Source organism: Brachyspira intermedia PWS/A, from assembly GCF_000223215.1.
GTDB lineage: Bacteria > Spirochaetota > Brachyspiria > Brachyspirales > Brachyspiraceae > Brachyspira > Brachyspira intermedia.
This window is the reverse complement of the sequence record NC_017243.1, coordinates 1,153,428-1,211,098: the sequence shown is the minus strand read 5'-3', so window position 1 is coordinate 1,211,098 and position 57,671 is coordinate 1,153,428. Positions and strand designations below refer to the sequence as shown.

The 57,671-nt window shown below is 27.7% G+C and carries 47 protein-coding genes and 2 pseudogenes (2 of these 49 cut by a window edge); 10 read left to right on the top strand and 39 right to left on the bottom strand.

The window, feature by feature from the left end; all coding sequences use genetic code 11:
• The 6 genes and pseudogenes from lptB to fliD all read right to left on the bottom strand — a co-directional run.
• A pseudogene (gene lptB / locus BINT_RS05335) lies at window positions 1-518 on the bottom strand (LPS export ABC transporter ATP-binding protein); it reaches 318 nt to the left of the window's first position.
• A 32-nt stretch (window positions 519-550) separates the two neighbouring features.
• Entirely contained in the window at window positions 551-1,093 is a 543-nt protein-coding gene (locus BINT_RS05330; RefSeq protein ID WP_014487527.1) for a ferritin, read from the bottom strand.
• 719 nt (window positions 1,094-1,812) lie between these two features.
• Window positions 1,813-2,691 (bottom strand): leucine-rich repeat domain-containing protein, encoded by an 879-nt coding sequence (locus tag BINT_RS05325; protein WP_014487526.1) that lies wholly within the window; start codon window positions 2,689-2,691, stop codon window positions 1,813-1,815.
• Between the two features lie 8 nt (window positions 2,692-2,699).
• Window positions 2,700-5,795 carry a DEAD/DEAH box helicase gene (locus tag BINT_RS05320; RefSeq protein WP_041177281.1) on the bottom strand — a complete coding sequence of 1,032 codons (3,096 nt, stop codon included), beginning with the start codon at window positions 5,793-5,795 and terminating at the stop codon, window positions 2,700-2,702.
• A 199-nt stretch (window positions 5,796-5,994) separates the two neighbouring features.
• Window positions 5,995-6,768 (bottom strand): patatin-like phospholipase family protein, encoded by a 774-nt coding sequence (locus tag BINT_RS05315; RefSeq protein ID WP_014487524.1) that lies wholly within the window; start codon window positions 6,766-6,768, stop codon window positions 5,995-5,997.
• A 75-nt stretch (window positions 6,769-6,843) separates the two neighbouring features.
• Window positions 6,844-9,048 carry a flagellar filament capping protein FliD gene (gene fliD, locus BINT_RS05310; RefSeq protein WP_014487523.1) on the bottom strand — a complete coding sequence of 735 codons (2,205 nt, stop codon included), beginning with the start codon at window positions 9,046-9,048 and terminating at the stop codon, window positions 6,844-6,846.
• A 197-nt stretch (window positions 9,049-9,245) separates the two neighbouring features.
• On the opposite strand from fliD, the gene BINT_RS05305 reads away from it, so the two are divergent.
• Window positions 9,246-9,449: a TM2 domain-containing protein gene (locus BINT_RS05305; RefSeq protein ID WP_014487522.1), complete on the top strand. Its 204-nt coding sequence runs from the start codon at window positions 9,246-9,248 to the stop codon at window positions 9,447-9,449.
• A gap of 91 nt (window positions 9,450-9,540) precedes the next feature.
• On the opposite strand, the gene BINT_RS05300 is transcribed toward BINT_RS05305, so the two are convergent.
• From BINT_RS05300 to BINT_RS05290, 3 genes are all read right to left on the bottom strand, one after another.
• Window positions 9,541-10,815: a tetratricopeptide repeat protein gene (locus tag BINT_RS05300; protein ID WP_014487521.1), complete on the bottom strand. Its 1,275-nt coding sequence runs from the start codon at window positions 10,813-10,815 to the stop codon at window positions 9,541-9,543.
• Between the two features lie 401 nt (window positions 10,816-11,216).
• A complete protein-coding gene (locus BINT_RS05295) occupies window positions 11,217-12,080 on the bottom strand; it encodes a tetratricopeptide repeat protein (protein WP_014487520.1) in 864 nt (287 codons plus the stop codon).
• A gap of 14 nt (window positions 12,081-12,094) precedes the next feature.
• A complete protein-coding gene (locus tag BINT_RS05290; protein WP_014487519.1) occupies window positions 12,095-13,513 on the bottom strand; it encodes a fibronectin type III domain-containing protein in 1,419 nt (472 codons plus the stop codon).
• Between the two features lie 192 nt (window positions 13,514-13,705).
• On the opposite strand from BINT_RS05290, the gene BINT_RS05285 reads away from it, so the two are divergent.
• On the top strand, window positions 13,706-14,347 hold the full coding sequence (locus BINT_RS05285; protein ID WP_014487518.1) for an ankyrin repeat domain-containing protein: 642 nt from the start codon (window positions 13,706-13,708) through the stop codon (window positions 14,345-14,347).
• Between the two features lie 82 nt (window positions 14,348-14,429).
• On the opposite strand, the gene BINT_RS05280 is transcribed toward BINT_RS05285, so the two are convergent.
• Window positions 14,430-15,902, bottom strand: coding sequence for a 4Fe-4S dicluster domain-containing protein (locus BINT_RS05280; RefSeq protein ID WP_014487517.1), 1,473 nt, complete (start codon window positions 15,900-15,902; stop codon window positions 14,430-14,432).
• 440 nt (window positions 15,903-16,342) lie between these two features.
• Window positions 16,343-17,089, bottom strand: a complete 747-nt coding sequence (locus BINT_RS05275; protein ID WP_041177279.1) for a lysophospholipid acyltransferase family protein — start codon at window positions 17,087-17,089, stop codon at window positions 16,343-16,345.
• Window positions 17,090-17,205: 116 nt separating this feature from the next.
• On the opposite strand from BINT_RS05275, the gene BINT_RS05270 reads away from it, so the two are divergent.
• Both BINT_RS05270 and recN read left to right on the top strand, forming a co-directional pair.
• Window positions 17,206-18,075 (top strand): NAD(+)/NADH kinase, encoded by an 870-nt coding sequence (locus BINT_RS05270; protein WP_041177278.1) that lies wholly within the window; start codon window positions 17,206-17,208, stop codon window positions 18,073-18,075.
• On the top strand, window positions 18,075-19,784 hold the full coding sequence (gene recN / locus BINT_RS05265) for a DNA repair protein RecN (protein WP_014487514.1): 1,710 nt from the start codon (window positions 18,075-18,077) through the stop codon (window positions 19,782-19,784). The genes BINT_RS05270 and recN overlap by 1 nt, the downstream gene beginning before the upstream one ends.
• A 323-nt stretch (window positions 19,785-20,107) precedes the next feature.
• On the opposite strand, the gene BINT_RS05260 is transcribed toward recN, so the two are convergent.
• From BINT_RS05260 to BINT_RS05240, 5 genes are all read right to left on the bottom strand, one after another.
• Window positions 20,108-21,187: a sugar ABC transporter permease gene (locus BINT_RS05260; protein ID WP_014487513.1), complete on the bottom strand. Its 1,080-nt coding sequence runs from the start codon at window positions 21,185-21,187 to the stop codon at window positions 20,108-20,110.
• 43 nt (window positions 21,188-21,230) lie between these two features.
• Complete coding sequence (locus BINT_RS05255) at window positions 21,231-22,745, bottom strand: ATP-binding cassette domain-containing protein (RefSeq protein ID WP_041177276.1); 1,515 nt, start codon at window positions 22,743-22,745, stop codon at window positions 21,231-21,233.
• Between the two features lie 108 nt (window positions 22,746-22,853).
• Window positions 22,854-23,879, bottom strand: coding sequence for a D-xylose ABC transporter substrate-binding protein (xylF, locus tag BINT_RS05250; RefSeq protein WP_014487511.1), 1,026 nt, complete (start codon window positions 23,877-23,879; stop codon window positions 22,854-22,856).
• Window positions 23,880-23,900: 21 nt separating this feature from the next.
• Window positions 23,901-25,214, bottom strand: a complete 1,314-nt coding sequence (gene xylA / locus BINT_RS05245; protein WP_041177275.1) for a xylose isomerase — start codon at window positions 25,212-25,214, stop codon at window positions 23,901-23,903.
• Between the two features lie 134 nt (window positions 25,215-25,348).
• Entirely contained in the window at window positions 25,349-26,494 is a 1,146-nt protein-coding gene (locus BINT_RS05240) for an ROK family protein (RefSeq protein WP_014487509.1), read from the bottom strand.
• 196 nt (window positions 26,495-26,690) lie between these two features.
• Here BINT_RS05240 and BINT_RS05235 point away from each other — a divergent pair, with 196 nt between their 5' ends.
• On the top strand, window positions 26,691-28,238 hold the full coding sequence (locus BINT_RS05235) for a xylulokinase (protein WP_014487508.1): 1,548 nt from the start codon (window positions 26,691-26,693) through the stop codon (window positions 28,236-28,238).
• Window positions 28,239-28,300: 62 nt separating this feature from the next.
• Here BINT_RS05235 and BINT_RS05230 read toward each other — a convergent pair whose 3' ends face one another.
• Entirely contained in the window at window positions 28,301-29,248 is a 948-nt protein-coding gene (locus tag BINT_RS05230) for a DUF7916 family protein (protein WP_041177274.1), read from the bottom strand.
• 158 nt (window positions 29,249-29,406) lie between these two features.
• Here BINT_RS05230 and BINT_RS05225 point away from each other — a divergent pair, with 158 nt between their 5' ends.
• From BINT_RS05225 to BINT_RS05205, 5 genes are all read left to right on the top strand, one after another.
• Window positions 29,407-29,646, top strand: coding sequence for an FmdB family zinc ribbon protein (locus BINT_RS05225; RefSeq protein WP_014487506.1), 240 nt, complete (start codon window positions 29,407-29,409; stop codon window positions 29,644-29,646).
• A gap of 151 nt (window positions 29,647-29,797) precedes the next feature.
• Window positions 29,798-30,826, top strand: a complete 1,029-nt coding sequence (gene rlmN, locus BINT_RS05220) for a 23S rRNA (adenine(2503)-C(2))-methyltransferase RlmN (protein ID WP_014487505.1) — start codon at window positions 29,798-29,800, stop codon at window positions 30,824-30,826.
• Between the two features lie 85 nt (window positions 30,827-30,911).
• A complete protein-coding gene (locus BINT_RS05215) occupies window positions 30,912-33,617 on the top strand; it encodes a DUF4132 domain-containing protein (RefSeq protein WP_014487504.1) in 2,706 nt (901 codons plus the stop codon).
• Complete coding sequence (locus BINT_RS05210) at window positions 33,614-34,345, top strand: polyprenol monophosphomannose synthase (protein WP_014487503.1); 732 nt, start codon at window positions 33,614-33,616, stop codon at window positions 34,343-34,345. The genes BINT_RS05215 and BINT_RS05210 overlap by 4 nt, the downstream gene beginning before the upstream one ends.
• 150 nt (window positions 34,346-34,495) lie before the next feature.
• Window positions 34,496-35,383: an ABC transporter substrate-binding protein gene (locus tag BINT_RS05205; protein ID WP_014487502.1), complete on the top strand. Its 888-nt coding sequence runs from the start codon at window positions 34,496-34,498 to the stop codon at window positions 35,381-35,383.
• A 1-nt stretch (window position 35,384) separates the two neighbouring features.
• Here the strand turns inward: BINT_RS05205 and aroA are convergent, their stop codons facing one another.
• From aroA to BINT_RS05095, 22 genes and pseudogenes are all read right to left on the bottom strand, one after another.
• On the bottom strand, window positions 35,385-36,647 hold the full coding sequence (gene aroA, locus BINT_RS05200) for a 3-phosphoshikimate 1-carboxyvinyltransferase (RefSeq protein ID WP_014487501.1): 1,263 nt from the start codon (window positions 36,645-36,647) through the stop codon (window positions 35,385-35,387).
• Between the two features lie 23 nt (window positions 36,648-36,670).
• Window positions 36,671-37,629 (bottom strand): annotated as a pseudogene (gene ftsY / locus BINT_RS05195) (signal recognition particle-docking protein FtsY).
• A 157-nt stretch (window positions 37,630-37,786) separates the two neighbouring features.
• On the bottom strand, window positions 37,787-38,395 hold the full coding sequence (locus BINT_RS05190) for a rubrerythrin family protein (protein ID WP_014487499.1): 609 nt from the start codon (window positions 38,393-38,395) through the stop codon (window positions 37,787-37,789).
• Window positions 38,396-38,642: 247 nt separating this feature from the next.
• Complete coding sequence (locus BINT_RS05185; RefSeq protein WP_041177273.1) at window positions 38,643-39,830, bottom strand: aminotransferase-like domain-containing protein; 1,188 nt, start codon at window positions 39,828-39,830, stop codon at window positions 38,643-38,645.
• A gap of 158 nt (window positions 39,831-39,988) precedes the next feature.
• Window positions 39,989-42,196 carry a transcript cleavage factor gene (locus BINT_RS05180; RefSeq protein ID WP_014487497.1) on the bottom strand — a complete coding sequence of 736 codons (2,208 nt, stop codon included), beginning with the start codon at window positions 42,194-42,196 and terminating at the stop codon, window positions 39,989-39,991.
• Between the two features lie 4 nt (window positions 42,197-42,200).
• Entirely contained in the window at window positions 42,201-43,181 is a 981-nt protein-coding gene (locus BINT_RS05175) for a hypothetical protein (RefSeq protein ID WP_014487496.1), read from the bottom strand.
• A gap of 137 nt (window positions 43,182-43,318) precedes the next feature.
• On the bottom strand, window positions 43,319-44,551 hold the full coding sequence (gene hutI / locus BINT_RS05170; RefSeq protein WP_014487495.1) for an imidazolonepropionase: 1,233 nt from the start codon (window positions 44,549-44,551) through the stop codon (window positions 43,319-43,321).
• Window positions 44,552-44,577: 26 nt separating this feature from the next.
• Window positions 44,578-45,363, bottom strand: coding sequence for a sulfite exporter TauE/SafE family protein (locus BINT_RS05165; protein ID WP_234944364.1), 786 nt, complete (start codon window positions 45,361-45,363; stop codon window positions 44,578-44,580).
• Between the two features lie 16 nt (window positions 45,364-45,379).
• A complete protein-coding gene (locus BINT_RS05160) occupies window positions 45,380-46,081 on the bottom strand; it encodes a phosphatase (protein ID WP_014487493.1) in 702 nt (233 codons plus the stop codon).
• Window positions 46,082-46,094: 13 nt separating this feature from the next.
• Window positions 46,095-46,712: a cytidylate kinase-like family protein gene (locus BINT_RS05155; RefSeq protein ID WP_041177584.1), complete on the bottom strand. Its 618-nt coding sequence runs from the start codon at window positions 46,710-46,712 to the stop codon at window positions 46,095-46,097.
• A 145-nt stretch (window positions 46,713-46,857) separates the two neighbouring features.
• Window positions 46,858-47,445 carry an alpha-1,2-fucosyltransferase gene (locus BINT_RS15085; protein ID WP_014487491.1) on the bottom strand — a complete coding sequence of 196 codons (588 nt, stop codon included), beginning with the start codon at window positions 47,443-47,445 and terminating at the stop codon, window positions 46,858-46,860.
• Window positions 47,446-47,594: 149 nt separating this feature from the next.
• Window positions 47,595-47,852: a hypothetical protein gene (locus tag BINT_RS15080; protein ID WP_014487490.1), complete on the bottom strand. Its 258-nt coding sequence runs from the start codon at window positions 47,850-47,852 to the stop codon at window positions 47,595-47,597.
• Between the two features lie 273 nt (window positions 47,853-48,125).
• On the bottom strand, window positions 48,126-48,926 hold the full coding sequence (locus tag BINT_RS05140) for an AAA family ATPase (protein ID WP_014487489.1): 801 nt from the start codon (window positions 48,924-48,926) through the stop codon (window positions 48,126-48,128).
• Window positions 48,927-48,928: 2 nt separating this feature from the next.
• Entirely contained in the window at window positions 48,929-49,123 is a 195-nt protein-coding gene (locus BINT_RS05135) for a hypothetical protein (protein WP_014487488.1), read from the bottom strand.
• Window positions 49,124-49,247: 124 nt separating this feature from the next.
• Complete coding sequence (locus tag BINT_RS05130) at window positions 49,248-50,216, bottom strand: radical SAM protein (protein ID WP_041177271.1); 969 nt, start codon at window positions 50,214-50,216, stop codon at window positions 49,248-49,250.
• 393 nt (window positions 50,217-50,609) lie between these two features.
• The gene (locus BINT_RS05125; RefSeq protein WP_014487486.1) at window positions 50,610-51,758 is read right to left on the bottom strand and encodes a M20 metallopeptidase family protein; all 1,149 of its coding nucleotides are present in this window, start codon (window positions 51,756-51,758) and stop codon (window positions 50,610-50,612) included.
• Between the two features lie 189 nt (window positions 51,759-51,947).
• On the bottom strand, window positions 51,948-53,114 hold the full coding sequence (gene nifS / locus BINT_RS05120) for a cysteine desulfurase NifS (protein WP_014487485.1): 1,167 nt from the start codon (window positions 53,112-53,114) through the stop codon (window positions 51,948-51,950).
• Window positions 53,115-53,131: 17 nt separating this feature from the next.
• Window positions 53,132-53,965, bottom strand: a complete 834-nt coding sequence (nifU, locus tag BINT_RS05115) for a Fe-S cluster assembly protein NifU (protein ID WP_014487484.1) — start codon at window positions 53,963-53,965, stop codon at window positions 53,132-53,134.
• A gap of 89 nt (window positions 53,966-54,054) precedes the next feature.
• Window positions 54,055-54,231: a (2Fe-2S)-binding protein gene (locus BINT_RS05110; protein WP_014487483.1), complete on the bottom strand. Its 177-nt coding sequence runs from the start codon at window positions 54,229-54,231 to the stop codon at window positions 54,055-54,057.
• A gap of 229 nt (window positions 54,232-54,460) precedes the next feature.
• Window positions 54,461-54,913: a hypothetical protein gene (locus BINT_RS05105; RefSeq protein ID WP_014487482.1), complete on the bottom strand. Its 453-nt coding sequence runs from the start codon at window positions 54,911-54,913 to the stop codon at window positions 54,461-54,463.
• A gap of 81 nt (window positions 54,914-54,994) precedes the next feature.
• A complete protein-coding gene (locus BINT_RS05100) occupies window positions 54,995-56,128 on the bottom strand; it encodes an MGDG synthase family glycosyltransferase (RefSeq protein ID WP_014487481.1) in 1,134 nt (377 codons plus the stop codon).
• 178 nt (window positions 56,129-56,306) lie between these two features.
• Window positions 56,307-57,671 carry the 3' portion of a S1 RNA-binding domain-containing protein gene (locus tag BINT_RS05095; protein ID WP_041177270.1) on the bottom strand. The gene runs 315 nt beyond the window's last position, so the window shows 1,365 of its 1,680 coding nt (coding positions 316-1,680); its start codon lies beyond the right edge, outside the window; it ends in the stop codon at window positions 56,307-56,309.

Genomic DNA, 57,671 nt, shown 5'->3' with positions numbered 1-57,671 from the left:
ATAACCTTTCTGTTTTCTTACATGCGTGATATTAAATTCTTCAAGAAGCATATCTGTTATATCCATTCTCTGCTTTGAAGATAATGATTTATTAAATTCCAATATGCTAAGAAGATTATCTTCAACGGACATCTTACGGAATATAGAAGCTTCTTGAGGTAAATACCCTATTCCTAAAGTAGCTCTTTGATGCATATGAAGTTTTGTAATATCAAGATCATTAAGATATACATTTCCAGCAGTTGCTGTAACGAATCCTACAGTAATATAGAAACTTGTTGTCTTTCCTGCTCCATTAGGTCCTAAAAGCCCAACAACCTCACCCTGTTTTACATTATAAGAAATATCACCTATTATTTTTCTCTTTCCGTAATATTTTGTAAGATTAACGGCTCTTATCTCATAAGGATTTGATTTATCATAATTAAAAAAATTCTCAGCCGTTATTGGTTCATTATTAGAGGGCATAAAATTTGTATCATCTTTTTTTTGAAAATATTAAGAAATTTACTAAACATATACCCTCTCTTTATTTATTATTATTTATTTTTTATTGTACATTTATATCTAGTCCGCCTGAATGCTTTTCAGTATTCAAAGTATTCATAGCCTTATCAAATGTATAAAGGTTTCTGCCCTCTAAATTACCGCCGCCGAGCATTTTAATTTTTTCAATAATATCATTGAATAATTCTTCTTCTTCAAGCTGCTCTTGTATAAACCAATCTAAGAACCTAGATGTAATATAATCTTTGTTTTCCATAGCTTTTCCAACTAATTCATTTATGCATGAAGTTACATACTCTTCATGTTTTAATATAGTTTCAAATAAATGCTCTACTGAATTAAAATCGCTTTGAGGAGCATGCATTTCACTTATAACAGCCTGTCCGCCTACTTTATTGATGAAATCTCTAAATTTCTCAAAATGCTCTAATTCTTCTTTATAGTGTCCGTATAAAAAGCTGCTGCATCCTTTCAAGCTTTTTTTATCGCACCAGCCTGCCATATTAAAATAAAGGCTAGCAGAATATAATTCTTTATTCAATTGAATATTTAATAATTTAATAGTATCCTCTTTTATTATAGACATGATAAACTCCTTTTTAATATTTTATAACCTTTAACTATTCTATAATATGTTTTAAAATTATCAATAAAAAAATATTATATTTTTATAAAACTACTTGCCGTAGTGGCGAACCGCACGGTATTGCTCAACTTTTAAGATAGTACAATGTACGTGCGGCATCATACTTTTCATTACACAATTATATTCTAAACTTTAAATCCTTACTTCCCAAATTAAAATCCCTACGCAGGTACACTTCGCGAGTACTCGCCGTACTGGCATTCCGCACCGTATTTCTTAATATTTCGGATAGTCCACTATAGGTGCGGCTGATTACTTCTCATTATACAATAAAGTATAAAAATAAAAACTTATCAAAAATTAAAATTCAATATTAGAAATAAAAAGTAATCCCACAAGATTGTAAATGTTTTTTGTTTTACTTTTTTACAAAAAAGTAAATAGCCTTTTTTGGTTCTTTTTTGGCTAATCAAAAAAGAACGAAGAAAAAAGATTTTATATACTAAAAAGCATTACTTAAACTAATAAGCATACAAATAATATAAAGCAAAAAAATAAATCAAACTTTCAAAATCAATCCCATAAATAAAAGGCAAACAAATACCGCTTATTAAAAATAATTATTCTTAACATATTCATTTTCAAGTTTCTATTTATAAAATATAAAATTGATATGATTAAATAACTTTATTAGAGATTTTATAATAAAAATTATTAAATTATTTATCAGAATTATTATTGAAACAGCTATAATTAATAACATCATTAAAAATCTTTTTATTTTTTATTTTAGTATCTATAAGAATTAATTCTTTTAATTTTTTTAAGTTTTTTAATTCAGGAAGTTTTTTTATAGAACTTGAAAGAATATGTAATTCTTCTAAATTTTTTAATTTGCAAATAGAATCAGATATTTCTTTTAAATTATTAGAACCTATTAAAAATATTTGCAAATTTGTTAAATCAAATAATTCTTCAGGAAAAGTTTTATATTTATTATAGCTTATATTTAAATATTTAAGTTTTTTTAAATAAGAAATTTCTTTAGGTATAATTTCTATATTGTTGCTAGATAAATCAAGAGCTTCTATATTTTTTAAATTTGAAATTTTTAAATCAATATTAGTAATTTTATTTGCACTTAAATCTAAATTTTTCATATTATCTAAATAAAAAATTTCTTCCTGAATATCATTTAAATTATTTTTGCTTATATTAAAAACTTCTAATTTTTTCAGATTTATAATTTCCCTTGATATACTGCTTATTTTATTCTCATAAATATTAAAGATTTTCAAGTTTTTAAAATTTGATATTCTATCGTCAATAAAACTAATATTATTTCCTGATAAATTTATTTCTTCAAGATTTTCCAAACTATAAATAAAATTCGGTATTTCATCAAAACCATTATACATAAACCAAATTCTTTTTAATGATTTTAATTTAGAAATTTCATCTAAAAATAAATTACAAGGTAAATCATACAAATCAAGCTCTTGAATATTTTCTAATTCTTCTTTACTTCTTGGAAAATTTTGTATTTCTAAATCCGAAGCCCAAGAAATAATTTTATTAAAATCTTTATCTGACAGCATAAAATAAATTAATTAATAAGATTCTTCACTTCGTCCCAGCTCAATTTATTAATATCTCCCATAGAATCGCCGACTACAGTATCAATCAATAAACGTTTTTTGTTTTGAAGTTCCAGTATCTTTTCTTCTATAGTTCCTCTTGTGATTAGCTTATAATTAGTTACAACGCGTTTCTGCCCTATTCTATAAGCTCTGTCAGTTGCCTGATCTTCAACGGCAGGATTCCACCATAAATCATAATGCATTACAGTGTCAGCCTGAGTAAGAGTAAGTCCTGTACCTGCTGCTTTAAGGCTAAGTAAGAATATAGGTGCTTCTCCAGCATTGAATCTATGAACTAAATCCATTCTGTCCTTTGTGGCCCCGTCCAAATAAAAATAATCTATTCCTAATTTCTTGAAAGCACTGCGCATAAGATTAAGCATTCTAGTAAATGAACTGAATACTAGTACGCTATGTCCGCCTGAAATGGCTTCTTTAATCATCTCTATAAACATATTAAACTTACCGCTTGTATGACTTTCACCGCGTAAATCTTCATGCATCAATCTTGGGTGGCAGCATACCTGTCTTAATCTTGTTAATGCTGAAAATATTTCTATATGAGATTGAGCAAAACCTTTACGTTTAACAGTTTCAAATATTTCTATTCTAGCCGCTTCAAGTATTGACATATAAAGTTCTTTTTGATCTTTAGTTAAATCGCAGTAGCTTACAACAGTATGTTTTGGAGGCAAATCTGTAAGTACATCTGTTTTTAATCTTCTTAATATGAAAGGTGCTATTCTAGTTTTTAAATTATCCAATGCCTCGCTTGAACTATCCAAACCTGCAAGTATAGGAGCTTCATAATCTTCAACAAAGTCCTTATGCTTGCCCAAAAATCCCGGCATAAGAAAATCAAACATTGACCACATCTCGCTTATGCTGTTTTCTATAGGAGTACCGCTTAAAGCAAGTCTTTTTAATGATTTTAAACTTTTTACCATTTTGGCATTCTGAGTATTGGCGTTCTTTATATGCTGTGCCTCATCAAGTATAAGATAGTTAAACTCATTTTCACTTAATGCTTTTACATCGCGTCTTAATGTAGAATAGGATATAACTGCAACATCATAATTGCTTACAGCCTTAATCTTTTTCATTCTAGTTTTTAAATTACCTGATAAAACTATAACTTCAAGAGAAGGAGCAAATTTCTTAATCTCGCATTCCCAGTTAGCAACACAAGAAGTAGGAGCAACAACCAAAGAAGTGAGTTTATTTCCATTTTCTTTTTCTTTTAATATTGTAGCTATAGTCTGAAAACTTTTACCAAGTCCCATATCATCAGCAAGTATACCATTTAATGACATATCAGCCAATTTTCTAAGCCATTTATAACCTATTAATTGATAGCTTCTGAACTCGCCTACTATATCTTTAGGAGGAGTTTCATCATACTCAACACGTTTTATATTTGCTATAGTATCAACAGCATTATCATCTAAATCCAATTCTATTCCGCTATGTTTCTCAAGCATATCAGCAAAATAAGGCGCACTGAACATAGGAAGCAAATATCTATTATCTTCTTTCTGTTCTATAGGATTTTCTTTGAACATCTTAGCTATATAATCGATTACTTCTAAATCTATAGGTACAAATGAACCATTCTGAAGTCTTATATATTCTTTATTTTCAACCTTTACGGCTCTTACTATTTCAGATAGATCATGAAGTTCTTTAACTCCTTCAAAAGAAAAATTAATCTCAAAGAAGTTAATATCCTTAGTTAAAGAAACTCTCATTTTAAGAGGCTTAACATTCAATTTTAATGATTTAAAAGATTCACTATAATAACAAGTCCAACCCCTATCCTGAAGTGCAGGAAGTATTTTATAACATAAATAGAATATCTTCTCATCATCTGAAGTAGCAAATGTATAATCTCCTACCTTCTCCAAATATTTTGATAAAGTTCTGCAGAAATATTCTTCTTTTTCAGTATCTCTGTAAATCTCTGTAACCTCATTATCAAACATATTGCTGCTTGTAAACTTTCCAGAATAAGGATCAACTGTGAAAGAACCATATTTAAACTTTATAGTAGAAAATACATTAGTTCCGTCATAATCCAAAAATACCAATGCCTGAGCAGGAAAAGCTAATATATCATTCTCTTTTATATCTTCAGGAAGTTCTATATTATCAAAATCTTTTTTAAGGTTAGGAAGAACCCTTGAACAGAAATCTTTTATATAATCTTTTTTTACTACTATGCTGTCTTTAAAAATATTCTTTTTTATTCTAGGGTATGAAGGATTAGTCTCATAAAAAATATCTTTATATAGTACAAAATCGCAGTTTTCTCCGAATGTATAAACTCTATTTAAATCAACATCTTTAATACTAAGATTAAGCACTAAATCCTTATTTTCATTATAATAACTTTCTAGCTGTAGATTTAACACTTCATCGCTGAATGTAATTACTCTGCTTTCTAATCTTATATTAGGAACATCTTTTAAAAGAGATAAACATTGATATGCATTATAATCTTTAAACCATAATTTACCATTTTCCTGTATATGCTTAGCTTCTGCATATAAATTATTCAAAAATCTTATTAATTTAGCTTCTGCCTTGCTGAAATCTTCAAGCTCTATTACTCTTTCATCATCTTCTATATTCTGTTTCTCTCCGATAACGCATGAAAATAAGAAGCTTTCAAGCTCTCCTACTCTATACTCTTTCTTATTTTCTAAATCTATTAATTTTAAAGAAAGCCCCAAAGTTCTTTCATTGTTGTTGTCGCCTCTTAAAGATAATAATACAGATAAACTATAATACTCTCTATAAAGATTATCCCTGTAATTATCCATTAAAGGAGATCTAGTATAATATAGCCATTCTTTTCTAGAAGGGTCTATTATTTCTGATGACTCTTCTTTCTTGCTTCTGTCTATTCTTTTATTATCGCTTTCTGTGATGATAACGCTGTTTGCTATAGTCTTAATAGATGCCTTTGCTAATTCATCATTTTCTTTAGCATTGGCATTTAAATTTAAAAAAGGATTATCATTTTCCTTAATTTTCTTTTTAGACTTACCCCTAGTATTCATTCCCATAACCTTACTATATTTATACACATTATTTTTGACGGCTTTTATAATAATAGAATTATTAAAAAAGTCAATATCATATATTGTATAAAAAAACATGATTTTTGATAATATGTAAAAAGAAATAGTTTTTTATATATTATGATAACTAGATTATGTTAACATTATATATATTTATAGTTGTTTTTTGTATCTTTTATTAGAATATACTCAAATATTTGAAATAATTTTTAGCATCATTATAGCCCTGTTCTATTCTCTTTTCAGCACCTTTTGGAGAGAAATCAAGTACACCCTTAAAAAAATTGCCTAAATCTTTGGAAGGATACATTTCATAAATATTAACATTATCTTTCTTTTTAACAGGCTTTTTATAATCCAAATGAATGACTATTATATCAGTGCAATCTTCATAGAGATAAAGAGGCTCTATAGGACAATCATCTGTATAGCATCCGTCAAGATAGAATTTATTATCAATCTTTTCTGTGGGAAATACGGTTACAAGAGCAGAAGTAGCCAAGAGTATTTTCTTTATTCTTTCATTAGAATTGCCGTTTAATTTGAAATATTTTGACTTTATAAAAAAAGGAGCATTATATTCTGTACAGGAAGCATATAAATTAAAATGATAATTTGATAAAAGATTAAGATCAATATATTTATCTATAACTTCTATTAATCCTTCTCTTGAAAATATACCGAATATAGAAGATTTATCAATTTTAAAATAGTCTTTAATCTTTTTGGGTGTTAGAATCTTTGTTTCTATTTCTTTTATCCACACTTTTTCGGCTGCTTCATAATCATTCATAACCATAAGGCAGGAATTCAAAGCCCCAACAGAATTTCCAGAAATTGCAGTAACTTTATCATATATGCCAGCCTCTTTTAAATACTTCCATACACCTATATGATAAGCACCTCTGCCTCCTCCTCCGCCTAGTACAAGTCCTATTTTTTCATAACTCAAATATACTTATTTAATAAAAAAATGCTATTGCATATCAAATACACAATAGCATAATATCTAAGCAATAATTAATAATTAATTACCGCCATTATTCTGATTAAGTGAAGACTCAAGTCTCTTTCTTTCTCTTTCAGCCTGCTGCAATTCTGCCTGCATTTGATAATATGAAGCAAGTCTTTGCTGTCTGTATTCTTCTATACGGTCTTTTTCATCGTCCATTCTTCTCTTATTATCATCTAAACGGCTCTTTGTCATAGAAATACTATTTTCAACAATACCTCTTGTTTGAGAATAAGGAGTTACAAAATCGCTCATAACATAAGCAACTCCTGTATCCGGTATATCATCTCCTGTGGTATCATTAGAGAACAATTCTTCTATACCATCCATTTGAGTTTCTATTTTATTCATAAATTTTTCTTCATCTACCTGTAAGAAACCTTTTTTTACTTTAGCCCAATCCTCTCCAGCATCTCCTCTATTTATTCCTATTTGGTCAAGAAGTGCCAATTCCTCGCCGTATTCTGTTTCATAAGCATCAGCAACAATCATTCTTACCCTTTGAGATAAAGTGCTTACAAGTGTATTTCCGCTGAATACTCCAACATAATAAAGTTTCTTTCTAAGAGCATCATCTGACATATCCACATTAAATTCTACTCCTAAAGTGGTAGCCAAATCATTCAAGTCGGTTCTATTCATAGTTTCAAGTCCGTCTCTTATATCTCTTGCTAAAGGTCTTAACATAGTATCATTAAGAAGGTCTATAACTTCATTATAAGCCCTTATAAAATTGGCTATAGCATTAACTACTCCCTCTTTATCAACTTCAATAGTAGTAGCAAATGCTTCAGGAGTAACTTTTTTGGCTGTGATATTAAGTCCATTAACTACATCATTAAATTCATTACTCTCACTTAATACATCAACTCCGTCTATAGAAGCTCTTGCATCTGTTGCCTCTGAAATCAAATAATTAGGAGCATCTTCCTCCTTACCCATATCCTCTACCAATAAATCCTTATAAAACACATTATAACCAGCATTTTTATTTATAAGAATAACCTCTGTTATAACATCGCCAGGTTCAAACTGTCCGCCTATAGGAATATTGAGTCTTTGCCATGAGGCACTTATAGTAGGTAAAGCAAAGAATTTTTCTACTTCATCTCCTGCTTTATTGATATATTTTACACCTATAATCTCAGAATTAAATCCTGTATCATCTACTGGTTCAGGAGCTTCTGCTTCAACTCCTTCTTTTGCCTTCCTTTCAGCTTCTAAAGCATCTTTATATTTCTTTATATCTTCAAAAGTTCTAGAACTGTCTGCAGGTGATAAACCTTCTCCATATAATTCAACATCTTTATATATTACGCTGTCTATTTTATTAAAAGTTAATCCTGTATCAGGAATAGACAAATCAACTGTAGGAGGCATAATAGGAGCTTCTATTGCATCATCTAATGAATCTGAAGCTCTCGCTGTTATAGATAAAGTAATATTTTCATTAACCTCAGCCTCTCTATGCAATGGAAGGGATAATTTATTCTCGCCTTTAAGTACTATAAAGTCATTTTTTACCATATAGTTAGTAGTTAAATTATCAGATTCATCTTCCCATTTACTCAAAAGCTGTTCATTAAATATATGTCCCAAATGTCTGTAAGGACGTCTTGTGAACATATTAAGTTCTTTTAATATACCTGATTCATCGCTTACAACCTCAACTATATTTTTAGAACCTGTTTTTACTAAGTCCATAGTAAGTACTTGTAAATTTCTTGATTTTTGTGTTATTGTAGTTTTTATTTTTTTACCGAAAGCCTTATCTATAGCTTTTTGCAAATTTACCAAACTTCCGCCGGCAAAATCAATAGTAGTTTCTTCTTCTCCTATCTTAAGAACTATCTTTCCTGCAGGCAGGGTATCAGCCATATTAAATGCCTTAGATGAAAATTTCTGGCTCGCTGCTATATCTTTAATTGCTATATCATAAGTGGTAGTATTAGCTAATCTATTGGCTGTAACAGTGAAGTAATCTGGTATACCTTCTCCTGTACCTATATAATTTCTGAAAGGAGAACGGAATCCGTAAAGTTCTTTTGATGCTGTAGCAAGTGTATCCAATCTGGCTTTTAAATCTTCATATGCAGATATTTGTCTTTGATAGTCTCTAGCATTATCTGCCAAATTAGAAAGCGTAGTGCTTCTTTTATTTACCTCTGCTTCTACTGCATTTTTATATACTTCATCAAGAAAAGCTTCACTTGTTGCCATATAAACACCTCTCCTTACAATAATATATATTAATAAAAACTAAAATTGTAATATCTTTGTAAAATAAATCTATTTTTAAATTATCGGAACAATGAAAAAAATAATGAGAATAATATTTTTTATAAAGCATTATTCTACACTTGTATTTTTTATAATATAGTATACAATGGTATGGTAAAAAAACAAAGGAGCGATTTATGGAAATTTCAGACAAGAGCTGGGTTGTTACATTAATTTTAGCAATATTTTTACCAGTACACAGATTCTATGTAGGAAAAATAGGAACAGGCATATTGTATCTTATTACATTCGGCGGATTTGGTATATGGTACATTATTGACATTGTAATGATCATACTGGACAAATTTACTGATAAGGAAGGAAGAAAACTAAAAAAATAAGTAAATTTGAGTAGATCAATGAAGGTTAGTATTATTATGATACTAACCTTTTTTATTATAAATAATCAAAAAATATTATTATTCATTTATATTAATTTGATAATTTTTTTAAAGCTTCTTCTTTATTCTGTTTGGCTTTTTCATAGTTTGGATCTATCTCTATAGCTTTATCATAATCTCTAACAGCTTCTTCATATAATCCCATACTATATTTTGCAAATCCTCTATTATTATATGCATCAGCCAATTTAGAATTTAACTCTATAACTCTGTCATAATTTTTAATAGCCTCTTCATAATCTGCTAAATTATAATATGAAAGTCCTCTATTATAATAGGCATTTATATGATTATTATCCAATTCTATTACCATATCATAATCTTTTACTGCCTCATTATGAAGCCCCATATTATTTTTGGCAATTGCTCTATTATAATATGCATCAATATATTGAGGCTCTATACTTATTGCTTTATTAAAATCTTCTATAGCATCTTCATATAATCCTAATGCACTTTTTGCATTCCCCCTATTATTATAGGCATAAAAATATTGAGGAGATAACTCTATAGCCTTATCAAAATCTTTAATAGCTTCTTTATAAAGTTCTAAATTATATTCAGCCGTTCCTCTATTATTATAAGCATCGGTATATTCATCATATATTTCTAATGCCTTATTTATATCTATTATAGCCTCATTATACAAACCCAATCCTATTTTGCATGCTCCTCTATTATTATAAGCATAAGAACTATTTCCATTAGAAAGCTCTATAACTTTATTATAGTAAGTAATAGCTTCTTCATATAGCCCAATACTTCTTTTAGCATCACCTATACCATTATAGGCATAGACTTCTGTGTCATCTAATTCCAATACTTTTTTATAATCTTCTATAGCCTCAATATATTTTTTTGACATTAATTTTATGAATGCCCTATCTATATAAGCATCTATATTATTACTATCCAAAACAATAGCTTTATCAATATCCTTTATAGCCTCTTCATAATACCCCAAATTACCTTTAGCATATCCTCTGTCATCATAAGCTTTTGAATGAGTAGGTACTAACTCTATAACTTTATCATAATCTTTTACAGCTGCTTCATAAAGTCCTAAATTAGATTCACAATTTGCTCTATTATAATAAAGTTCTGCATAATTTTCATCTACTTCTATACCTTTATTATAATAATTAATAGCTTCTTCAAATAACCCTAATGCTTGTTTAGCGATACCTAAATAATTATATATTTCAGAATTATTTGCATCTTCTTTTAATGCCTTAAGAAATAATTCTGATGCTTTTTCAAACTGAGTTTCTCTAAATAATTGCAAACCTTCTTCAAAATATGACATATGCCTTCCTTCTATTATAATAAAAATTGTGAGCGTCTGACAAGTAAACTTGTCAGACGCTCACAATTTTTTATTTTGAAAGTAGCTGACAACTAAAGTTATCAGTTGCTTGTTTATAGCTTTAAAATTACTTATTATTGCCAGCTATAAACTTTTCATTACTAATAAAAATTCTTATTAAATCGAAATATAAAATAAAACAATATTTTGTCAAGTAATTTTATTTCATATATTTATAATTTTAGAAAATTGAATTATTATAAGCTCAAATAAAGAGTATTTGATAAAATAGATTAAATATTTTTATATTATTTAAATCTAAAATTAGTTTATTATTTCAGAAAAAATAAATTATATCTAAGAAAAGCGATATCAAAACTATAACACTATTTTAACTTATTTTATAAAATAACTACCTGCTCTTCATAAACTTCTTTAGCTTTGGAATATAATTCAGCAGCTTTTTCATAATTTCCATCTATGAATTCAATATTACCTAAATGGAAATAGTCACTAGATTCAGGATTTTCTTTTATTTTATTTGTATATTTTTCTTTGCTTTCTTTCAAATTAGGATAATTATCTTTTAAAGTTTTGCTTCTAAGATTTTTGAGAGCTAAAACTTCAGGAGTATCAGCCGGATACATAGCTAAAGCCTGCAAATACATATTTTCTGCTTTTTTATAATCTTTAATTTCATGCAGACAAACACCATAATAATGATAATCATTATGATCAGCCAATTTATTATCTACTAATATTTTATAAAAATTCATAGCTTCTTTATAAAGTTTATTTCTAAAGAAATAATTAGCCATATAAACTAAAGCAACCCTATCCTTAGAATTAATTTTAAGTACATTCTTAGCAGTTTCTAATCCTTTATCTTCTTCCTTAAGAAGAGTACATAAAGATAAAAATTCATAATAAGGATTAAGATTTGATGAAGTATATAAAGTAATACCTTTTCTGTAAAGTTCAAATGCCTCTTCAAGTCTGTATTCTTTTTTAGCAATAGCACCTAAAATAAAATATGCTTCTGCTGCCATCCAATATTCTAAAAAAGTATTTAAAAATATTTTAGCATGTTCATAATCGCCGTTTTCAAATAAAGAAACTGCAACTTGTAAATATGCTTTCATATCTTCAGAAGTGCTTAATCGCATACTTCTTTTCAAGGCTTCTATAGCCTCTTCATTTACTCCTTTCTTTAATAATTCCTCGGCAAGATTACTTAATTTCATTGCTTTAGTATTAGTAGACACGTTCATACTCCTTTTTATTGAATTGGTCTTACATAAACTTCTTCAGAAAAACCACTTTCTATATTGCCACCCTCTCCACCTATAGCTGTAACAGTAAAGTAATAAACTCTTCCTTCTTGAAGTCCTTCTATTGTATATTCCTGTACATTTTCTATTACTATAGGTGTATATTGTGCTTCATTATATACTCCTGATTTAGTTCCATAATAAATTTTATATCCTGATATATTTTCATGGGAACCATTCCATTTTAATGTAACAGAAGTTCCATTTATTGCTGTAACTGTTAAATTAGATGGCACCAAAGGTTTTTCAGGATTATGATAATTTATAGAAACATTATTCAATATAGGTGTAACATTTCTATCAACATTACTCTTTAATACAGCCCTAACCTGAATATATCTAGTCATTGTATTTGTCATCGTATTTGTATGATTTTTCAAAGGCTCCCAAGCTATATTAACATCTCCAGGAGCAAAATAATAATCTGAAGTTCTATAATATAAATCTATATAACTTCCATTTGTACCATTTCCAACATAATCTATAGAATCAATAAATGTATTCTGATCCTCAAAATCTATAACTTTACTTATTATTTCACCATCTGCTGTATAAGGATACAAATTAAAAGTCTGCTTATAACGAGGTGTAAAATAAAAAGCGTCTAATCCGCCTATAAAACCATTTCCTAAATATAAAGGATCTAATTTTATATTATCAAATTCTATAGTATAAGGAGAACCTGTTTCATCTCCCGTACTAGTTAAATATACTACCTGCTCTTCAAGTCCGTCTATATATTTTACTAATTTTCCTGTAGCAGCATTGAAACTTACACTATGATGTCTCCATTCATTCTCTTTTAAATATTCACCCTGAGTAAGCATAACATTTGTATATACACCATTATAAGAGAATAAATTATTAAACTGCCAAACTAATCTTCCATTAACAATATTAGCTTTTATACCTGAAGATTTTGTAACACCATTTTCATTGTATATAGCTGTTTTTGATAATACTTGAGAATTCATTCTTATTCTATAAGGATTCAAATAAAATTCTAAAGTAAAACTTGTCATAGTATCATCAAAGTTATGTGTACCATCTCCTGTATAATAATCAAGTTTTATATAAGATTTAATATTATGAAAAAATACAGCATCTCCTCCATTGGCTCCTTCTATACTTTTAATATCTTTACTGTATATAAGTCCTTGTAAAATGCTAGAATCAAGTGCTGTATCACCTGTTAAATAGTTAAGTGCTGAATCACTATCATATAATATATAACTATTAGTAAAATTGTTTAATGTACTATAATAAATATTATTTGTATCCGAGAAAACATCATAAACAACAGCATTTAAATTAGCTGTAAAATATAAAATAAAAGCTATTAAAAAACCTATATAATGCACTTTCAAGTCCCAATTACTATTATATTTCTTTAATAATTATTCGGATATTTTTTAAATATCATTATTAAAAATATAATAAAAACTCTTTTTATAATGTACCTTTATATAGTTGCAAAAACTATAATTAAACTATATTAATAAAACTAATCAAAAAAAGATTTGTTATATAATAAATAATAAAATATATTAGGAGTTATTATGAAATTATCATTTATATTTATCTTTATTTTGTATATAAGCGCTATTTTATTTGCTGATACTAGAAGCGATTTTTTTTCTGCTGTACATAGCGGAGATATTAAATCTGTAAAAGAATATATAGAAATGGGTATAAACGTAAATTTACAAGATGAAAGAAAGAGAACTCCTTTAATGATAGCTACATATAAAAATGACATAAAAATGGTAAAACTTTTAGTTGATAATGATGCCAACGTTAATATACAAGATGCAAAATTAAATTCACCTTTTCTATATGCAGGTGCAAATGGAATGCTTGATATAGTAAAACTCATATATAAAAAAGCTGATACTAGAAATGTATTAAATATTTTTGGAGGAAATGCATTAATACCGGCATGTGAAAAAGGACATCTAGGCACAGTAAAATTCCTTCTTGAAAATACTGATATCGATGTAAATCATATTAATCACTTATCTTTCACAGCTTTACTTGAAGTGACTATACTCGGAAATGATAATCTAAATTATGTAGAAATAGTTAAGCTTTTACTCGAGCATGGTGCTGACAAAACAATTAAAGATAAAAACGGACATGATGCTTTATACTATGCCAAAGCAAGAAATTTAAAAAACATAGAAAAATTATTAACAGAATAATTATAAGATAATTACATAAAAAAGGTAAAAGCCTCAATATAAGACTTTTACCTTTATTATAATAAATTTTATATAAAACTTATTAGTCTTTCTTTACTTCAGTACCTGTGGAAGCATATCTTTGTAATTGAACAGCAGCTGCTTTAGGATTTTTAACCACGCAAGGACCTCCTACACATCCGCCGTTACAAGCCATAACCTCAACAAGATTAGGAGTATCATCTGTAACAGGAGTTTCTCCTGACTGAACTTTTCCATAACCTTTTAACTGCTTCATACCATCTTTATCAAGTCCGTTAATAACGGCTGCTTTCAATTTTTCAGGGTGTTTTAATCTTACTTTAACAGCCTCCGCAACACCTCCGCTTACAGCATATTTTCTTCCGGAAGCAGTAGGAACAGATTCTATATCTAAATCAGGCTCTTTTGATACATCAGTACCTGTAGCTATAAATAAAGCATCAAGCTCTTCCATAGATAAGCCATAATCTACTAAATCATCATCTAATCCTTCTCTTCTTTTTGCAAGACAAGGACCTATAAATACATTAATAGCATCAGGATCATCTTCATGCATCATTTCAGCTGTATAATGCATAGGTGTTCTTGTCTCAGATACACAAGGAATTAATTCAGGTACATGCTTTCTAACAGCTTTAACATAAGCAGGACAGCATGAAGTAGTCATCAATTTATCACCTCTCTCCATTCTCTCTTCAAATTCAGCAGCTTCTCTGTCAGATGTAACATCAGCACCCAAAGCAACTTCCCAAACCTTATTGAATCCTATTTTTAGTAAAGCACTCTTTAATTGTCCAGGCTTAGCATTAAATTGAGAAGCTATAGCAGGGGCATACATTACATTAACTTTTTCATCTGCCTTTAAATGCTTAAGTACATCCAAAAGCTGTCCTTTATCCATCATGGCTCCAAAAGGACATTCTCTCATACAATTACCGCAGAATATACATTTATGATAATCTATTACCTCTTTTCCTTGATCATTCTTATTAATAGCGCCTACAGGACAGGATTCTTCACAAGGCACAGGTATATAAATAATAGCATGATAAGGACAATTTTTTAAACATAATCCGCAGTTTATACATTTACTGCTGTCTATATGAGCCCTTTTTTCATCTAATATTGTTATGGCATCTTTAGGACAGTTCATCATACAAGGTCTAGCCAAACAAGCCTGACAAGCATTTGTTACCATAAAATTAGCCCTTACACATGCATTACAAGCCTCATCTAATACCGTAAGCATAGGCCAAGTTGGTTTATCTCTCTCTAATGCTAATTTGGCATATTCAGACAATGGTATTCCGCTATCCTCTTTACCTTCAACACTTATTCCAAGTCTTGCCATAATTCTATTTTTTATTATTTCTCTATCGTTGTGTATACAGCATCTTATAGATTTACTATCTCTAGGTATTATCTCTATAGGTAATCTGTCAATATCTTCTATCAGTCTGTCTTCGATAAACATTAATGCTATCTTTACCAAAATCTCTTTTTTTAACTGAGAAGCGTTATTATTAATATTCACTTTTATACTCCTAAATTTTTAAGTGATTTTTTTGTTTAATATAAACACATAATATGTATATATTATTATATATTATAATACGAAGATTATTTTTTTCAAGTACAGTATAAAAATTAATGTACATTTTTTTATTATATATGTAATATATAAATTACTCTCTAATAACAAATATAGTAATTAATATACAATAATGAAAATAACTTAATTTATTAGTGAAGATATTTAAAATTAATTAAATGATATTTCTATATAGTATAACCGTATATCATCTAAAAAATAAGAAAATAAAAAATAATAAAGAAATATATTAATATATATTGACATAAATGATAATTTGATATATATTACTTAATATAATAATACTATATAAAATATTGTTGTTTTTTATTATAAATACATAAAACTCCTAAGCCGCTGTTATATAATTTTTATAACACGGCTCATTTTTTAATTAATTTATCTTTTAACTCATTATAATTTTTAGTCATAATATCGTACCAATAATCTAATTTAGCATTATCATCACCATTTATATCTTTAAAATAGAAAGGTTCTAAAAATCTAACTGTTATCTTTTTAAATGGAGAAATTTTAATAGTTCTAGCTTTCATAATATCTTTAGTACCATATATAACAACAGGCAAAACTGGTATATCTGAACATCTTTCTGCTATTTTTAATATTCCTCTTTTTGGCTTCTTTATTTCTCCTGTAGCACTTCTTGTTCCTTCAGGATAAATAACAACACTTATATTATTTCTTAATCTATTTTCCATATCATCTATAGATTTTACAGCACCTACAGTACCTCTTTTTACAAATATATAATTAGACAATGACATACCAAATCCAATTAAAGGTACTTTTCCATAAGTATCCTTTGAAACAAATGCAAATGATTTTTTAAACACGCTGAAACATGCAAATATATCGAATGCACTTTGATGATTAGGGGTTAGCAAATAGGTTTTATTAGGATCATAATTTTCTTTTCCTTCTATATTAAAGGAAATAAACGCCATTTTCATAAGTCCTCTACCCCAAAATTTGGCCATAGTATGAACATATTGTGAAGCTTTCCTTTTAGAAAATAATCTTATAAAAGGATAAACCGAAAAGGCAACAATTACACATAATATTGTAAATATAAAACTTAATAAAAAATAAATTAAACTAAATAATATCATAATATATAGTTTATTATAAAAATAAAAAATTATCAATATACAACTTGATATATTAATAACTGTTTGATATAATTAATAAACATTTTTTTAATTTTTTATTAATGAATATTATTATTATGAATAGTAGGAAAAAGCAACAAATAGGAATCATAGTTAATGTTCTTAGAACTGATACTGACGGAATTTTAAAAAAAATAGATAATATAATAAAAAAATATAATATAGAAGCTATAATTATAGATTATGACATATCATCTCACAATAATATAAAAAAAGCAACAAAAGAATTAAAAAATGTATCAATGTTAATATCAATAGGCGGAGATGGAACATTACTTTCCGCTTTGAAAATAGCTATAAAATATGATATATCAGTTCTTCCTATATATAATGGTACATTAGGTTTTATTTCTGAAATACCTCCTGAAGAAGCATATCTCATATTAGAAGAATATTTTGAAGATAAAAAAACATTATATGAAATAGAGCCTAGAACATTATTGTCTGTAAATGTCTATTCAAAAGAAAAGAATACATATAAAGAATATCTAGCTGTAAATGAATTAGTTTTAAGCAAATGCGACGGCAGAGCTATATATATAGATATTACAATATCAGGTAAATTAATATCTTCAATAGTAGGAGATGGTGTTGTAATAGCAACTCCAACAGGTTCAACAGCTTATGCTTTAAGTGCAGGAGGTCCTATACTTGCCCCTACAATTGATGCCATATCTTTTGTACCTATAGCACCTCATTCATTGACTTTCAGACCGCTTGTTATTCCTAAATGCGATAATATAGAATTGGAATTGACAGAAAAATCATTAAAGGCTATGATAACAATAGACGGATATGATATATGCCAATTTAAAAACGATGATAAGATAATAGCAAAAATAAGCAATAAAAATTGTTATATATTTCAAAGTGCAAAAAGACTATTTTATGATATACTTAGGAATAAACTTAATTGGGGTAGATAATGCTTAAATATCTCGAAATTAGAAATTTTGTATTAATAGATAAATTAAAAATAAATTTCAGCAGCGGTTTCAATGTGCTTACAGGTGAAACAGGTGCAGGTAAAAGTATTATAATCAGTGCATTAGAACTCATAACAGGTGAAAAAGGCTCTACTAGAATGGTTGGAGCTAATGGAGACAGATTAATTGTTTCAGGAAATTTTTCTCTTCAGTCATCTGCTGACATTGTAAAAAAGAAATTAAAAGAATGGAATATAGAAATAAATAATGATGAGCTTAATATAAAAAGAGAAATCACAAAAGATGGAAAAAGCAAATCATTCATAAATAATGTAGGCGTTAAAGTGGCAGAATTAAAAGAACTTGGGGATTTAATAGTAGATATACATGGACAGCATGAACATCAATCTCTTTTCAATCCAGCAAATCATTTAAACTTTTATGACAGCTATTTAAATATTGATGACAAATTAGAAAATTATAAAAATCATTATAATAAACTTACAAAATTAATAAGACAATATAATGAAATATCTCAAAACAAAAACAATATATTAAAAGAAAAATCTTTTTTAGAATATGCAATAGATGAAATAGAAAAAGCTAAATTAAAACCTAATGAAGATGAAGAGATAAAAAATGATATTACTATGATGTCAAATGCAGAAAGCATAGCCTCATCACTTTCTTCTATTAATAAAGATATATTTGGAAGCGAGTCCGGAGCCTATACAAAATTAAATAGAAGCATTTCAGCATTACAAAGCATATCTAAATATGACAGCAGACTTTCAGATATTGCATCACAAATAGAAGGCATAACATTAAATCTTGAAGATATAAAAAGTGTTTTAACTGAAATAAGATCAAAAACAAAATTCGATCCTGAAGAACTTCAATCTCTAAATGAAAGACTTTTCTTCATTAATAATTTAAAAAAGAAATACGGCTCTAATATAAAAGAAATAATATCCTATGCTAAAGAAGCCAAAGAAAAATTAGACTCCCTTAATTTCTCTGAAGAAGATATTGAAAACTTAAAAAAAGAAATAGAAGAATTGAGAGAAAAAACTTCTATACTTGCAAAAGAAATATCTGATATAAGACATAACAGAAAAGATGATTTTATTAAAGCTATAGAAAACGAAATGAATGATTTAGGTATGTCATCTACAAAATTTGATGTTGAAATAACTTTAGATGAAGATGATGACGGCATACTTAATATAGACGGAGCTAATTTAAAAGCTAATTCTACTGGAATTGATAATATAGAATTCATAATAGCACCAAATAAACAAAGTATGTTCCAGCCTCTTAGAAAGATTGCATCAGGCGGTGAAATATCTAGAATAATGCTTTCATTAAAGAATGTTCTTTCTTTAGGAGATTACTGTGAAACATGCGTATTCGATGAAATAGATGTGGGAGTTGGAGGAAGAATCGCTGAAGTTATAGGTGAGAAAATAGCAGCATTATCAAAAAGAAAACAGGTTCTTAGCGTTACTCACTTGGCTCAAATTGCAATATATGCCAACAATCATTTTAAAGTTACAAAGAATGAAGGCGACGATATTGTTACATCAACTATTGAAGAACTTGATGATTCTATGCGTGTACATGAAATTGCAAGAATGATAACAGGAAAAGAAATCACAGAAGCAAGCATAAAACATGCCGAAGAAATGCTTGAACATGCTAAAAAATAATAGGATTAATTTCAGAAGTAAATTAACATATATTAATATTGTTCACATTTTAAATGTTTTTATTTTATAATTTTGATTAAAAAATATGAATCGCACTAGAACAAAATAGTCTTATGCTTAGTCAAAAGAAATATTGCTGCTTTATAAATTACATAATATTTAAAACATTATCCTATAATATAGAATTATGTTAAAAATTCCACAAATAATTTTATCAAGTACTTTTAGACAATTTTAATACATTATAAAAATAATAAAAAATTAGAACAGAAATAAATTATATATTCCTGTTCTAACTAGAAAATATTAATTAAAAATATTAATTAATTAGATTTATTTTTAGTGGCAATGTCCATCCAAACAGCCAATAGTAAAACTATACCTTTAATAATATTCTGCCAAGATGAATCTAGTCCTATAATACTCATACCATTATTCAAACTAGCTATTATCAAAGAACCAAGTAAAGCACCCAATACAGCTCCTGTACCTCCGCTTAAACTTATTCCGCCTATAACACATGCCGCAATAGCATCTAATTCACTATTAACACCTGTTGAAGGTACTGCTGAAGCTAATCTAGCAGTATTTATTATACCGGCAATAGCTGCTATAACACCATTAACAGTAAATACCATAAATATATATTTTTTTATATCAATACCTGAATATTTACAAGCCTCTGAATTACCACCTATAGAATATACTATCCTTCCATAAACTGTATTATTTGATATATAAGAAGCTATAACTGTTATAATCATCATAATAATAACAGGCAAAGGAATGCCTCTATAACCATTCATCCAATAAACAAATATAAAAGAAATTATTATTATAAAAGCTAAATTCATTATCAAAGATTTCTTCTCGCTTTCATTTCTGCTATGAAGCAATTTCTTCATATTAGCTAATATCAATATAATTATAGAAATAATTAATATTATCCAAGCTGCTACAGGAGAAATATTTCCATTTCCTATATAGTTAAAATGACTATCTTGAATAGCTAATGTTTGACCTTTTGTGATATATAATACAACTCCCCTATATGCTAATAATCCGGCTAACGTAACAATGAAAGCAGGTACTTTTCTGTAAGCACACCAAAAACCATTGATAGCACCTATTATTAAACCAAATATCAATGTAATAGCTATGGCCAAAGGAGCATTTACATCGCTTCTAAGTAATATACCGGATATGGCACCTAATAATCCTAACATAGAACCTACTGATAAATCTATATTTGAAGTGATAATTACGAATGACATCCCTATAGAAAGTATACCTGTAATACTCATTTGTCTGAATAAATTTGATATATTCCTAGAAGATAAAAAACTTCCTGAGGTTATTGCACCAAAAAAACCCCAAAGAATAATAACTATTATAAATAACATAAATAAATTATATTTTTTTAAAAAGTTTTTAATCTGAACATTATTATTCTCCTATCGCTGCTGTCATTATTGTTTCTTGAGTTAATCCATTATTATCTAATGAGGCTTTTATTTTACCTTCATGCATAACTATAACCCTATCGCTTAAACCAAGTATTTCAGGTAATTCTGAAGATATAAGTATCACAGAACATCCTTCTTCTACTATAGAAAATATGTATTGATATATTTCATATTTTGCACCTACATCTATACCCCTTGTAGGCTCATCTAATATTAATATTTTAGGATTAATTAATAGACTTTTTGCTAAAACACATTTTTGCTGATTACCTCCGCTTAAATTCTTTATAGGCGAATCTAAACTAGGTATCTTTATAGAAAGTTTTTCTTTATAATTTAAAGCTGCTTCTTTCTGTAAATTTTTATCTAAAATACCTCTTACAGCATAATTTTTAATAGTAGAAAGAACTATATTATTCTGAACACTATCATTTAAAATTACGCCCTGAGTTTTTCTTTCTTCCGGAACAAAACCTATTTTTAAATCTACTGCATCCTCTGTCTTTTTTATATTCAATTTCTTTCCATATAAATAACTTTCTCCCACATAATCACCGGTATAAGCTCCATATATAGCAGAAAGTAATTCAGTTCTTCCAGATCCTACTAAACCTGAAAATCCTAATATCTCTCTTTCTCTTAAGAAAAATGAGGCATTATCAACTTTTTTTATATTTGAATTTACTTTATCATATAAAGTATAATTTTTAGCTTCAAAAATTATATCACCTATTTCTCTGCTTCTTCTAGGTATTAAATTTTCTATACTTCTTCCAACCATCATAGATATGATTTTATTACTATTCATATCAATAGTTTTTCCGCCGCCAACACTTTTACCATCTCTTATAACTTCCACACTATCAGTAACAGCTTCTATCTCATCTAATTTATGGCTTATGTATATAGCACTCAAACCTTTTTCTTTAAGTGAGAATATTATTTCTATAAGTTTTGAAATTTCTTTTTCTGTTAATGAAGATGTAGGTTCATCAAATATTAATATATTAGCATTTTTCAAAATTGCTTTAGCTATTTCTACCATCTGCTGTTCACCTGTACCTAAATCTTTTATTTTAGATTCAGGGTCTATATTAGGTGCTATAACCGATAATGCTTCTTTAGCTTTTACATACATTTCATCTTTATTTAGAATACCGAATTTGTTGATAAAATTTCCCAAAAATAAATTTTCTGTAACATTCATTTCAGGTATTAAATTAAGTTCCTGGTGTATAATGGCAATTCCGGCACTTTCTGCATCTTTTATACCATTAAATCTCATTTCTTTACCATTAATAAATATACTTCCCTCATAAGTACCAAAAGGATATATTCCAGATAATATTTTCATTAATGTGGATTTACCTGCGCCATTTTCCCCGCATAATCCTAATATCTCTTGTTTTTTCAAAGATAAAGATATCCCGGATAATGCTTTTACACCGGAAAAACTTTTATGTATATCTTTCATTTCAAGAATGCACTCTTGCATAGATATGTTCCCCATTATTTAATATTACTGCTAAAATAAATTGTATATAATTATTTTAGCAGTAACTTCACTCTTATTTATAATTTAGCTTCAAATTATTGAATTAAATTAATTTCCATAAACATCTTCTTTTGTAGCCCAGCCGTCAGCTATTACAGTAGAATCTAAATTATCTTTTGTAACTTTGATTGGCTCAATATAAAATGTAGGAACATCTTTATAGCCATTATTTAAAGAACTATTACTTTCTGCTTTTTCACCTTTAGCTAATGCTACAGCTGCTTTAGCACATTCTTTAGCTATTAAATGTATAGGTTTATAAACAGTAACTGCCTGCTCGCCTTTAGCTATTCTTTGTAAAGCTGCCAAATCAGCATCTTGTCCTGAAACAGGTACTTTTCCTGCCAATCCTTGTGCTTTTAATGCCTGAACAGCTGCCCCACCTATAGCATCATTAGCTGCTACTATAGCTGTAACATTATTATTCTGAGCTGTTAACATATCCTCTATTATTTGTAAAGCAACATCAGGAAGCCAATCTCTTGTAGACTGTTCTCCTATAAGCTCTATATCTCCGCTGTCTATATAAGGTTTAAGAGCATCCATGGCACCTTTTCTGAAATACTGAGCATTATTGTCAGTAGGAGATCCTCCCAAATAATAGAATCTTCCTTTATTAGTGATTTCTAATATACCTTCAGCCTGCATTCTTCCAACTTTTTCCAAGTCAAAAGTTACATAATGTGCTACATCGCAGTTATTTATCATTCTGTCATAAGCCAATGTTGGTATACCATCTTGAGATGCCTGCATTATAGCTGGAGAAAGACTATTTCCGTCATTTGCTATAACTACTAAAACATCAACATTTTGTGCTATTAAATTTTCAATGTCAGCAAGCTGTTTAGTAGCATTTCCATCGCTTGAAACATAAATAACTTCAGCACCCAAACTTTCAGCTTCTTTTACAAAATAGTCTCTATCTTTTTGCCAACGCTCAAGTCTCAAATCGTCCAAAGATAAACCTATTTTGATTTTGTCTCCGCCTTTATCAGCTGTTGTATCTGCTGCTTTGCTTGAACATGATAAAGCAAATAGAGATAAAGAAATTAAAACGGCTATAATTTTTTTCATAATGATATCTCCTTAAAATTATTATAAATTATATATAAATTGATTTAATTTAGCTTCAAGTAATTCCTGATTACCGCTAGGAAGTTCTTTTTCTTCTAATGCAAGTGCATAATCATATAACTCTTCTAATGAAGTTGATTTACTTTCTATTTTTGCACCTATTCCACTATTATAAGAACTATATCTCTCTTCAATAAATTTATCGAAACATCCGTCTTTAACTATTTTATCAGCTATTCTTAATCCCCAAGCTAAAGTATCCATTCCAGCAATATATGCATACATCAAATCGTCCATAGTATGAGATGGTCTTCTTACTTTAGCATCGAAGTTGAATCCGCCATTTTTTAATCCGCCATTTCTTATAATCTCTACCATCATTAATACTGCATCATATACATTAGTAAGGAACATATCTGTATCCCAACCCAAGAAAGTATCACCATAGTTAATATCAACAGAACCTAACTTTCCATGATTTCTAGCAACCTGCATCTCATGCTGCATAGTATGTCCTGCCAAAGTAGCATGGTTTACTTCCAAATTAAGCTCAAAATATTTGTCTAAATTATAATGATATAAGAACTCTAAAGTAGTAGCAGCATCAAAATCATATTGATGTTTTGTTGGTTCTTTTGGTTTTGGCTCAATAAAGAATTGTCCTTTAAATCCTATTTTTTCTTTATATTCAACTGCCATAGATAAGAAATAAGCCAAATGATCTAATTCTCTTTTCATATCAGTATTAAGTAAAGTTTCATATCCTTCTCTACCACCCCAGAATACATATCCTTTAGCATTTAATTTTTTAGCTATATCCATAGTTTTTTTAGTCTGAGCAGCAGCAACTGCAAAAACATCAGCATAAGGGCTAGTAGCAGCACCATGCATATATCTAGGATTTGTAAATAAAGATGAAGTAGCCCATAAAAGTTTCTTACCTGTTTTAGACATACTTTCTTGTATCAAATCTACTATCATATCTAATTTTTCATTAGTTTCTTTTAGAGTTTTATATTCAGGAGCTAAATCTCTGTCATGAAAACAGAAATAATTCATTCCTAGTTTCTGCATAAGTTCAAATCCAGCCTCCACTCTCATTTTAGAAGCTTCTAATGCCTCTTTACCATTCCAAGGTCTGCTTGCTGCAGGAGCTCCAAAAGGATCTGCACTTCCAGCAGCTAATGTATGCCACCAACTCATTGCAAAAGGCATCCATTCTTCCATAGTTTTACCTGCTATAACTTCTGAAGCATTATATTGTTTGAATGAAAAAGCATCTTTACTGTCTTTTCCTTTATAAAGCACTTTATCTGTACTTGTAAAATATTCCATTTCTTTACTCTCCAATTATTTATTTAGTAAAATGAATTTACTTAAATAATAAAAAATATATTTAAATAATAAAATCATTTTACTAATTAATAGTGTAGTAAAAAATGTCATAATTGTCAAGAAAAATATAATTTTTAATTAAAAAATTCGCTATCGTATATAAAATCAAAAAAATTAATGAGACCAACTCCTACTAGAGAAGCTTTATCACCTAATTTAGATTTTAAAAGAAGAACATTAAATTTTGAATAAAAATTATTATTTTCAAATATTTCTTTTTGCACATAAGGATAAATTCTATCCCAATAGTCTGTCATTTTACCGCTTAAAATAATTTTATTAGAATCGTATATAGAAAGCAGACTTCTTATTCCTCTGCCTAAAAATTTGCAGTATTCTTTTATTACTTTTTCACTCTTTTTATCATAACTTTCAAAAAGCTTATTAATATCATCAAAATCAAGTTTATGTTTTTTCATGATATTTTTTAATCCGTCATAAGAAGCATATCTTTCAAAGCAGCCTCTGTTTCCACAAGTGCAAGGTTCCCCATCCATAATAATAGTAAAATGCCCTATTTCTCCAGCCAATCTATGGGCACCTTTCAACAATTTACCATCAACTATTTGTCCGCCACCTACTCCAAAATTAGATATAGATATAAGCATATAATTATTTTTATCCGCCTCTTTTGAAAGAAAAAATTCTCCTAATACTGCACTATTTGCCTCATTCTCTAAAATAATATCCAAATTTAACTCATTTTCTAAATAGCTTATATTAATGTTTTCAAGCCCCAAGTTAGTAGCATATAATATATTTTTTCTATCAAAGCTAATATTTCCAGGTATTGATATTCCTAATCTTTTTATTTCTTTAGATTCTTTATGTTTTTCTCTATAATCATTCACTACAAAACTTATGACATTAAAGAAATTATTATTATTAATAGTTTTTTTATACTCTTGATAATTATAATAATTTCCAGCCATATCAACAATAGCTATTTTTACTAAATCAAAATCTATATCTATTGCCAAAGATTTTTTCTTATGAAGAGTAGTTTTCCAAATTTGTGCTTTTCTTCCAACCATACCTTCTGTAAAATTTTCTTTCGTTATAAAATCATTTTTAAATAATATATCCAAAGATTCATTTACAGTAGGTTTTGTAAGCTTCAAACTTTCAACTATATCAATACTCGTAAATCTATCTTTTTTGATACATTCTTTTAAAATATTTTTTAAAGTTTTTTCTTTTGCTAATACTTGATATTTCATAATTCCTAACTAAATGAAAAACTATTAATTTTTTAAGCCAATATTAAATACTAAAAATAGATAAAAATCAAATTATAAAAATTAATATTTTTATGATTTAGAATTAAAAATATTGATTTTTTATATATATTTTTATATACTTTAAATATAACAATTTAGTAAAATGATTTAACAAATATTTTTCAAGGATAAGCAAATGCATACATTAGGAATAGACTTAAGCACTCAAAGTATAACTTTAAGTATTATAAACTGCGAGAATTATAAAAATGAATTAAATATTTCTATAGCATTTAATTCATTAGAAGAAATAAAATATTCAAAAATGAATAAAAATACATTGCTGATAGATTCAAATATAAATGGAAAAGCTGAACAGGATATAAATATTTTTTTATCAGCATTAGATAAAGCACTATTACAACTTAAAGAAAAATTCAACACTAAAGATATAAAAGCAATACAAATATCAGCACAGCAGCATGGACATGTTTATCTTTCAGAAAAATATAAATCAAATATAGAAAAACTAAGAGACAAATCATCAATAAATAATAGTTTAGCTGAATTATTAAATGATTCATATTCTTATGATTATGCACCTATATGGAGAACTTCATGCACCCAAAAAGAAGCTGAAGAATTGAGAAATGCAGTTGGCGGAAAGGACAATATGATAAAAATAACCGCTTCAAATTCCCCTCTTAGATTTACAGGTGCTGTGATAAAATATAATTTTGATAATAATCAAGACTTATCAAAAAATACATACAAAATATTTTTATTAAATACATTTATAGCATCAATATTAACAGCAAAAGATAATATACCTGTAGATTTTGGAAATGCTTCCGGAATGAGTTTAATGGATTATACAAAAAGAGAATGGAATGACACCTTATTAAATACTGTATCAAATGATTTAAAAGAAAAATTAGGAAATATAAATGATCCTTCTAGTTTTGCAGGATATATATGCGAATATTTTGCGGAAAAATACGGATTCGACAGTGAATGCATAGTCGGTATAGGAAGCGGCGATAATCCTCAAACAAAAGTTTTATATAAAGGCGATATATTATCATTAGGAACTAGTTTTGTTTATATGCTTAATATTGATGAGAATAGCAGAGATTATTCAGGCGTATCAAATGCTATGTATGATGGAATAGGAAATCCTTTTATGATATTCTGCCGTACTAATGGTGCTATGGTATGGGATGAAATCATGAAATTATATACTAGAAACTATAAAGAAATAACAGAATCTTTAGAAAAAAATATTGATAATATGCCTTTGGTTCTATGGCAGAAAGAGAATGAATCAGTACCTATAAGCAGAGCATTCCCTATAAAAAGATATCATTCAGAACCTTCTTTTGATAATGATTATAAAGGTATAGTATTAAGTTCTTTGGGACTAGTAGCTTTATACTCTGAACAATTTACTTCTGAAAATAAAAAAGATCTAGCAGTTACAGGCGGCCCTACAAAAGATAAAGAAATATTAAAAATAATAGCAAATATTTGGAAATGCCCTATAAGAATACTTCCTTCAGGAGGTGCTTCTCTTGGTGCTGCTATATCTGCAGTTTTATTATTAGGAAAAAAGATTTCATTAGATGATATAAGAAATTCCTTGATTGATAATACGTTCATAGAACCTGATGATGCTCTTGCAAATAAATATCATGATTATATGATGCTTTTAAAAGAAAAATTTCATGAAATAAATAAAAAATAAATAATAATAATAAAATAAAGCTGTACTATAATAATACAGCTTTATTTTATTATTATTAAAGCTTATTTTCTATAAGCCATTCTTCTGTATGTATGTCTTATTCCTCTAATTGCAATAGACATAGCCATAATATTTTCAGGCAATGCCATTCCTCCGCAGGCAGCATCTCCTATATGAACTATATCAGCACCTGCCATTTTTGACCATAATGTCATTTCTCTAATGGTATTTACATCTGCACCCTCTTGAGAAGTACCTATTGCAGTTTTTGCCAAAGCACCTAAACTATGTATTCTTTTTATCTGTTCATGAACAAAATCAACAGTATATCCAGGAAGTGCTGAAGGAGCTCCAACCATAACAACATCGGCACCTGCTTTTACCATACTGTCAAGCTCTTCCATAGAATAAACATTATCTCCGCCTGCACCATGCATTTTACCTGCAACTATAAGAATTTTATCTCCGCATATATCTTTTAATTCTCTTGAAGCCTTTGATATACTTTCTATAGTAACACCTGTATTTGGATTACCTGTAAGAACAACATAATCAAAACCATATTTAATAAGTTTTTCATAATTTTCTTTTGAAGCTCTAAAACCTGAATTATAATTACTTCCATCTGGAACAGGCTCTAGATTAACACCTATTAATCTTCCTGTAACTTTTTTCAAATCTCTAATAATATTTTCATTAGTATTATTTACTTCATTGATTAAGCCTTTTAATTTTGATACAAGCCATATTTTTTCTGAAGCATCATGTTTTTCTTCATAAAGCCCCCAAATGAAAGGCTTATTCATATCAAATAAATTCAAAGTTATTAAATCAGCTCCAAAAGCAGAAGCAGTTTCAGCATTACTAACAGAATCTATGAAAGACTGATGACCGCAGCATACTTCAGCCATTACAGACCTACCCTCAGATTTTTTAATAACTTCTTTTAGTAAAGAAGCATTCATATTTAAAACATCTTCCGAATTTAATTCAAAAATTCTTTTATTCATAAAATAGTCCTTATATTTAGATTCATTAAGTATAAAGTTAGAAGTGCATTTGTCAACATAAAATACTGCCATAATAATGTAGAAATAAATTCACTTGACAGATTTTAAATTAAATAATATATTATTAAACTATAATTTAATTTTAAAAGGAAAAAATTATGCCTACTTATGAATATAAATGTGAAAAATGCGGACATGAATTTGAAGAATTTCAATCAATAACCGCTGAAGCTAAAGCAAACTGCCCAGAATGCGGAAGTGAAGCTAAAAGAATGATATCTTTAAATAGCGGCATCATCTTCAAAGGAAAAGGTTTCTATGTTAATGATTATAAAAATAGCAGCAGTTCTAGTTCATCAAGCAGTAATTCTGGAAGCTCCTCTACTAAAAGCTGCTGAGGGGTTAAATAATAGCTTATAGGTTATAAGCACAAAATATTTTATAATACAATGAAGTTGTACATAATAATTAGCTGATAGCTTATGAATAATATGTTATCAGCTATTATAATTTTTTATTTAAATCTTAAAAAGGTTGTTACATTATAATATGGCTAAAAAAATATCTATAATGAATGTTTCAGAAGAGGAATTATCTAAATTCTGTATAGAAAATGATTTCCCTAAATTCCATGCCTCACAAATACTTAATTGGATATATAAAAAATACGCTATAAGTTTTGAGGATATGAGCAATATACCTAAGAATTTGAGAAATTTATTAGATGAGTACTACTTTATTCACAATTCAAAAATAGAAACTATATCAGAAGATGAATATGGAACACAAAAATTACTAATTTCACTATATGATAAGAAGAAAATAGAATCTGTTATCTTAAATAAAAAAGACAGGGTAACTTTTTGTTTATCATCTCAGGTTGGCTGCGGATACGGATGTGCTTTTTGTGCTACAGGAAGTATGGGATTATCGAGGAATCTAACTGCTGATGAGATACTTGCTGAATTTCTACTTATGAGAGCTGTAACAAAAAAAGTTAATTCTATAGTGTTTATGGGTATGGGTGAGCCTTTAGCAAATACTAAAAACCTTTTTAAAGCGATAGATACTATAAATTCATTCAAGGGTTTTAATTTAGGCATAAGACATATTACAATATCAACATCAGGAGAAGTTGCAGGAATAAAACAATTAATAGAAAGAGATTTAGACTGCAGATTGGCTGTTTCTTTACATTCATTAAAAAATGATGTAAGAGATAAAATAATGCCTATTAATAAAAGATATCCTATAGAAAATCTTATGGCAATACTTAAAAGATACAGCAGAAATGGCAAAAGAATGATTACTTTTGAATGGGTTCTTATAAAAGATGTTAATGATTCTGTTAATGATGCTTACAGACTTGTAAATTTGAAAAAAGAATTCCCTTTTAAAGTTAATGTTATACCTATGAATCCAGTTGAGCATGCTCCTGAATTACAAAGACCAAATAAAGATATTATATTAAGATTTAAATCTATATTAAAGGATAATGGAATAGAAGTTGTTGAAAGATTTAAACAAGGACAGGAAATATTAGCTGGATGCGGACAATTGGCAGTAAAAAACATGTAAATCAATATAGTATTTATTATTTATTTAATTATAGTATAATATAGTATAATTAAGTAGATATATAAAATGTATAAAAGAGTAATTTATGGAAAAATTTAATAGTTCTCTATTCAGCAAAAGATATGAAGGATACAATTTAGAAAAAGAGATATGTGTCATTAATAGAGGAATAGTAGAAAATGATATATATGCATTAGATTTTTTGAGAGAAGCTAATTATACATATAACAAAGATAAAGAATATTTTTATTCATTATATAAAACATTAGAAACAAGTAATAACTGCGGAATATACCTAATATTAACAGCAATTCTATTAAAAAATGAAGATGAAAAAGCTAATTTAAAAATAGCTGAAAAAAAAATAGATTTATTAATGCAAAAAATATATGATTCCTATTATGTTAAATATAATGTTGTAGAACATTTAGGAACACCTAATAGTATTACAGTAATAAATGATGATATAATATATGAAGATGATAAGAGATACGATTTAATAAAAAAATTCCATGTAAAAAAATCTGCATTTGGTTATTTTAGTGCTTTGAAGCCATATACACCATATCATATAAAGAGAGCTCCTAGCAATAGTGACATAGAATTTATAAAAAAATCATTACTGAATAATTATAGAATATACTATATTTTATTATTATCCGATTACTCAAAAAAAGCTAAAAAACTTCTTAATATAATATTAAAAACTAATAGCTATAAAGCATTAACTTATATAATGTTAATAAGAAAAGAAGGATTTGCAACAACATATCAAGAAAGTTTAGATTATTTAACTAATCTTAATATAACTTTAGCTGATATTATTATTTCTTATATATTCTTTTATTCTTATAATGATAGAATATCATATTATGATTCATTTGCTGTTCAAATAAAAAACAGAGAATTTAATAGTTTCTTTTATTCTCTTATTAAAAAGAATTCAGAATATTTTGAAAGCCTATTTTCCAATAAAAATTTTGTAAAAAAAGTTACTAAAAACAGTAAAAATTTTATACCATTTTTAAATGAGCTTTATAGTAAAGATATAGATTTCGGATCAAGCAAAATATTATGCTCACTTTTGGAAAATCAATCATCAAATATAAGAAAAGCAGCAATAAAAATAATCAATCGTAAGAAAAAAGAATCTTATGAATATTTAAAAACTTTAGACAATGATTTGGCAAGAGATATACTTAAAAGATGGAAAAATAAAAAAATAATTAATTCAGGTTTTAAAGATATTGATAGCATAGTTAATTTCGTAAATAAGAATTATAATAAAAAATTTGAAAAGAATTTATTATGCTTAGATGAATCTTTATTATATGGAGTAAAAAGTAAAGACTCTAATCAAAATATACCTATTATTGTAATAAAATATATATATTTGGAATATTCAAGATTAAAAGCACCTACAAAAATAAGAGACTTAGATAAACTAATTTCGTATTTTGATTTTAATTCATTTATTAATGTAATAAAAACTATATATGAAAGATGGATATTTGAAGGTGCTGATACAACTTATAAATATGTAATGATTCCATATTTAGTATATGAATCAGACTATAAAATAGAAAAAGTTGGATATAATCTGAAAGAATGGTGCGAATCAGGAAGAATTTCTCTTGCTAATTATGCTATATCTACATTAGCATTCAATGGAAGTCTTTACTCTCTTATTCTAATTGATTATGTATCAAACAATATAAAATATTATCAAATCAAAAATACTTCAAAATTAGCATTTAAAGCCGCTGCAAAAAAATTAGATATTTCTGAGGATAAATTAGCTGATAATATAATACTTGATTTTGGTATAGACAAAGAAGGTAAGAAATTATTAAAAGATGATTCTTATTCTTTCACATTATATATAAATGAAAAATTAGATATTGAAAAAATATTTGATAACAAGAAAAAAGAATATGTATCCAAAATAGATAAATATCATAATATAAGTAAAAATTTATTAGAAGAGTTTTACAGCATAAAAAATAATATAAAAGCCTCATATAAATTTCAAGCATCAAGACTTAACAAAGCATTAATGACAGGAAAAAAATGGTTAGCAGATGATTGGAAAAAAATATTTGCAGAAAATTATGTTATGAGTACATTAGCAGATATTTTTATATGGACTATATATAATAAGAATGACAAAATATTAAAACAAGTTCAATACGATAGAAAATCAAATACTTTCTTTTCAATAGATAATAATGAAGAAGTTAAATTAAATAAACAGTATAAATTATCATTGGCAAGTCCTGTAGAAATGACAGATGAAGAAATAAAAAAGGCTAAACAATTATTAACAGATTTAAAAATAAAACAGCCTTTCAATCAAATGCAGAATATTAATTTCTCTTTTGAAGATGAAGATATAAAAGAAAACATCATTGTAAAATATAGAAATAAAGAAGTAAAAATAAAAACTTTTAAAAATTTGATAGATTATCTTGATATGGAATTAGATTATGAGAATTCATATATAGTCGGATATAAAATCATAGATACATCTATATCAGTTGGAATAAAAATCAATCTTATGGGTATGGATAATGCAATAGATGATAATGATATTATTTTATTTGGAGATATTGTATTCTATACTATAGATAATAATGAAATATTCTCATATAAAAACATAATAGATCCTAGAACTTCATATGTGAGGTATGTTAAGTATATTATGTTTAATATAGATAATTACATTAAAAAGAATATGCAAAAAACTTTAAAAGTAGCAAAAAGAAACAGGAGACAATCAGATACAAAATGAAAGCTATTATAGTATTACCTACATATAATGAAAAAGATAATATAGAAAAAATGCTCAATAAAGTATTATCATTACCTGAATATATAGAAATTTTGGTTGTTGATGATAATAGCCCAGATGGTACAGCAAGTATAGTAGAAAAATATTTATCAAATAATAGAGTACATTTATTAAAAAGAGAAAAAAAAGAAGGATTAGGACCTGCATATATTGCTGGATTTAAACATTCATTCCAATACAATCCTGATTATGTCATAGAGATGGATGCTGATTTCTCCCATGACCCTGATTTTGTAATTAAATTTATAGAAAGAATGGAAAATGAAAAATTAGATTTAGTAATAGGATCAAGATATTGTAACGGAATAAGTGTAGTAAATTGGCCTTTAAGAAGACTTTTCCTTTCATACTACGGAAACAGATATGCATCATTTATATTAGGTTCTAAAATTATGGATATTACAGGCGGATTTAAATGCTTTAGAGTATCTGTATTAAAAAATATGAATTTTGATAATATACTTTCAGCAGGATATTCTTTCCAAATAGAAATGAATTACTCTTTTGAAAGTAACGGATATAAAGTAGAGGAAGAACCTATAATATTTTATGAGAGAAGAAGCGGACAATCAAAAATGTCTAAAAATATTATAGCTGAAGCTTTATTTAGAGTAGTACGCTTAAGATTTAGAAATAAAAAGAAATATTTTAATAATCAATCCAAATAAATATTATTGCTGATATTACCATATTTCAATTTTATAATATAATAGGATATATATTATGAATAAAATTATTTATATTTTTTTATTATAATAACATTAATATCATGCAATAACAACAAAGAAGAAGAAAAGCCTGCAAATACTAAAATAAGAGTGGGATATCTATATGAATTCGCTGGAGCTTCTGCCGTTGCAATAGCTAAAGAAAAAGGTTTCTTTGAAGAAGAAAATTTAGATGCAGAACTATTTCAATTTTTTAACGGACATGCTGCAATTTTATCAATGATTTCTAAAGAAGTTGATTTTACGTATATTGGTCATGCTGCACATTCTTTGATTATAAATGGAGATGTGCAAATATTAATACCAAATGGAATAAGTAAAGGTGAAAAAATAATAACAGGAAAATGGACAGGTATTAACAGCATTTCTGATTTGAAAGGAAAGATTGTAGCAACTCATTTAGGCACTTCAGGCGAAGCTATGCTTAATGCAGTATTGAAAAATAATAATATAAAATTGCAAGATATAAATTTGACAAATATTAATATTACTAATCTAGCTAATGCTCTAATAAATAGAAAAGTTGATGCTGTATCAACATGGGATCCTTATGCAAGAGAAATTACTGAGAAAATTCCAAATGATTATAATCTATTAGCAGATATTACAAATTATAGTGATGAAATTACATTAACAAGTAGTTTTGTATCAACAGCAGAATATATAAATAATTATCCTGATATAGTAAAAAGATTTTCAAGAGCTATATTAAAAGCTATGGATTATAGAAAAAACAATTTATATGAGGCAGCCGAATTAACAGCAAAACTTACAGGAAATGATATAAAGTCCGTAAAAAATGAAATAGATACAGGAATATGGTTCTCTTCATCAGATATAAAAAATGCATGTACTTCAGGTGAAATATTAAAATGGTATGAAGTACAGCAAAATATATTTTTAGATTCTAAAATTATAAAAGAAACCACACCTGTAACAAATTATATACAGCTATCAATGCTTACAAATATATTATAATTTATAATTCTATTTTACCGCCTATACTTCTAAATTGCTCTACAAAATTAAAAGATGATTTATTTATAGACTCAGCATCATCTATAATTATATCATTATCAGAAACAGCAGAAGCAACAGCAAGGGACATAGCTATTCTATGATCATTATGAGAAGTAGTATCTCCTCCCTTAAGTCTTTCAACACCTTCTATTAATATTTCATCTTCAGTTACTTCTATCTTAGCACCTATCTTTAAAAAACTATCCATTAAATCATTCATTCTATCACTTTCTTTGTATCTCAGTCTTCCGGCATTATATAACCTTGTCCTACCTTTTGCAGTAGCAGCCAAAGTTGTAATTATAGGTCCCAAATCTGGAATATCTGACATATCTATATCAAGTGCATGTAATCTGTTAGTTTTCTTTATTGTAATAGAACTATCATCATTATAAGAAACAGAAGCACCCATAAATTTTAATATATTAAGTATTTCCTTATCACCTTGAATAGAATATTTATTAAGACCGTATAAAGTAGTTTCACCACCCAAAGCACCAGCAGCAGCAAAAAAAGCGGCATGCGACCAATCAGATTCTACTTCATAATCAATTCCTGAATACTCCTGATTACCGTATACTTCTATTATATTATTATCATGCCTTAAAGTTTCTATATTTGCTGCTTTAAGTGTTTTTAAAGTCATCATAACATAGGGTTCTGACTCTAATTCTCCGTCTATAATAATATTAGAATTACCATCAAGCAAAGGCAATGCAAATAAAAGTCCGCTCAAAAACTGACTGCTCAAATTTCCTAATACTTTAAAATTTGAAGATTTTAATTGCCCAGATATTTTAATGGAATTCTCAGAGTGAATAAATTCTAATCCCTGTTCTTTCCATATTTTTTTATAAACTTCCATAGGTCTTGAAAATAATTTTTTAGAACCTGTAAAAGTGCATGCTATTCCCAATGCAGACATTATAGGAATTAGAAATCTTAAACTGCTTCCTGACTCTTTAACATCTATAGTTAATTCTTTTTTATATTCTTTTTTAGGAAAAACTTTAATACCATCATCAATGACTTCTAAATCAGCAAAATTAGACACAGCATTTTTTGTAACTTCCACATCCACACTAACATTATCAATCCAATGCTTTATGATACTTGGAGTTTTTGCTAATGATGAAGCTATTAAAGCTCTATGAGCATCACTTTTACTCATTTGAATGTATATAGAACCGAAAATTTCTGAAGGTTTAACAGTGAAAGACATAATATAACTCCAATGATTATTAATTATTGTAATATAGAATCAACGAAACTTTCAGCATCAAATTCTTTGAAATCATCAACTTTCTCTCCAAATCCTCCATAATATATAGGAAGAGATAAATAATGAGCTATACTTATTGCTACCCCGCCCTTAGCTGTACTATCTAATTTTGAAACTATAGCACCTTGTATATCTAGAGCATTAGTAAATACTTTAGCCTGCTCTATTCCATTATGTCCAACATTGGCATCTAATACTAATATTGGTACAAATTTAAATTCAGTAAATCTTTCTGTAGCTATTTTCTTCATCTTTTCAAGCTGTCTTACTAAATTCTCCTGATTATGAAATCTTCCTGCAGTATCAACTATCACTATATCAGCATTTGTTGCTTTAGCTTTATCTAATGCTGAAAATAATACGCTTGCAGGATCTCCGGCTTGCTGACCTTTTACTATAGTAACAGAAAGTCTATTAGCCCATTCCTCTAATTGCTCTATTGCTGCGGCTCTGAATGTATCTGCTGCCGCTAATATAACCTTATGATCTTTCTTTAATATATTAGCTAATTTTGCTATTGAAGTTGTTTTTCCTACTCCATTAACACCAACTATAAAAAGTATAGTTTTATCTTTAAGTTCTATTTTCTTTGAAATGAATTTAGATATTAAAATTTCCCTTAAATGTTTTTTAGCTTCAGCAGGATCTTTTATATTTTCTTTTTCTATTACATCTCTAAGTTTTGAAATAATATCTTTTGTAGTTTCAACACCAGCATCAGCTGTTATTAATGTATTTTCCAAACTTGCAAAAAATTCATCATTAATAGATGAAGTATTAAATAATGATGATAATGAAAATTTACTTTTAGAACTTGTTAATGAAACTTTAGGTTTCTTGTTTTTTTCATTAACACTAAAACTAAAATCAAAAGTACTACAAGTACACAGCATGCTATTATTATAATATTCATATACGGCATAGTAGATTGCATTTATCAATTTCTCCAAATATAAAATTTATTTAGAATATTATATAAACTATTAAGATTTTTTCAAGATATAAAAAAGCATTGATAATAAAATATTATCAATGCTTTCGCCTCTATAAAAAAATTAACGAATCAATTATTTTTTTAATTAATTAAATGCTTGGAAAGAACTAGCTGTAGCATTACATAATGGACATTTAGCTGGAGCTGAACCTGCTTCAACATATCCACAAACAGGACATAAATAATATACTGTAGGAACTGATTTTTTAGCATTTAAATCCTGTATAGTTTTATTATATAATTCAGCATGTGTTTTTTCAACAGAAGCTATTCTGTTCATTAATTCAGCAACATTTTTATTATTTTCTTGTGAAGCAACTTTACTGAAAGCTGGGTACATTTTTGTGTACTCATAAGTTTCACCAGCTATACCGCTTTTTAAATTATCAACATCAGTACCAGTTTTAATAGCATTGATTTTAGCTGTTAATGCTTTAGTTGATAATTTAGAAGATAAAGCCATATCATTTAAAAGTTTAGCATGTAAAGCTTCTGCTGCAGAAGCTGCTTTAAATAAAGCTGCAACGCTTTTATTTTGAGCTTTTTTAGCATACTCAGCATAACTAGCAGATGCATTCATCTCACCATTATAAGACTGCATCATACCATCTAAAGTAGATTTAGCTGTTTGTCCATATACAAGACCAGCAAAAACGAATAAGAACAAAATAAATAAACTTGATTTTTTAATCATCTTTTTATCCTTTTTTTAATATAGAGTTTTTTTGTTTTTTGTTTTATATGCGAGGCAACATATAGCTAATATAACCTTTAATACATAAAAAAGTAAAACAAATAAATATTTTTTTACAAAAAAATATAATATAGTAAAATAATGTTAACATATACTAACTTTAATATAAAAAACAATCATATAAAATAATAAAAGGCAGCAAATTTTACATTTACTGCCTTTTATAAAAATATTATTCAAATTATTTTTACTTTCTCATTTTTTCAATAGCTTTTGCTAATATAGATATGCCCTTATCAATATCTTCAGGTTTAGAATTAGTATAATTCAATCTTAAAGTACCTAAACCTCTTTTAGCTTCATAGAAAGGTTCTCCTGCTACAACAACAACACCGTCCTCAGCAGCTTTTCTAGAAAGCTCAACGGCATCTATTCCTTTAGGAAGTGTAGCCCATATAAACATACCGCCTTCAGGATGAGTCCAATGCATATCTTTAGGTAAATATTTATCCATAGCTTCAAGCATATAATTACATTGTCTGCCATATAAGTCTATTATTTTTTTGATATGTTCATCATAATCATTATCTTCTAAATACTGACTTACAACTACTTGAGCAAATGTTCCTGTATGTAAATCTATAAGCTGTTTATAATCTTTCATTTTAGCATATAATTCTTTTTGTCTGCAAGCAATCCAGCCTAATCTCATACCTGGTGCTACAGTTTTTGAGAATGTACCAAGCAATATAGCCTGTTCTCCTAAATATGTGCCAAATGATTTTTGATGTTCACCTTTAAATCTTAATTCTCCGTAAGGATTGTCCTCTACAAAGAATGTATCTTTACCTTTCATTATTTCTGCTATTTTCTCTCTTACAGCATTTGTATATGTTATACCTGTAGGATTTTGGAAATTAGGTACAGAATAAAAGAATTTATTATCATATTTATTTATAGCTTCTTTAAACTCATCTATATCAGCACCATCTTCATTCAAATTAACTGTATGAATTTTAGGATTATATAGATGAAATGACTGCAAAGCTGCTAAATAAGATGGATCTTCAACTAAAACATTGTCATCAGGATCTATTAAGCATGAAGAAATAATATCTAAAGCCTGCTGGGAACCATTAGCTATAAGTATATCGCTAGCTTCAATTTCAATACCTTGTTTTTTATATCTATTTGCAATAAACTCTCTTAAAGGACCATATCCCTCAGTGCTGTTATATTGTAAAGAGTAAGCACCTTTAGTTTCTAAAACTTTATTTGCTGCCGCTTTAATCTCTTCTACAGGAAATGATTCAGGATTAGGCAAACCGCCCGCAAATGATATCAAATCACCTTTAGCTGCAACTTCAAGCATAATTTTTACAAAACTGCTCTGAAAATCTTCTTTTAATGCTCTTTTTGATAATCTTAATTTCATAATAATATCCATTTAAAAAATTTGTTATATATTATACACTACTATTCATAATAATGCTATATAATTTTTTATTTTTTATCAATATATTTTATTAAAACAACTATATAAAAAAGGGAGATTTTTTAAATCTCCCTAATCTTTATTAAACTTAATTTTTATTATATCTTCCAGTTAGGGAAACGTTTTATAACAGCAGAAATAATATCTGTTTTATAATGCTGTTCTAAATTTACCAGTTTTTGGAATTCGCTAAATATTATTTTAACATCCTCTTCTGATTCATTCTCTATAAATTTAAGCAGATAAGCCTTATCAAATACTAAATCATACACAATTTTCAAAAGTTTTCTAGCCTGTGCTGATGTTTCTTTCTTATCAACCATTTTTGATAAATGAGGCATTATACTAAGCAAACCTATCATAAGAGAATTTTTATTTATATTGATATCTTCTCCTGTCTCATCATAATACTCCCCGTCAAGTATCTTCTGAGCAAAATAAACAAATGATTCAGGACATTCTCTATAGTGAAGGAATATATCATCTATAGTTTTAGCAAGCATATCTGTTTTGCCATCTTCAAATAATTTATTTACTATAAGATAATTATTTTTAACCTGAGGAGAATAAAGCATTTTAAGTATTATATTATAATAATCATCTCTCCTGCCGTCCCAAATAGCTTTTATAAATTTCTCTCTATAATTTGAAGAAGGAAGAACCTCATAAACATGAGTATAATCATCAATATTTTTAACTATATCTGAAAGCAAAGGTATACTGCTGTCAGCATTAGACTGACTTCTCAAATATATTGTACTTATTATTCTCTGATCATTAGGAGCTTTTTTGTCTTTGGAAATATTAACAAAATAATCATTCATCTCTTTAGCTTCTTCAGAGTTTAAATTAGGAGTATAAGTTAAATATTCCATATATATTTGATATCTCTCAAAGAAATTATCAGTCTTATTAAATTTAGATAAACTTTCAGCATCATAAGTTTCAGCTTCCTCATTATAAAGGAAAGTATTTTTATCAAATTTAACTGTAGTAGAAGCCCTTACAGATTTTTTAGCACTTTCAAGCCATTTAGTATAGGCTGATTCTGCCACTACAATATCAGGCTTTGAAGTTAATTCCTGCTTTAAATCTTTTGTAGTGATTGTTTTTCTATATTTTAAAATAATAGTTAAAAGTTCTGTAGGGTTTTCTTCTGCTATCTTTTTAATTTCATTAAGTCTATAAGCTTTATAAACATTAATATCATCATTAGGCAATGTTGTAAGAGATTGTATTGCCATATCAAAAGTCATTTTTCTTACATCTTCCTGAGATACAAATTTTATATTAACATTATTTATATCTATTGACTTAATCTTACCAACACCGAAATTTCTATGTATAACATATTTATCAACATCATATTGTATATACTTTTCAAATATTTCTATACAATCTTTAGGTTTTTTATTAACATTAATAATAGATGATATTTCTTCTATTTTTTCAAAAAGCGTATGATTAGGATATAAAGCCTTATAAACATCTACAAGTCTATGCCTGAAAAATTTAGCTTTTTTATTATTTTGTGCAACTATATCCTGCTCATAATTAAGTAAATTTTTAATAGTTTTTAAAGCTTCATTATATTTATTATTCTCAAAATAATAGAAGAATATTATTTTCCATACATCTATCATTATATTAGAATCTACAAGAGCTTTTAAAGCATTCTCATATTTAAGCAAGTAATTATAATTATCCGGCTCATACTGCAATACTTTTTTAATGTCACTTTCTGCATTATCTCTTTCTCTCATTAAATTTCTTTCAAAAGCAATTTTATAATAATGCACAGCACTCTTTATATCGCCTGCCATTTCTTTTGTATGTGCTATTTTTTCAGGGAGTTCTGGATTAGAAACATCAAAACGTATAAGTCTTTCCCAAATTTCTAATGCCTCAGATTCCCTGTTAGTGCTTTGATAATAACTAGCCAAATATCTTAAAGCATAGTCGCTCTCATAATATTCATCTAAAATCTTCTGAGATACGAATTCAACTATATTCCACTTCTTAGCATTTTTAAAAATGCCTAAAAGTTTTTCCAAACTCATTTCTGAATAATTTTCAATTTTTAAATTTAAAAATCCATTAGCATATAAAGCTGATATATGATTTGGATTTTTATCTAACTGCATTTTAGCTGTTTCTATAGCAGAATTTATATCATTATTATCATTTATATCATTGAGAATACCTGATAAATCAACAAAATACTTAGTAGTATAATTAAGAAGCGGTCTTCTCGTAAATGTTTCTTCTGAAAACACGTTTTCTAATTTTTGTAGAGCTTCTGACATATTATCACTCCTTATCTAATATTTTTATGTAGTATTGCAGCAAATCTTTATCTATTACAGCCATCTTTCTGCCCCATACCTTAACCTCTTCTACATCAGAATCATTCTGTCTCATAATGAGATGCGTAGTTAAAAATGCATACGAAGATAAAAGTTTAGGTGCGGTAGTTTCTCTAAGCTTTATCTTTCTATAATCTGCTTCCAATCTGGATATGTTTCTTCTAAGATCAAATTCCTCCTGTTCATTTAATGGTCTTTTCACATCCAATATGTTCATAAGTTCACCATAAGCACTCATCCATAATATTATTTCTTCCTGACTATTGTTATGAACACCTCTTTTTATTATTATATCTCTGATTTCTCTTACTATTTCTATGCTTATATTTTCAAATTCTATACTTAAAGGATCATAAAATAAAGCTTCCCTCACATACATTTTACACTTTTTCTCATCGCCTAATTTATCATAAATCATGGCAATGTAACTTAATGTTCTAGAATTGTATGGTTCTATAGTATTTAAATATTCATAAGATTTTAATGCTCTAGAATAATCCTTTAACTCTATAAAAGCATTAGAAAGTAAACGCAGTTCCTCCGTGCCTTCAATATCATTAGTACTTCTTTGCATTATTAACTCTATAATCTTATTATATACATAATAATGAATAGCGTTAATCGATATTAAATTCTCATCATAAGACTTTCCATGTACGAATACATTGAATTTCTTATAAGTAGAATCTAACAGTTTGCAGTACTCTATGCAATTCCTCTCTACAGTTTTAAATTTATCAAGTCTATTAATCCAAAATTTAACACAGGATATATTTTCATACAGATTTGCACATTCAAAATCTTTTGACATAATCCTATCAAAATCTTCCATAGACTCCGTAAACAAACCCTGCTTTAATTTAGTTTCTATAATGTTGAAAATATCTTTAACAGACTCTTTTCTAGAAAATAATTCCTCTTCCATTATATTTAAAATAAACTACTCCCTTAAAGCTAAAAAACGTACAGAGATATATACGCATATTCTTATAATATAATCAAATAAACTCAAATTGTCAAGAGAAAACAATACTCTTCAAAGTAAAAAACGATAAAAATATGTTAATTATGATATACAAGCTCTCCGGATTTAAAAACCATAGAGCATAAATCATCATCCATACTATAAAGCAAGAAATTAAGGTTATCACAATTCCATACTATAATATCAGCTTTTTTACCTTCCTCAATACTTCCTATTTCTTTGCCCCTATTAATAGCACATGCTGCATTTATAGTAACAGCATTCAATATCTCTTCTGGCTTAAGTCTGTACATAATATATGAAAGTTTCATTATAAACTGCATATTTAAAGAAGGGCTAGATCCGGGATTATAATCCGAAGCTAATGCTATAGGAACACCTTTATCTATCATATATCTAGCTCTAGCATAAGGCATATTCAAATAAAAAGATGTATTAGGCAAAAGAACTGCTATTACATTTTGATTTTTTATAACATCTATAGACCTATCATCAGACATAATCAAATGTTCAGCACTTATAGCTTTAAATCTAGCAGCTAAATATGAGCCTCCGCTTGTTTCTAATTGATCTGAATGAACTTTAATACCTAAATGATGTGCCTGAGCAGCATTAAGAACTTTATGAGTTTCTTCCATATCAAGTCCGCAATTTTCACAGAATACATCACAAAATTCTGCTATACCCAATTTTGATATTTCAGGAATCATTTCATTACATATCAAATTTACATATGAAGCCCTGTCATTTTTATACTCTTCAGGTATTACATGTCCACCCATAAATGTACTTACTATATCTATTTTATGACTATCATTAAGTTTTTTCATAACTTTTAATATTTTTATCTCATCTTTAATAGTTAATCCGTAACCGCTTTTACCTTCTACTGTAGTAGTTCCATAATGAAGCATTTTATCTAATATAGGTATTGATTTTTTATAAAGAGCATTCTCTGTCTGATTTCTAGTATCTTTTACAGTTGATAATATTCCATAACCTGATTTTATTATGTCAGAATAACTCATATGACCGCTGATTATATTATACATCTCATCTTCCCTTGAACCTCCATATATAAAATGAGTATGACAATCTATCAGACCAGGAGTAACTAATGCTCCATTGGCATTGAATGTTTTCTTAGCTTTTCCTTTAACAGTATCCCCAATACACTCTATTATTCCATTTTTTATACCTATAGAAACATTATTATAGACTTTTATATTTCCCTGATTTTTACCAAATAATGGGGTATTACTCTCCGCTGTTACTAAAGATCCTATATTTTTTATGATTATATCTAACATAATGAACTCACATTTTTTTATGTATATTATATATTAACAGAAAAATTATATATATTGTAAGATGTTATTAATATAATAATTAATAATAAAATAATAAATAATTTATCAACTATTTTAGAATTAATTTTTTTATTTATGAATCTTCCTAATATACCACCGCATATTCCACCTATAATCATAACTATCAAATAAGAAAGATTAACTTTTAAAACATCTCCGTCAGCAACGCTTATGAACACATTTGAAATTTGCGAAAATAATATAATATACAGAGAGTTTTGAGCTGCAACTTTAGAATCCATACTAAAGAAAAAGTATAAAAAAGCTATATTAAAAGGTCCGCCTCCTATACCCAAAAATGATGATAAAAGACCAAGAACCAAACCTATTATTATACATAAAAATATATTTTGTATATGCATAGATTTTATCTTTTTATCACCTATGTTTTTTACTGTAAATATTAAAGTAAAAAATGTTAATAATATCAAAATAGATGATTGAAAAATACCAGCTATGTTTTCACTATTAAAAAGCCTTATAACATAGGAAAAAAGCATCTTTCCAAATATTCCCCCTATAATACCGCCTAGAGCTAAAGGAGTTGCAACTCTGGAATCTACAAGACTATCATGTTTTATTTTAGATACTATGAATGTATATAAACTCATAGACAAAACTGTACATGATGATAAAAAACTTATTTTACTTACTTCAAGAACATTTAAAGAGTCTAGTACAGGCTTTATTATAATACCGCCGCCTATTCCGCAAATAGCACCTATAACAGATGCTAACAAACTTACAATCAAAAAAACACTATCATTTTTATATACCAAGATATTTAATCAATTTATCATAATCGCTATTAAGTATAAGATGCTCTGGAAAATCTATAGATAATAATAATTCTACAGCATCTTTAAAATCTCCTACTTTATACATTGAATGAGCATCAGACGTTACTATAATATTAGTTTCATATCTTTTACAAGCCAAAGCAACTTCACGGCATATAGGACTGCTTCCTCTTCTAACGGTAAAAGAAGCTGAATTAATCTCTATTAATTTATTATACTCTTTGCATAATTTGACTATATATTCAATATCAAATTCGAATTTAGGATTGCCAACATGACCTAAACAGTCAATGTTAGGATTTTTTATAATTCCAACATATCCATTTGTATGATCTTTTTTAGTTAAAGGCTGTATAGAATCTTCATGATAAGAAGCTATAACAAAATCTAAATACTCTAATATACTTTCACTTAAATCTACTTTTCCGCTATAATCTAATATATTAGCCTCGCATCCTCTGAGAAGTCTAACCCCATTAATATAATTAGGTAAACTATGCATAGCTTTAAAATGCACTGATTTAGCTCCATCACTAGATTTAGGACCATGATCTGTAATGGCTAAAGCTAAAAATCCTTTCTCTTTAGCTGAATTCACCATTTCATCAACTGTGCTATAAGCATGCTCACTTACTAAAGTATGAGTATGCAAATCAGCTATTATACTCATAATAAATACCTTATTATAGCTTTGACTTAGCTATATTTTCTATCAATTCTATTGTATTATCTATACCTATAAAATCGCTATTCAAACAGGCATGATAATTTCTAGCATCTCCCCAGTTTTTTCCTGTATAATAATTATAATGTTTAGCTCTTAATTTATCTCTTTCTTTTAAGATTTTTTCTATATTTGCACTATCTAATTTATATTCTTCAACAGCTCTTTTAATTTTATTTTCCATATCAGAATAAATGAATATATTAATACAATTCTCCATTCCTTCTAATATATGATTAGCACATCTTCCAACTATAACGCACGAATGTTTAGATGCCACTTCTTTTATAACATTGCTTTGTGCAAAAAACATAGTGTCCTGTAATGATTCACCATTGCCAAATACCATATTTCCAGCATAAGAACCTGTTATAGCAAAATTAAAAAGAGAAGCTCCTGTTAATTTTTGTTCATTTTCTTTAATATATTCCGGAGAAAATCCTGTTTTATCTGATGCCATTTCTATTATAGCTTTATCATAAAAAGGTATATTTAAATCTTTAGCAACCATTTCTCCAATATATCTTCCGCCGCTTCCGAATTCTCTGCTGATAGTGATAACAATATTTTTACTCATAAGCATATACCTCATCTTTATTATATTAATAGTTTACCAATATTATTTGTATTTGTCAAATTTAAACAACTTCTTTTCTTATTTATATATAAATATTTTCACAAAAAATTATATATTATATTTTTATTAAAAATAGGTATATACTTTAACTATTTTTTAATGACTGGAAATCATTAGGTCTGATTATTATTTTATCTTTGTTTTTATTGAATAAACTTGCTAAATTTCCAAATCCACCTAACGATATGATTTGATGTTTAGCACTTGATATCAAATAAATATCTAAATGCGGAGGATTTTTTTCTATATTTATTCTATATAGAATATTTTTATCTAATTTAGATATAACATTATCATTTACCCAATTCATATCATCTGAAAAAAATACAAATTTAGGATTATAATCTTTAAATTTGTTATTAAGAAAATTTATTGATTTTATAAAATAACTGGCATATTCATTATAATCTGAATTAAATATACTCTTAAATTCTGGCATAATATGACTATCTCCAAGTCTTGCATGAACAGAAATAGAAAAATTATTTTTTAATTCATTATATAATGATAAATTTTCACCTGCAAGAACTTTAAAATGATATTTATCCAAATCTATATCTTTAACTAAATCATCAATATTTATATCAAGAATCTTAGGATAACAATCAATATAAATATCTTTTTTAGTTGCTAAAATATGATTAATATCATAATCAAAATATTCCTTAACCATATTGCCAAAGCATGCTTTATAAAAGAACACCTCTTCTTCTGTAGCAATATCATAACTAATGTCAGGACATAATTTTAATAACTCAAATGGTCTTTCATGTTTACCATCAATATCTTTGTGATGTGTTCTAAACCAAGTAAGATCATATTTTACTCGAACATCATAATTTTTTTTATTGATTCACCAAGAATATATTTTCCAAATTGATCAGCTAAACCACCAGTAGATTCTACAATAACCATACCTTTTTTATCATCTTTTACATTAAGTTTATCAGCAATATATTCCAATTTATACATAGAATTTACTATATCATATAAAATTTTTCTGAAATTATCTCTATGTTTTTTTGATGGAATAAACCATACTATTTTGTTAATAAAATGTTCATAGTCATTATAAAACATAATAAAAATCCAAATGAAAATAATTTTTAATAATCATGTAGAAAAATAGAAGAATATTATTTCTTAAAAAAAGAAATTTAATATTAAAACAAGAAAAAATACATGAATATACTATGGAACTAAATATCATAAGATAGCTCAATAACTTATAGAAATAATATTTTTTATGCGATGCGATCACTATAATATTTTTATTTTAAAATATAAACCCATATTAATAATATATTATAATATTAAATAAAAGTCAAATAATAATACATATAATTACATAAATTAGAAGAAATCAGAGAAAGTTTTTTCTCTTGCATTTTCATCTTTCATTACACCTATATCATACAAATATCTAGTAACTGCTAATGAAAAACCGCCTTTGATAGGAGTTTTAGGATATAATATTATTATAGGTGTTCTCTTTTGAACGGATATCATAACCTTTTCTTCATCAAACAAAACAGGTCCTAAAAGAACCAAATTAATATCAAGAGAAAATTTTGAAGTTACCTTTTTTACTTCTCTGTATAAATTGATAGCCCAATCTATATTTTTTACTTTGTTCACTATCAAATACATCTTATCTGTCATATTATTGACATATATCATCTTCATAAGTCTGTAAAGATCTGTAAGAGCTGTAATTTCAGGATTGGCAACAAGTATTATATCATCAGACATCTCATAGAAACGCATCATAGGCTGAGTAATTCCTGCAGCATAATCTATAATGACATAATCATATTCCTGTGATAATACTTTTAAATCTTTAGCTAAATTTGATAAATTAAAATCATTTTCAAACTGAACAAATCTCTGTATATTAACTCCAGCACTGATAACATCTATACCATATTCGCTTTTTATAACGCAGTCTTTCAATGTTAAAGTACCTTCAAAATATTCCTGAAGTTTAGACTGAGGTTTTACATGAAGTAAAATAAATACATTTGAACAGTTAATATCTATATCAAAAACTAAAACTTTATATCCTCTAGAAGCCAATTCTGCAGAGAAATTAACCGAACATAAAGTCTTACCTGCACCACCCTTTCCACTAGAAAAAGATATTATTCTTCCCATAATTATTGTCCTGTATACAATTTTAATACTTGAGCCACTTTAAGACGAACATTTTCATCCCAATCTAATATATGCGGCTTTAAAGCTTTAATTACAGTAATTTTATCGGAATTTTCTACATTTTTTGCCAACTCTTCAAGAGCCTCAAGTCTTTTTTCAACCTCTTCGCTTTCTAAAAGTGCAAAAATTTCATTCATAGTTTCTTCCTTAAAATCTAATAAATAATACTATACTTAGTATATATTATACATTATATGATATTTTTGTCAAAAATAAAACTTATTTAATTAAATTTAAAATATAATTGTATCAATATGTAAATCACTGCATTTCAAAAGGCTTTTCTTTAGTAAAATCAGGATTATAATTGTCAGAGCTTTCCATTTCCTGAACAAGTAAATTTTCAAATCCCAAATCCAAAGCATAATCAACTAAATCATCATACTCTTTTTTGTATAATTTTCTGTTTATACTTTCAAAATTGCAGGCTTTAAATTTAGGATTATACTGCGACATCAAAGATATTGTAGTATTTAAAAAACCTCTCTCTTTAAGTTCTATCAATACATCATAAGAATCTGATTCATTATTCGGAAGTATCAAATGCCTTATTATTATACCTTTTTCAGCAATGCCTTTTTCATTAACAATTAAATCGCCTACTTGTTCTTTCATTATCTCTATTGCATTTATTGCGGTATTAAAATAATTTTCAGCCCTAGAATATTTAAAAGCCTTGTCATCAAAAACATATTTTAAATCAGGCAAATATATATCAACAATACCGTATAGACAATCCAATAATTCTTTAGTATCATAACCATTAGTATTATAAACAATAGGAAGATTAAGTCCTTTTTCAAAAGCTATTTTTAAACTTTTTAATACAGGATAAATAACATGAGTGGCACTCACAAGATTAATATTTTCTGCACCTTGTTTTTCTAAATCCAAAAAATAATCTGCCAATGTTTCAATGTCAATTATCTCGCCTACTCCGTCAGAACTTATTTGATGATTCTGACAAAACACACAGCTTAAATTACAGCTTGAAAAAAATACTGTACCGCTTCCGCCTTCACCTACAAGCATAGGCTCTTCACCGAAATGCAAAGTATGAGATGCAGTTTTTATATGATTGGTATCTTCAAAAATTTTGCATCTTCCTATTTTGTTTTTATTGCGATTAACATTGCATATATGTCCGCAGCAAATACACTTATCATAAAGAAGTTCTGCCTTTACTAAAGCTTCATCTATATTTTTTAAATGTTTTTCATTATAATTCACAGTATATCCCAATAATTTTTTAATTATATATTAAAAATTTTAACTTCTATTAATTTTTTTATTGTTCTTTTTCCCGCCGCACGCCTGCCGAAGGCACGCACAGCGAGGCGGACTTCGTCAAAGAACCTTATATCCTCGACAGGCTCGGATACGCTTCGCGAAAGTGCAAGTATAAAATTAGCACTAAATAATATTAATTTTGTCTTACATGTAAGATAAAATATTAAATTTAAGCTAAAATATAGCCTTTTTGCTTCTTTGTGGCAACAAAAGAAGTGGGGGTGTGGGGGCTAGTCCCCACTAATAACAAAAATAAAAAAATAATTTTTGATAAAATATAGTTGTTTAGTATATACTAAAAATCATATTTTTTTTATTAATAAAATTTTATTATCATTTATTATTTTCTAAATATTTAATAGCCCATTCGCTCATCAAAACAGGAGGCTGATATAATTTTGATTCATCTATCTCAAATTTACTATTATGATGAGGTATATTCTTTTCTGTCATAGTAGAAAATAATATAAAAGCTCCGTCAATCTTCTCTAAATAATCAGCAAAATCTTCACCTGCCATTGATAAACTATAATGAGATGCTTTTTTAAATCCAAGTTCATTACAAACTTCATTTAACTGTTCATAAATTTTTGCATTATTAACAACAGGTGCACCTCTTCTCTTTATAACAACTTCAGCCTTAGCTCTATTAGCTGCTGCAATAGATTCTGCCACCTCTTTTATTCTCTCTGTTATAAATGCTCTATTCTCTTCGCTGAAAGTTCTGAAAGTACCTTCAATATTTACTTCGGTAGGTATTACATTATACTGAGTTCCGCCATGCAGCATACATATAGATATTATAACCGGATCTGTTGCAAGTATCTCTCTGCTTTTGATATTATAAATACCCTGTACTATTTGGCTTGCTGTAAGCATAGGGTCAATAGAAAGATGAGGATATGCCCCATGTGCACCTTTTCCTATAACTTTAATAAATACTCTGTCATTAGAAGCCATTAAAGGGCCTTCTTTTAATATAAACTCTCCGCTTGGAGTATCAGCAGACAAAGTACCTATATGAGTACCAACTATAGCTTTAACTCCTTCAAGAAGTCCAGAATTAAGCATATTATGTGCCCCTACAGCCAACTCTTCTGCAGCCTGAAATACTAATCTTACTTTGCCTTTCAATCTTGATTCATTTTCTTTCAAATAATGAGCAGCACCTAAAAGACATGCAGTATGTGCATCATGTCCGCATGCATGCATATTACCATTTTTAGAAGCGTATTCGCATCCTGTTTCTTCCTGTATAGGTAAAGCGTCCATATCGGCTCTTATAGCAACCACATTATCACCGCTTCCTATATCGCAAACTAATCCGCTGTCAAGCGAAGATTCTTTATAAGAAAGTCCTAATTCTTTTAATTTATTTATAACATAATTTTTTGTCTGAGGAAGTTCTGTACCAACTTCAGGAATTTGATGCAGATCTCTTCTCATAGAAACTATAATATCATTTAATTTTTTGTAATCCATTTTATCTGCCTTAACAATTATTTTTTAATAGTATATAGATATTAACCATTAAGTCAATATTAAATAAATTATTTCAAATTATATATTTATAAAAAATTAGTATTATTTAGGACTAAAATTTTAAATTATTCAATAAAAAAGCCCATCATATAAATGACAGGCCATTTAAAAATTTCAAAATATTAATTTTTAATTTCTATAAGGAGAGATATCTCTTAGTCTTTTAACAATCTTTTCTATAGCATCGGCAGCATACATTATCTCTTCCATAGTGTTGTCCAATGATAAAGAAAACCTTGTAGAACTATGTGCATATTCAAAAGGTACACCCATAGCTTGAAGCACGGGGGAAGGTTCTAATGTACCAGATGAACAGGCACTTCCGCTTGAAGTACAAATTCCATATCCGTCTAATAAAAGAAGTATGGCTTCTCCTTCTATATTTTTGAAACTAATATTAGCTGTATTGCTTACTCTATTAGCTCCTTTACCATTTATTTTAACATCAGTTATTCTCTTTAAAACTTCAGCCTCTAAAGTATCTCTAAGTTTAGCTGTATGCTCCATAAATCTAGGAAGTTCAGCCTTAACCATAGAAGCAGCTTTACCCAAACCAATAATATAAGGCACATTTTCAGTACCGGCACGGCGTCCTCTCTCCTGATGCCCTCCTGTCTGAACAGTTCTTAATTTAGTACCGTTCTTTATATACAAAGCTCCGATTCCTTTAGGGGCATGTATTTTATGACCTGCTATTGTAAGCATATCAATATAAGGCTCATCTTTCATATTAAGAGGCAATTTACCAGCAGCCTGAACAGCATCAACATGGAATACTGCTCCTGCATTTTTTACTATCTGACCTATTTCTCTTATAGGATAAATAACACCTGTTTCATTATTAGCATACATTATAGATACTATAGCTGTATTTTCATTGATGGCATTTTTTAATTCGTCAATATTTATATTTCCGTCATTATCAACAGAAAGATAAGTGACTCTATAACCATGTCGCTCTAGAGATTTGCATGTTTCTATAACTGCAGGATGTTCAACTTTTGTAGTTATAATATGATTCTTAGTAGGATATGCTTCTATAGTTCCCCTAATAGCCATATTATCGCCTTCACTTCCGCATGAAACAAAACATACTTCTATAGGCTCGCATCCAAGAAAATCAGCAACCTGTTCTCTTGCTTTTTCCATCTCTTTATGAACAGCTCCTGCAGGAGTGTACATACTAGAAGGATTAAAGTATTGATCCTTAAAATAAGGAAGCATAGCCTCCAATACTTCAGGGTACACTCTAGTTGTGGCATTATTATCCATATATATTATTTTTTTCTCTTCCATATATCAACTCCGTACAATCAAACACCTACAACTTCTAAATCTTTAGAAACAAGTTCCTGTAATTTAGGCTCAACAAAACCTTTCAAAGTATTTTTTGAAGAAGCACAAGCTGAACAAGCTCCTTTAAACTCTATCATAACTTTATTACCATCAACATCTACAAGTCTGCAGCTTCCGCCGTCCATTTTAAGCATAGGATTGATAACTTTTTCCAAAGCTTCTTCAATCTTTTTAATTTTCTGAACAGTAGTCATTGGAGCATTTTTAGCTTCTCTCTCCATCTCTGCTAACTCTTCATTGAGTATATCTTCGATTTTAACTTTACAAGCTCCGCATCCGCCGCCTGCTTTAGTGTAGAAAGTAACTTCATCTACAGTTTTTAAGTTATTCTCTCTGATTGCTCTTTTTATTTTAGTATCTGTTATACCAAAACATTTACAAATGATAGCTCCTTCATCATGTTCATCATCTTCAGTGACAATTCCTCTGTAATTGTTAATGGCTTTTTCTAAAGTTTCCATTCCCATAACAGAACAATGCATTTTCTCCTCTGGAAGACCGCCTAATTCCAAAGCTATATCTCTGTTAGTAATTTTTGAAGCTTCATCAAGAGTTTTACCCTTAATCATCTCCGTTAATATGCTGCTGCTTGCTATAGCTGAAGCACAGCCGAATGTTTGAAATTTAGCATCTTCTATAACTTCAGTATCTTTATTTATTTTTAATGTTAATTTGAGTGCATCTCCGCACACGATACTTCCTGTCATAGCTTCTGCATCAGGGTTTTCTATCTCCCCTACATTTCTAGGATTTATAAAATGATCCTTTACTTTATCTGTATATTCCCACATGTTCCTACCTCCATCTAAGTTAATTATTTAACAATATAAATATATTAAATAATTTTGGGATATAAAAATAATATTTTTTATTTTTTAAATTATTTATTCATTTCGTCTAATATTTGTTTTATAGCAACCTGACATCCGCCGCATCCTGTACCGGCTTTAGTTGCATTAGAAACTTCTTCTACTGTTTTTAATTTTTTTGATTTGATAGCATCTCTAATTTGATTTTCAGTTACTGCCATACAAAAACATATTGTTTTATCAGCCATTTTTAGATTCTCCTATTATCTAATTAATTTTAAGAAAATAGAAAAATATGAATATCACATTAATCTATTTTATAACCTTCCATTGTTAGAATATTATAACATTTCAATAAATAAATATCAAGCATATTTTACGTATATAATTTATTTTTTAATATACGGGTATGTATTAATAATAAGTTTAAAGAATTTTATAAAATTAATTAATATTTTTATGCTAAAACTTAAAATATTAGTTTTGATTAACTGTTTCTATTAAAATAGCTTCTGATTTATTATCTTCAATGTTTTCTAAATCTACTATTCTAAAATCATCTCTTACAGCATAGAATCTTATATTAGCATTAGGAGGAGCTTCATTACTGCCATCTGATAAGGTAAGTATTAAGTCGAATATTTGGTATGAATAATTTTCTTCAAGTATATTTTTTAAAGACATAAACATCTTCAATGCAAGATTAAGTACTTCTTTCACATTCAAACTATTTGAAATATATATCTCATTATTTCCCCATTCAAAATCTGTTAAATTTTTTCCAACAAAAGAAGTTCTGCATAAAGTACAGTCCGTTTCATTACTTATAACCCAATATTTTTCATTTTCAGAATTTTCTCTCTCGAATATAGAATAATAATTTTTTAATTCTATATTTGATAAATTAATATCTGAAATTAATTCTTTCATCTTTGCATTAGTAATCAATATATTAACCTCTTTAATTGATGAGATATTTTTTACATTATTTTTTATTATTAAAAAAAGATTTTATTTATTCTCTGAATCTTTATACAATTCATCAGCAATATATTTAACTATCTTTTCTCTTACATCTCTTCCGTAATAATCAAATTGCTTCTCTCTCATTTTTACTAGATTTTCTCTATTATTTGCCACAAGTAAATCTATTTTATTAAATATATCATCTGTAGAACTAGTATCATATCCTAAACCATTCTTATCTATATATATAGGGTTCTCTTCTTCTTGACCAGGTAAAGCTCCCATAGATACTATAGGTATTAAACAATTAATAGCTTCTATTATAGCTGTAGGACCTGATCTTGTTATCAATATATCATTCTCATGAAATAATCTAGGAAGCTCTTGAGTATATCCCATTATAATAGGTTTATGCTCTTTTGAAGAATATTCTTTACTTAATTTATTAAATGTTTTTTCATTTCTTCCGCATACAACTGTTACTTCACATTTATATCTTTCATATAAACCGTCTATTATATACATAAGCCTTTTAGTTCTTTCAGAGTTATTAAGTAAAAGTATTCTTAATGTACCATTAATATTTGTATTTTTTATTACTTCTTCTTTAGTTTTATATAAAGCATTGAATCCTTCTCTAACAGGCAAACCAAATGTAATAATTTTTTCCTTATCTACTCCATTTTGCATCATATATTCTGAAGCCTCATAAGAAGGACTTATAACTTTATCTGCTCTATTATCAAACCATAATTTGCTTATTGTAATTAAATCTGTTATTATAATGAAAAATTTTATATTTATATTTTTTTTCTTCAAAATACTTAGAAGGCTTCCGCTGAACATAGGGTGAACATTAACTATTATATCAGGCTTATATTCTTTTATAAGTTTTAAAAATTTTCTTTTGACATGAAATGCATTATTTTTATTTATAATATCTCTATTTTTAAAAGAAAATTTGAAAATCTTATACCATAATTGAGGAGCATATTTTATACAGCTATTATAAAGTCTTTCAGCAGCCATAAGATCAGGACCGCCAAGTGTGAAACCATTTACTACCTTACATTCTATTTCTTCTGGATATAATGCTTTGAAACCTTGCAAAAGTGAAGTATGAACGCTTTTATGCCCATGACCTGTATATTCTGATGATATAATAAGAATCTTTTTCATAATATACCTTCTAAAAATTAATATTACTTAGAATAGTTATATGTAAATTATACTTTAATTAGTTCATTTGTCAATAAATATTTAAAAGATTATCGTATATAATAATTATTAATTTATAAAAAAATCCTAATACCATAATGATATTAGGATTTTTAATTTCAAATAATTATTTATTAAATTAGTTATTAATATTATCAAAAGGATTATAAGTTAAAGAAGTAGGCTCTGCTTTAGAAATATAATTTTGTGTTTCTTTCTTATTTTGAGCTTCCATATATTCTCTTCTTGATAATGAGATTCTTCTCTTACTTTGATTAACTTCTCTTACAACGAAAGGATAAGTTTCACCTACTTTAAGAACCTCTTCTAATGTACTTCCTTTAGGAATTTCTACTTGAGAAACATGCATATAACCTTCTAAATCATCTTCCAAAGAAATAATAGCACCGGAATCAACTATAGCTTTTACAGTACCATCAACTATAGAACCTTGAGGATGTGCTTTTTCAAATAATCTCCAAGGACTATCTTTAGTATGTTTATAGCTTAATTTAATTCTTTGTTTATCTCTGTCTATAGACATAATAACCATATTAACTTCTTCGCCTTCTTTTACATAGTCTTTCATATTAACTATGTTATTTCTCCAGTCAAAATCACTTATATCACATATACCTTCCAAACCATTAGGAAGTTCAAATACAGCAAAGTTTTTAATGATTCTTTTTACTTTACATTTTACAGCAGATTTAACAGGGAAATCTTTTTCAACTGTATCCCAAGGATTTTCTTTGACTTGTTTTAATCCTAAAGTAAGTTTTCTTTCAGCAGCATTCATATCAAGTATTTTACACTCTAAGAAAGCACCTTTTTTAACGAAATCATTAGGATTATTAACATGAGAATTCCAGCTTAAATCAGAAACATGAACAAGTCCTTCTATACCATCAGCAACTTTTACAAAAGCACCAAATTTTTTAACATTAGTAACTTCTCCCTGTATAACATCATCTATATGATATTGTTCTACAAATTTACCCCAAGGGTCTTCATCTAATTGCTTAATACCTAAATCAACTTTACGATTTTCTTTATCAATATGAAGAACTTTGAACATTCTTTCTTCACCTTTTGATATTATAGACTTAGGATTTATTACTTTATCCCAAGACATATTAGGTATAGCAAGGAATCCGTCAAAACCAGGTGTGATTTCAACGAAAGCTCCGAATTTCTCAATATTTTTTACTTTACCATTAATAATATCATTTTCTTGAAGATTATTTAAGAATGTTTCTATTCCGGCATTTTGAGTTTCTTCTAATAAAACTCTTCTTGAAACTACAACATCTCTTCCGTTCTTTTTAATTACCCTAAACTCAAACTCTTTACCTATATAATCAGATTCTTTAATTCCTTTTGCTAAATCTATTTGAGAAAAAGGACAGAATGCCTGATGTCCCATTATAGATACCTTAAATCCAGCTACTTTCGAATCAGATCTAACAACTTCTTTAACAACGCCTGTAATTGCAGTATTATT

What these genes read in the sequence shown, in the direction of transcription:
- BINT_RS05330 (WP_014487527.1), bottom strand. Translation starts at nt 1,093, where the DNA reads ATGTCTATAATAAAAGAGGATACTATTAAATTATTAAATATTCAATTG.
- BINT_RS05325 (WP_014487526.1), bottom strand. Translation starts at nt 2,691, where the DNA reads ATGCTGTCAGATAAAGATTTTAATAAAATTATTTCTTGGGCTTCGGAT.
- BINT_RS05320 (WP_041177281.1), bottom strand. Translation starts at nt 5,795, where the DNA reads ATGAATACTAGGGGTAAGTCTAAAAAGAAAATTAAGGAAAATGATAAT.
- fliD (WP_014487523.1), bottom strand. Translation starts at nt 9,048, where the DNA reads ATGGCAACAAGTGAAGCTTTTCTTGATGAAGTATATAAAAATGCAGTA.
- BINT_RS05305 (WP_014487522.1), top strand. Translation starts at nt 9,246, where the DNA reads ATGGAAATTTCAGACAAGAGCTGGGTTGTTACATTAATTTTAGCAATA.
- BINT_RS05300 (WP_014487521.1), bottom strand. Translation starts at nt 10,815, where the DNA reads ATGTCATATTTTGAAGAAGGTTTGCAATTATTTAGAGAAACTCAGTTT.
- BINT_RS05285 (WP_014487518.1), top strand. Translation starts at nt 13,706, where the DNA reads ATGAAATTATCATTTATATTTATCTTTATTTTGTATATAAGCGCTATT.
- BINT_RS05275 (WP_041177279.1), bottom strand. Translation starts at nt 17,089, where the DNA reads ATGATATTATTTAGTTTAATTTATTTTTTATTAAGTTTTATATTTACA.
- BINT_RS05270 (WP_041177278.1), top strand. Translation starts at nt 17,206, where the DNA reads ATGAATAGTAGGAAAAAGCAACAAATAGGAATCATAGTTAATGTTCTT.
- recN (WP_014487514.1), top strand. Translation starts at nt 18,075, where the DNA reads ATGCTTAAATATCTCGAAATTAGAAATTTTGTATTAATAGATAAATTA.
- BINT_RS05260 (WP_014487513.1), bottom strand. Translation starts at nt 21,187, where the DNA reads ATGTTATTTATAATAGTTATTATTCTTTGGGGTTTTTTTGGTGCAATA.
- BINT_RS05255 (WP_041177276.1), bottom strand. Translation starts at nt 22,745, where the DNA reads ATGCAAGAGTGCATTCTTGAAATGAAAGATATACATAAAAGTTTTTCC.
- xylF (WP_014487511.1), bottom strand. Translation starts at nt 23,879, where the DNA reads ATGAAAAAAATTATAGCCGTTTTAATTTCTTTATCTCTATTTGCTTTA.
- xylA (WP_041177275.1), bottom strand. Translation starts at nt 25,214, where the DNA reads ATGGAATATTTTACAAGTACAGATAAAGTGCTTTATAAAGGAAAAGAC.
- BINT_RS05240 (WP_014487509.1), bottom strand. Translation starts at nt 26,494, where the DNA reads ATGAAATATCAAGTATTAGCAAAAGAAAAAACTTTAAAAAATATTTTA.
- BINT_RS05235 (WP_014487508.1), top strand. Translation starts at nt 26,691, where the DNA reads ATGCATACATTAGGAATAGACTTAAGCACTCAAAGTATAACTTTAAGT.
- BINT_RS05230 (WP_041177274.1), bottom strand. Translation starts at nt 29,248, where the DNA reads ATGAATAAAAGAATTTTTGAATTAAATTCGGAAGATGTTTTAAATATG.
- BINT_RS05225 (WP_014487506.1), top strand. Translation starts at nt 29,407, where the DNA reads ATGCCTACTTATGAATATAAATGTGAAAAATGCGGACATGAATTTGAA.
- rlmN (WP_014487505.1), top strand. Translation starts at nt 29,798, where the DNA reads ATGGCTAAAAAAATATCTATAATGAATGTTTCAGAAGAGGAATTATCT.
- BINT_RS05215 (WP_014487504.1), top strand. Translation starts at nt 30,912, where the DNA reads ATGGAAAAATTTAATAGTTCTCTATTCAGCAAAAGATATGAAGGATAC.
- BINT_RS05210 (WP_014487503.1), top strand. Translation starts at nt 33,614, where the DNA reads ATGAAAGCTATTATAGTATTACCTACATATAATGAAAAAGATAATATA.
- aroA (WP_014487501.1), bottom strand. Translation starts at nt 36,647, where the DNA reads ATGTCTTTCACTGTTAAACCTTCAGAAATTTTCGGTTCTATATACATT.
- BINT_RS05190 (WP_014487499.1), bottom strand. Translation starts at nt 38,395, where the DNA reads ATGATTAAAAAATCAAGTTTATTTATTTTGTTCTTATTCGTTTTTGCT.
- BINT_RS05185 (WP_041177273.1), bottom strand. Translation starts at nt 39,830, where the DNA reads ATGAAATTAAGATTATCAAAAAGAGCATTAAAAGAAGATTTTCAGAGC.
- BINT_RS05180 (WP_014487497.1), bottom strand. Translation starts at nt 42,196, where the DNA reads ATGTCAGAAGCTCTACAAAAATTAGAAAACGTGTTTTCAGAAGAAACA.
- BINT_RS05175 (WP_014487496.1), bottom strand. Translation starts at nt 43,181, where the DNA reads ATGGAAGAGGAATTATTTTCTAGAAAAGAGTCTGTTAAAGATATTTTC.
- hutI (WP_014487495.1), bottom strand. Translation starts at nt 44,551, where the DNA reads ATGTTAGATATAATCATAAAAAATATAGGATCTTTAGTAACAGCGGAG.
- BINT_RS05160 (WP_014487493.1), bottom strand. Translation starts at nt 46,081, where the DNA reads ATGAGTATAATAGCTGATTTGCATACTCATACTTTAGTAAGTGAGCAT.
- BINT_RS05155 (WP_041177584.1), bottom strand. Translation starts at nt 46,712, where the DNA reads ATGAGTAAAAATATTGTTATCACTATCAGCAGAGAATTCGGAAGCGGC.
- BINT_RS15085 (WP_014487491.1), bottom strand. Translation starts at nt 47,445, where the DNA reads ATGGTTAAGGAATATTTTGATTATGATATTAATCATATTTTAGCAACT.
- BINT_RS15080 (WP_014487490.1), bottom strand. Translation starts at nt 47,852, where the DNA reads ATGTTTTATAATGACTATGAACATTTTATTAACAAAATAGTATGGTTT.
- BINT_RS05140 (WP_014487489.1), bottom strand. Translation starts at nt 48,926, where the DNA reads ATGGGAAGAATAATATCTTTTTCTAGTGGAAAGGGTGGTGCAGGTAAG.
- BINT_RS05135 (WP_014487488.1), bottom strand. Translation starts at nt 49,123, where the DNA reads ATGAATGAAATTTTTGCACTTTTAGAAAGCGAAGAGGTTGAAAAAAGA.
- BINT_RS05125 (WP_014487486.1), bottom strand. Translation starts at nt 51,758, where the DNA reads ATGGATTACAAAAAATTAAATGATATTATAGTTTCTATGAGAAGAGAT.
- nifS (WP_014487485.1), bottom strand. Translation starts at nt 53,114, where the DNA reads ATGGAAGAGAAAAAAATAATATATATGGATAATAATGCCACAACTAGA.
- nifU (WP_014487484.1), bottom strand. Translation starts at nt 53,965, where the DNA reads ATGTGGGAATATACAGATAAAGTAAAGGATCATTTTATAAATCCTAGA.
- BINT_RS05110 (WP_014487483.1), bottom strand. Translation starts at nt 54,231, where the DNA reads ATGGCTGATAAAACAATATGTTTTTGTATGGCAGTAACTGAAAATCAA.
- BINT_RS05105 (WP_014487482.1), bottom strand. Translation starts at nt 54,913, where the DNA reads ATGAAAGAATTAATTTCAGATATTAATTTATCAAATATAGAATTAAAA.
- BINT_RS05100 (WP_014487481.1), bottom strand. Translation starts at nt 56,128, where the DNA reads ATGAAAAAGATTCTTATTATATCATCAGAATATACAGGTCATGGGCAT.